Source organism: Nocardia sp. NPDC055053 (assembly GCF_053608285.1).
Map to the genome: position 1 here is coordinate 1 of NZ_JBSGVD010000028.1, position 54,771 is coordinate 54,771.

The 54,771-nt window shown below is 68.5% G+C and carries 58 protein-coding genes, 2 pseudogenes and 1 riboswitch (1 of these 61 only partly in view); of the genes and pseudogenes, 34 read left to right on the plus strand and 26 right to left on the minus strand.

Annotation, left to right across the window (positions count from 1 at the left end; genetic code table 11):
- Positions 1-148: 148 nt before the first annotated feature.
- Together ACWF82_RS24875 and ACWF82_RS24880 are read right to left on the minus strand one after the other, a co-directional pair.
- Complete coding sequence (locus ACWF82_RS24875; RefSeq protein WP_452504847.1) at positions 149-1,015, minus strand: amidohydrolase family protein; 867 nt, start codon at positions 1,013-1,015, stop codon at positions 149-151.
- Between the two features lie 117 nt (positions 1,016-1,132).
- Positions 1,133-2,521 carry an FAD-dependent oxidoreductase gene (locus ACWF82_RS24880; RefSeq protein ID WP_452504849.1) on the minus strand — a complete coding sequence of 463 codons (1,389 nt, stop codon included), beginning with the start codon at positions 2,519-2,521 and terminating at the stop codon, positions 1,133-1,135.
- Positions 2,522-2,712: 191 nt separating this feature from the next.
- Between ACWF82_RS24880 and ACWF82_RS24885 the strand changes: the two genes are divergently transcribed.
- From ACWF82_RS24885 to ACWF82_RS24895, 3 genes are all read left to right on the plus strand, one after another.
- Entirely contained in the window at positions 2,713-3,171 is a 459-nt protein-coding gene (locus ACWF82_RS24885; protein ID WP_452504851.1) for an Rv0361 family membrane protein, read from the plus strand.
- Positions 3,172-3,216: 45 nt separating this feature from the next.
- Positions 3,217-3,333: riboswitch (SAM riboswitch) on the plus strand.
- An 18-nt stretch (positions 3,334-3,351) separates the two neighbouring features.
- The gene (locus ACWF82_RS24890) at positions 3,352-3,768 is read left to right on the plus strand and encodes a rhodanese-like domain-containing protein (protein WP_452504853.1); all 417 of its coding nucleotides are present in this window, start codon (positions 3,352-3,354) and stop codon (positions 3,766-3,768) included.
- A 10-nt stretch (positions 3,769-3,778) separates the two neighbouring features.
- Complete coding sequence (locus ACWF82_RS24895; protein ID WP_452504855.1) at positions 3,779-4,987, plus strand: O-succinylhomoserine sulfhydrylase; 1,209 nt, start codon at positions 3,779-3,781, stop codon at positions 4,985-4,987.
- Between the two features lie 65 nt (positions 4,988-5,052).
- Here ACWF82_RS24895 and ACWF82_RS24900 read toward each other — a convergent pair whose 3' ends face one another.
- The 5 genes and pseudogenes from ACWF82_RS24900 to ACWF82_RS24920 all read right to left on the minus strand — a co-directional run bounded on the left by ACWF82_RS24900 (position 5,053) and on the right by ACWF82_RS24920 (position 7,536).
- The gene (locus ACWF82_RS24900) at positions 5,053-5,454 is read right to left on the minus strand and encodes a type II toxin-antitoxin system VapC family toxin (protein ID WP_452504857.1); all 402 of its coding nucleotides are present in this window, start codon (positions 5,452-5,454) and stop codon (positions 5,053-5,055) included.
- Positions 5,455-5,546: 92 nt separating this feature from the next.
- A pseudogene (locus tag ACWF82_RS24905) lies at positions 5,547-5,699 on the minus strand (type II toxin-antitoxin system Phd/YefM family antitoxin); the annotation flags it as partial.
- A 78-nt stretch (positions 5,700-5,777) separates the two neighbouring features.
- On the minus strand, positions 5,778-6,125 hold the full coding sequence (locus tag ACWF82_RS24910) for a hypothetical protein (RefSeq protein ID WP_452504859.1): 348 nt from the start codon (positions 6,123-6,125) through the stop codon (positions 5,778-5,780).
- Positions 6,126-6,214: 89 nt separating this feature from the next.
- Positions 6,215-7,312, minus strand: coding sequence for an SPFH domain-containing protein (locus tag ACWF82_RS24915; protein WP_452505009.1), 1,098 nt, complete (start codon positions 7,310-7,312; stop codon positions 6,215-6,217).
- A gap of 2 nt (positions 7,313-7,314) precedes the next feature.
- A complete protein-coding gene (locus ACWF82_RS24920) occupies positions 7,315-7,536 on the minus strand; it encodes a hypothetical protein (RefSeq protein ID WP_452504861.1) in 222 nt (73 codons plus the stop codon).
- 114 nt (positions 7,537-7,650) lie between these two features.
- Between ACWF82_RS24920 and ACWF82_RS24925 the strand changes: the two genes are divergently transcribed.
- Both ACWF82_RS24925 and ACWF82_RS24930 read left to right on the plus strand, forming a co-directional pair.
- A complete protein-coding gene (locus tag ACWF82_RS24925; protein WP_452504863.1) occupies positions 7,651-8,283 on the plus strand; it encodes a DJ-1/PfpI family protein in 633 nt (210 codons plus the stop codon).
- Complete coding sequence (locus ACWF82_RS24930) at positions 8,280-8,738, plus strand: MarR family winged helix-turn-helix transcriptional regulator (protein ID WP_452504865.1); 459 nt, start codon at positions 8,280-8,282, stop codon at positions 8,736-8,738. Before ACWF82_RS24925 ends, ACWF82_RS24930 begins: the two co-directional genes overlap by 4 nt.
- On the opposite strand, the gene ACWF82_RS24935 is transcribed toward ACWF82_RS24930, so the two are convergent.
- Positions 8,731-9,498 (minus strand): hypothetical protein, encoded by a 768-nt coding sequence (locus tag ACWF82_RS24935; RefSeq protein WP_452504867.1) that lies wholly within the window; start codon positions 9,496-9,498, stop codon positions 8,731-8,733. The genes ACWF82_RS24930 and ACWF82_RS24935 overlap by 8 nt on opposite strands.
- 176 nt (positions 9,499-9,674) lie before the next feature.
- Here ACWF82_RS24935 and ACWF82_RS24940 point away from each other — a divergent pair, with 176 nt between their 5' ends.
- The gene (locus ACWF82_RS24940; protein WP_452504869.1) at positions 9,675-10,334 is read left to right on the plus strand and encodes a serine protease; all 660 of its coding nucleotides are present in this window, start codon (positions 9,675-9,677) and stop codon (positions 10,332-10,334) included.
- Here the strand turns inward: ACWF82_RS24940 and ACWF82_RS24945 are convergent.
- Entirely contained in the window at positions 10,331-11,035 is a 705-nt protein-coding gene (locus ACWF82_RS24945) for an FHA domain-containing protein (RefSeq protein WP_452504871.1), read from the minus strand. The genes ACWF82_RS24940 and ACWF82_RS24945 overlap by 4 nt on opposite strands.
- Positions 11,036-11,265: 230 nt before the next feature.
- On the opposite strand from ACWF82_RS24945, the gene ACWF82_RS24950 reads away from it, so the two are divergent.
- Positions 11,266-11,499 carry a hypothetical protein gene (locus ACWF82_RS24950; RefSeq protein ID WP_452504873.1) on the plus strand — a complete coding sequence of 78 codons (234 nt, stop codon included), beginning with the start codon at positions 11,266-11,268 and terminating at the stop codon, positions 11,497-11,499.
- Between the two features lie 73 nt (positions 11,500-11,572).
- Here the strand turns inward: ACWF82_RS24950 and ACWF82_RS24955 are convergent, their stop codons facing one another.
- The 4 genes from ACWF82_RS24955 to ACWF82_RS24970 all read right to left on the minus strand — a co-directional run bounded on the left by ACWF82_RS24955 (position 11,573) and on the right by ACWF82_RS24970 (position 14,693).
- A complete protein-coding gene (locus tag ACWF82_RS24955) occupies positions 11,573-12,121 on the minus strand; it encodes a YceI family protein (RefSeq protein ID WP_452504875.1) in 549 nt (182 codons plus the stop codon).
- 23 nt (positions 12,122-12,144) lie between these two features.
- Positions 12,145-12,765 (minus strand): FMN reductase, encoded by a 621-nt coding sequence (locus ACWF82_RS24960; protein WP_452504876.1) that lies wholly within the window; start codon positions 12,763-12,765, stop codon positions 12,145-12,147.
- A complete protein-coding gene (locus ACWF82_RS24965; protein ID WP_452504878.1) occupies positions 12,762-13,853 on the minus strand; it encodes an LLM class flavin-dependent oxidoreductase in 1,092 nt (363 codons plus the stop codon). Before ACWF82_RS24965 ends, ACWF82_RS24960 begins: the two co-directional genes overlap by 4 nt.
- An 81-nt stretch (positions 13,854-13,934) precedes the next feature.
- On the minus strand, positions 13,935-14,693 hold the full coding sequence (locus tag ACWF82_RS24970; RefSeq protein WP_452505011.1) for an HAD-IIA family hydrolase: 759 nt from the start codon (positions 14,691-14,693) through the stop codon (positions 13,935-13,937).
- 165 nt (positions 14,694-14,858) lie between these two features.
- Here ACWF82_RS24970 and fgd point away from each other — a divergent pair, with 165 nt between their 5' ends.
- Complete coding sequence (gene fgd, locus ACWF82_RS24975; protein WP_452504880.1) at positions 14,859-15,869, plus strand: glucose-6-phosphate dehydrogenase (coenzyme-F420); 1,011 nt, start codon at positions 14,859-14,861, stop codon at positions 15,867-15,869.
- Here fgd and ACWF82_RS24980 read toward each other — a convergent pair.
- On the minus strand, positions 15,829-16,251 hold the full coding sequence (locus tag ACWF82_RS24980) for a MerR family transcriptional regulator (RefSeq protein ID WP_452504882.1): 423 nt from the start codon (positions 16,249-16,251) through the stop codon (positions 15,829-15,831). The two genes, fgd and ACWF82_RS24980, sit on opposite strands and share 41 nt — an antisense overlap.
- 78 nt (positions 16,252-16,329) lie before the next feature.
- Entirely contained in the window at positions 16,330-16,836 is a 507-nt protein-coding gene (locus ACWF82_RS24985; RefSeq protein WP_452504884.1) for a nitroreductase/quinone reductase family protein, read from the minus strand.
- 74 nt (positions 16,837-16,910) lie between these two features.
- Between ACWF82_RS24985 and pta the strand changes: the two genes are divergently transcribed.
- Positions 16,911-18,989 carry a phosphate acetyltransferase gene (gene pta / locus ACWF82_RS24990; RefSeq protein WP_452504886.1) on the plus strand — a complete coding sequence of 693 codons (2,079 nt, stop codon included), beginning with the start codon at positions 16,911-16,913 and terminating at the stop codon, positions 18,987-18,989.
- Positions 18,986-20,182 (plus strand): acetate kinase, encoded by a 1,197-nt coding sequence (locus ACWF82_RS24995; RefSeq protein ID WP_452504888.1) that lies wholly within the window; start codon positions 18,986-18,988, stop codon positions 20,180-20,182. The genes pta and ACWF82_RS24995 overlap by 4 nt, the downstream gene beginning before the upstream one ends.
- On the opposite strand, the gene ACWF82_RS25000 is transcribed toward ACWF82_RS24995, so the two are convergent.
- The 3 genes from ACWF82_RS25000 to ACWF82_RS25010 are packed head-to-tail and all read right to left on the minus strand — an operon-like array spanning position 20,179 to position 25,111.
- On the minus strand, positions 20,179-22,665 hold the full coding sequence (locus tag ACWF82_RS25000; protein ID WP_452504890.1) for a tetratricopeptide repeat protein: 2,487 nt from the start codon (positions 22,663-22,665) through the stop codon (positions 20,179-20,181). The genes ACWF82_RS24995 and ACWF82_RS25000 overlap by 4 nt on opposite strands.
- A gap of 5 nt (positions 22,666-22,670) precedes the next feature.
- On the minus strand, positions 22,671-23,633 hold the full coding sequence (locus ACWF82_RS25005) for a glutamate ABC transporter substrate-binding protein (RefSeq protein ID WP_452504892.1): 963 nt from the start codon (positions 23,631-23,633) through the stop codon (positions 22,671-22,673).
- A complete protein-coding gene (locus ACWF82_RS25010; protein ID WP_452504893.1) occupies positions 23,630-25,111 on the minus strand; it encodes a hypothetical protein in 1,482 nt (493 codons plus the stop codon). Before ACWF82_RS25010 ends, ACWF82_RS25005 begins: the two co-directional genes overlap by 4 nt.
- Before the next feature lie 129 nt (positions 25,112-25,240).
- Here ACWF82_RS25010 and ACWF82_RS25015 point away from each other — a divergent pair, with 129 nt between their 5' ends.
- Positions 25,241-25,873, plus strand: a complete 633-nt coding sequence (locus ACWF82_RS25015) for an NUDIX hydrolase (RefSeq protein ID WP_452504895.1) — start codon at positions 25,241-25,243, stop codon at positions 25,871-25,873.
- Positions 25,874-25,882: 9 nt separating this feature from the next.
- On the opposite strand, the gene thiE is transcribed toward ACWF82_RS25015, so the two are convergent.
- A complete protein-coding gene (thiE, locus tag ACWF82_RS25020; protein ID WP_452504897.1) occupies positions 25,883-26,584 on the minus strand; it encodes a thiamine phosphate synthase in 702 nt (233 codons plus the stop codon).
- Positions 26,585-26,663: 79 nt separating this feature from the next.
- Between thiE and thiO the strand changes: the two genes are divergently transcribed.
- The 7 genes from thiO to ACWF82_RS25055 all read left to right on the plus strand — a co-directional run bounded on the left by thiO (position 26,664) and on the right by ACWF82_RS25055 (position 32,176).
- Positions 26,664-27,746 carry a glycine oxidase ThiO gene (gene thiO / locus ACWF82_RS25025; protein WP_452504899.1) on the plus strand — a complete coding sequence of 361 codons (1,083 nt, stop codon included), beginning with the start codon at positions 26,664-26,666 and terminating at the stop codon, positions 27,744-27,746.
- Positions 27,743-27,958 carry a sulfur carrier protein ThiS gene (gene thiS / locus ACWF82_RS25030; protein ID WP_452504901.1) on the plus strand — a complete coding sequence of 72 codons (216 nt, stop codon included), beginning with the start codon at positions 27,743-27,745 and terminating at the stop codon, positions 27,956-27,958. Before thiO ends, thiS begins: the two co-directional genes overlap by 4 nt.
- Positions 27,951-28,712 carry a thiazole synthase gene (gene thiG, locus ACWF82_RS25035; RefSeq protein ID WP_452504903.1) on the plus strand — a complete coding sequence of 254 codons (762 nt, stop codon included), beginning with the start codon at positions 27,951-27,953 and terminating at the stop codon, positions 28,710-28,712. The genes thiS and thiG overlap by 8 nt, the downstream gene beginning before the upstream one ends.
- Positions 28,713-28,882: 170 nt before the next feature.
- Entirely contained in the window at positions 28,883-29,290 is a 408-nt protein-coding gene (locus tag ACWF82_RS25040; protein ID WP_452504905.1) for a hypothetical protein, read from the plus strand.
- A 99-nt stretch (positions 29,291-29,389) separates the two neighbouring features.
- On the plus strand, positions 29,390-30,322 hold the full coding sequence (locus ACWF82_RS25045; protein WP_452504907.1) for an ABC transporter ATP-binding protein: 933 nt from the start codon (positions 29,390-29,392) through the stop codon (positions 30,320-30,322).
- Complete coding sequence (locus ACWF82_RS25050; protein ID WP_452504909.1) at positions 30,322-31,077, plus strand: ABC transporter permease; 756 nt, start codon at positions 30,322-30,324, stop codon at positions 31,075-31,077. Before ACWF82_RS25045 ends, ACWF82_RS25050 begins: the two co-directional genes overlap by 1 nt.
- 337 nt (positions 31,078-31,414) lie before the next feature.
- Positions 31,415-32,176: an adenylate/guanylate cyclase domain-containing protein gene (locus ACWF82_RS25055; RefSeq protein ID WP_452505013.1), complete on the plus strand. Its 762-nt coding sequence runs from the start codon at positions 31,415-31,417 to the stop codon at positions 32,174-32,176.
- Between the two features lie 7 nt (positions 32,177-32,183).
- Here the strand turns inward: ACWF82_RS25055 and ACWF82_RS25060 are convergent, their stop codons facing one another.
- Complete coding sequence (locus ACWF82_RS25060; RefSeq protein WP_452504911.1) at positions 32,184-32,498, minus strand: hypothetical protein; 315 nt, start codon at positions 32,496-32,498, stop codon at positions 32,184-32,186.
- Between the two features lie 50 nt (positions 32,499-32,548).
- A complete protein-coding gene (locus ACWF82_RS25065; RefSeq protein WP_189027590.1) occupies positions 32,549-32,692 on the minus strand; it encodes a hypothetical protein in 144 nt (47 codons plus the stop codon).
- 85 nt (positions 32,693-32,777) lie between these two features.
- Here ACWF82_RS25065 and ACWF82_RS25070 point away from each other — a divergent pair, with 85 nt between their 5' ends.
- The 10 genes from ACWF82_RS25070 (at position 32,778) to ACWF82_RS25115 (ending at position 43,566) form a co-directional block, all read left to right on the plus strand.
- Complete coding sequence (locus ACWF82_RS25070) at positions 32,778-34,493, plus strand: acyclic terpene utilization AtuA family protein (RefSeq protein WP_452504913.1); 1,716 nt, start codon at positions 32,778-32,780, stop codon at positions 34,491-34,493.
- Complete coding sequence (locus ACWF82_RS25075; RefSeq protein ID WP_452504915.1) at positions 34,490-35,641, plus strand: acyl-CoA dehydrogenase family protein; 1,152 nt, start codon at positions 34,490-34,492, stop codon at positions 35,639-35,641. The genes ACWF82_RS25070 and ACWF82_RS25075 overlap by 4 nt, the downstream gene beginning before the upstream one ends.
- On the plus strand, positions 35,638-37,236 hold the full coding sequence (locus ACWF82_RS25080; RefSeq protein WP_452504917.1) for an acyl-CoA carboxylase subunit beta: 1,599 nt from the start codon (positions 35,638-35,640) through the stop codon (positions 37,234-37,236). Before ACWF82_RS25075 ends, ACWF82_RS25080 begins: the two co-directional genes overlap by 4 nt.
- A gap of 14 nt (positions 37,237-37,250) precedes the next feature.
- Positions 37,251-39,260 carry an acetyl/propionyl/methylcrotonyl-CoA carboxylase subunit alpha gene (locus tag ACWF82_RS25085; protein ID WP_452504919.1) on the plus strand — a complete coding sequence of 670 codons (2,010 nt, stop codon included), beginning with the start codon at positions 37,251-37,253 and terminating at the stop codon, positions 39,258-39,260.
- On the plus strand, positions 39,257-40,417 hold the full coding sequence (locus ACWF82_RS25090) for an acyl-CoA dehydrogenase family protein (RefSeq protein ID WP_452504921.1): 1,161 nt from the start codon (positions 39,257-39,259) through the stop codon (positions 40,415-40,417). Before ACWF82_RS25085 ends, ACWF82_RS25090 begins: the two co-directional genes overlap by 4 nt.
- Before the next feature lie 206 nt (positions 40,418-40,623).
- Positions 40,624-41,406, plus strand: coding sequence for an enoyl-CoA hydratase family protein (locus ACWF82_RS25095; RefSeq protein WP_452504923.1), 783 nt, complete (start codon positions 40,624-40,626; stop codon positions 41,404-41,406).
- 4 nt (positions 41,407-41,410) lie between these two features.
- The gene (locus ACWF82_RS25100; RefSeq protein ID WP_452504925.1) at positions 41,411-42,025 is read left to right on the plus strand and encodes a TetR/AcrR family transcriptional regulator; all 615 of its coding nucleotides are present in this window, start codon (positions 41,411-41,413) and stop codon (positions 42,023-42,025) included.
- A 66-nt stretch (positions 42,026-42,091) separates the two neighbouring features.
- The gene (locus ACWF82_RS25105; protein ID WP_452504927.1) at positions 42,092-42,298 is read left to right on the plus strand and encodes a DUF2191 domain-containing protein; all 207 of its coding nucleotides are present in this window, start codon (positions 42,092-42,094) and stop codon (positions 42,296-42,298) included.
- A complete protein-coding gene (locus ACWF82_RS25110; protein ID WP_452504929.1) occupies positions 42,289-42,720 on the plus strand; it encodes a PIN domain-containing protein in 432 nt (143 codons plus the stop codon). Before ACWF82_RS25105 ends, ACWF82_RS25110 begins: the two co-directional genes overlap by 10 nt.
- 66 nt (positions 42,721-42,786) lie before the next feature.
- Positions 42,787-43,566, plus strand: a complete 780-nt coding sequence (locus tag ACWF82_RS25115) for an SDR family oxidoreductase (protein WP_452504931.1) — start codon at positions 42,787-42,789, stop codon at positions 43,564-43,566.
- 118 nt (positions 43,567-43,684) lie between these two features.
- On the opposite strand, the gene ACWF82_RS25120 is transcribed toward ACWF82_RS25115, so the two are convergent.
- Together ACWF82_RS25120 and ACWF82_RS25125 are read right to left on the minus strand one after the other, a co-directional pair.
- On the minus strand, positions 43,685-45,829 hold the full coding sequence (locus ACWF82_RS25120; protein ID WP_452504933.1) for a glycosyltransferase family 39 protein: 2,145 nt from the start codon (positions 45,827-45,829) through the stop codon (positions 43,685-43,687).
- A 401-nt stretch (positions 45,830-46,230) separates the two neighbouring features.
- Positions 46,231-47,439 (minus strand): annotated as a pseudogene (locus ACWF82_RS25125) (glycosyltransferase); the annotation flags it as partial.
- 150 nt (positions 47,440-47,589) lie between these two features.
- Between ACWF82_RS25125 and ACWF82_RS25130 the strand changes: the two are divergent.
- Positions 47,590-48,093, plus strand: coding sequence for a DUF6790 family protein (locus ACWF82_RS25130; RefSeq protein ID WP_452504935.1), 504 nt, complete (start codon positions 47,590-47,592; stop codon positions 48,091-48,093).
- On the opposite strand, the gene ACWF82_RS25135 is transcribed toward ACWF82_RS25130, so the two are convergent.
- Positions 48,090-48,839, minus strand: coding sequence for a class I SAM-dependent methyltransferase (locus tag ACWF82_RS25135; RefSeq protein ID WP_452504937.1), 750 nt, complete (start codon positions 48,837-48,839; stop codon positions 48,090-48,092). The genes ACWF82_RS25130 and ACWF82_RS25135 overlap by 4 nt on opposite strands.
- Before the next feature lie 164 nt (positions 48,840-49,003).
- Here ACWF82_RS25135 and ACWF82_RS25140 point away from each other — a divergent pair, with 164 nt between their 5' ends.
- Positions 49,004-49,714, plus strand: coding sequence for a TetR/AcrR family transcriptional regulator (locus ACWF82_RS25140; protein ID WP_452504939.1), 711 nt, complete (start codon positions 49,004-49,006; stop codon positions 49,712-49,714).
- 96 nt (positions 49,715-49,810) lie between these two features.
- Here ACWF82_RS25140 and thiD read toward each other — a convergent pair whose 3' ends face one another.
- A complete protein-coding gene (thiD, locus tag ACWF82_RS25145) occupies positions 49,811-50,662 on the minus strand; it encodes a bifunctional hydroxymethylpyrimidine kinase/phosphomethylpyrimidine kinase (RefSeq protein ID WP_452504941.1) in 852 nt (283 codons plus the stop codon).
- A gap of 77 nt (positions 50,663-50,739) precedes the next feature.
- Between thiD and ACWF82_RS25150 the strand changes: the two genes are divergently transcribed.
- Positions 50,740-51,888 carry a GTP-binding protein gene (locus ACWF82_RS25150; RefSeq protein ID WP_452504943.1) on the plus strand — a complete coding sequence of 383 codons (1,149 nt, stop codon included), beginning with the start codon at positions 50,740-50,742 and terminating at the stop codon, positions 51,886-51,888.
- 104 nt (positions 51,889-51,992) lie between these two features.
- Here the strand turns inward: ACWF82_RS25150 and ACWF82_RS25155 are convergent, their stop codons facing one another.
- A complete protein-coding gene (locus ACWF82_RS25155; protein ID WP_452504945.1) occupies positions 51,993-53,138 on the minus strand; it encodes an epoxide hydrolase family protein in 1,146 nt (381 codons plus the stop codon).
- A gap of 89 nt (positions 53,139-53,227) precedes the next feature.
- Between ACWF82_RS25155 and ACWF82_RS25160 the strand changes: the two genes are divergently transcribed.
- From ACWF82_RS25160 to ACWF82_RS25170, 3 genes are all read left to right on the plus strand, one after another.
- On the plus strand, positions 53,228-53,875 hold the full coding sequence (locus ACWF82_RS25160; RefSeq protein ID WP_452504947.1) for a TetR/AcrR family transcriptional regulator: 648 nt from the start codon (positions 53,228-53,230) through the stop codon (positions 53,873-53,875).
- Between the two features lie 76 nt (positions 53,876-53,951).
- Positions 53,952-54,362, plus strand: coding sequence for a VOC family protein (locus ACWF82_RS25165; RefSeq protein ID WP_452504949.1), 411 nt, complete (start codon positions 53,952-53,954; stop codon positions 54,360-54,362).
- A gap of 57 nt (positions 54,363-54,419) precedes the next feature.
- Positions 54,420-54,771, plus strand: partial view of an ABC transporter permease gene (locus ACWF82_RS25170; protein ID WP_452504951.1) — the start only. It continues 455 nt past the right edge of the window; only the first 352 of its 807 coding nucleotides appear in the window; the start codon lies at positions 54,420-54,422; its stop codon lies off the right edge, out of view.

Here is a 54,771-nt window from a genome sequence, read left to right on the forward strand (position 1 = left end):
CCCTTGTGTCCCGCCGGTCAGGCACCGTTGCTTGCTCCTTCGTCGCCTACGCAACGGCACCTGACCGGCGGGACGGCCGCGAACCGCCGCTGTGCGGCGGCCCCTCCTCGAGGTCGGGGCGTGTGGGCCAGGAGTGGTGGAGCGCGGGCTATTCGATGACCGGCAGCGGGCGGGTGTGCGCGCCGGCGCCGGGCAGCTGGTTGCGTGGGATCGGTACGGTCGGATTGTCGGTGCGCCGGATCGGCATCGTCGGCATCGGGTCGGTCACCGCGCGCTCGATGGCGGGCAGCCGGTAGGCCTCGCGTGCGTTGTCCTCGAGCACCGCGTGCAGATCGGCGCCGACGACCTGGCAGATCAGGTCGACATCGGCCTCATCGAACGGCCTGCCGGCGCGGGTGCCGGGCAGGTCGGTGCCGAACATGAGCGCACCGGGATTGACCGCGTGGATCCGGCGCAGCGTCTCGGCCACGTCCATGTCGACCCTGCCGAAACCGGTCGCCTTCACCCTGGCGCCGCGATCCACCAGATCGAGCAGGTAGGGCAGGCCCTCCTCGGACATGCCGAGATGGTCGATCGAGAGCGCGGGCAGCTTCGAGATCACCGGCTGTAGCGAGGCCAGCATCTGCCCGTCGATGTAGAGCTCCACGTGCCAGCCGGCCAGCTCGTGCGCGCGCAGCGCCTGCAGGGTCATCTCGGTGATGTCGGCGGCGGCGCGCTTGAGGTTGAACCGCAGGGCGCGTACACCCGCGCGGTCCAGCTCGATGATCTCGTCGTCGGTGGCGTCCAGATCCAGCCGGGTGACCCCGACCCAGCCGTCCCCGAGTTCGGCCAGCGCGGCCTTCAGGTACGACTGGTCGGATCCCTGGAACGACGCGCTGACCACCGCACCACCGCGAACATCGAAGTGCGCCATGCGCTTTCGATAGTCGGCGATGGTGTAGGGGTCAGGCAGGTAGCCTTCGTTCTCGATCAGCGGGAACCGCGGATCGATGATGTGGACGTGGGCATCGAACACTTGTACAGAATGCCTCGAGTTCGGCGGATTAGAACAGTCCAGTGGCCGTAGAACAGAAAAGCCGGTGGGTTGCAGAACGTGGCGTCCTGTCACCCACCGGCCTCTGGGAGTCCGATCCTAGACCTTGTTCGGCTCGGAGGCGCGCAGCATATCCTCGCGCTCCACGACCTTCACGCGCTCACGGCCTTCGGGCTCGCCGAGGGCGCGCTCGTGCGCGTCGAGGCGGTACCAGCCCGCCCACGTGGTGAACGGGATGCCCTTGCCCTCGAGGAACGTGGTGACCGCGTCCAGCTCGGGCTGCGGCGCCGGGGCGAAGTCCTTGGCGTCGTCGAGCAGGCAGGCGATGGTCTCGTTGGCGTCGCCCTTGGTGTGGCCGATGAGGCCGACCGGGCCGCGCTTGATCCAGCCGGTCACGTAGGTGGACGGCATGAAACGGGCCGAGCCCTCGGCGGTCTCGTCGGCGATCACGCGACCGGCCTCGTTCGGCACGGTGCCCGCCTGATCGTCGAACGGCAGCTGGGTGACGTTCTGCGACAGGTAGCCCACCGCGCGGTAGATCGCCTGCACGTCCCACTGCTTGAACTCGCCAGTGCCCTTGACGTTGCCGGTGCCGTCGAGCTGGGTGCGCTCGGTCTTGAGCCCGACGACCTTGCCGTCTTCGCCGATGATCTCGGCCGGGGATTCGAAGAAGTGCAGGAACAGCTTGTGCGGGCGGCCGCCGTGATCGCGGATGGCCCACTGCTCCAAGGTGTTGGCGACCATGTCGACCTGCTTGGAGTTACGGCGCGCGGCCTCGGAGCCCTCGTCGTAGTCGATGTCCTCGGGGTTGACGATGACCTCGATCGTCGGCGAGTGATCCAGTTCGCGCAGTTCCAAAGGCGTGAACTTGGCTTGGGCCGGGCCACGACGTCCGAAGACGTGGACCTCGACGGCCTTGTTCTCCTTGAGCCCCTTGTAGACGTTCGGCGGGATCTCGGTCGGCAGCAGTTCGTCACCGGTCTTGGCCAGCACGCGCGCCACATCGAGGGCGACGTTGCCGACGCCGAGGACGGCGACCTTCTCCGCGTCCAGCGGCCACGAGCGCGGCACGTCCGGGTGTCCGTCGTACCAGGACACGAAGTCGGCGGCACCGTAGGAGCCGTCGAGGTCGATGCCAGGGATCGGCAGGGCCCGGTCGGCGTTGGCGCCGGTGGAGAAGATCACCGCGTCGTAGAACTGGCGCAGATCATCCAGGGTGATGTCGGTGCCGTAGTCGATGTTGCCGAGCAGCCGCACCTGGTCCTTGTCGAGGACCTTGTGCAGGGCGGTGATGATGCCCTTGATGCGCGGGTGGTCGGGCGCGACGCCGTAGCGGATCAGGCCGAAGGGCGCGGGCATGCGCTCGTAGAGGTCGATGCTCACGTCGGCATCGGACTTCATCAAGGCGTCGGCGGCGTAGATACCGGCCGGTCCTGCGCCCACGATCGCAATGCGGAGCGGGCGGGTCGCTGCACTCTGTTCGGTCATTTTCTACGCGCACCCTTTGGTCGAGAACTGTTGACGGCGTCAATTTAGCTTAGGCTAAGTTGGCGATCCGGCGGCTGGCAGCTGCCTTCGACGTCGGCAGCAGGCCGCATTCGAAGGCGATTCTATCTGCGGCGTTGTGGCCACCCGGCGCGCGGTGCGGTTGCCCGCGCCCGGTCTGTCAGGATTACAGCATGAACGAGGAACAATCAGGCTCGGAAGACCAGCCCATCGTGGTGGATCAGACCGACAAGCGTTCCGTCGTCCCGTTCGTAGCGGCCGCGGTGATCGCGGTGGTCGTGCTCATCGGCATCGTGCTCGGTGGGCTGCTCTCACCCGCTGAGAAAAATGTCACAGAGGCCGACCGGCTCACGGCCGCCGTCTCCAACTATATCGACGCGCGCTCGCGCAGTGAGCTGCGTCCGCCGCCCGGTGTCGCGTGCCCCGGCTTCGACGAGGAGAAATCCGGCCTCTCCGAACGGCTCGGCGGCCCGAAATCGGCCGTGACGATCGACAAGAAGGGTTTCGACAAGGCGACCGTCAACGGCGACCGCGCCAAGATCGACGCCACCGTGCAGATCGGCGACACGTCGTCCACCAGCACCTGGAACCTGACCCGGGTCGACGGCGCCTGGCTGGTCTGCACACCATGAACCGTTTGACACGGTGACCTGTGCCGGGGCAATCTCAGTTCGCAAGGTCATGAGTACCAGTACCAAGCCCCGGCTCGCTGGTCGGCAACCCTCCTCCGCGGTGGGGTGCTCCGGGTGACGACCTGGCCGTGCGCCGGACAACCGCCACGGCAAGAGCGGATTCACGCAGGAGGTTTCGACATGACTTACGCCGGCGACATCACCCCTGAGAAGGCGTGGGAGATCCTGACCGAGCATCCGGGCGCGGTGCTGGTCGACGTGCGCACCGAAGGTGAGTGGGCACACATCGGCATCCCCGACACCAGCTCCATCGAGCGCCCGGCCCACTTCATCGAGTGGGTCGACGGCACCGGAACCCGCAACCCGAACTTCGGCGCCGAGCTAGAGCAGGCGCTGGCCGGGCGGCCGGACGACGCGCCCGTGGTGTTCCTGTGTCGCTCCGGTCAGCGCTCCATCGGCGCCGCGACCGTGGCGACCGCGGCGGGCATCGCCCCGTCCTACAACGTGCTCGACGGTTTCGAGGGCGGCCCCGACGCGTTCGGGCAGCGCGGCAGCACCGGCTGGCGCGCGGTCGGCCTGCCGTGGCGTCAGGCATAAGGAGAAACGCATGATCACCGGTGGTTCGTTCGACAAGCCACTGCCCGAGGGCGTCGGCCCGGCCACCCTCGGTGTCCGCGGCGGCCTGCGCCGCTCCGGCTTCGAGGAGACCTCCGAGGCGCTGTACCTGACCTCGGGATTCGTCTACGAGAGCGCCGAGGCCGCCGAGGCCTCGTTCACCGGCGAGGTCGAGCACTTCGTCTACTCCCGCTACGGCAACCCGACCGTGGCGATGTTCGAGGAGCGCATCCGGCTGCTCGACGGCGCCGAGGCCGCGTTCGCGACCGCCTCCGGCATGTCCGCGGTGTTCACCGCGCTCGGCGCGCTGCTGAAGGCGGGCGATCGCCTCGTCGCCGCGCGCAGCCTGTTCGGCTCGTGCTTCGTGGTGTGCAACGAGATCCTGCCGCGCTGGGGTGTCGAGACCGTCTTCGTCGACGGTGACGACCTCGAGCAGTGGGAGCAGGCGCTCTCGGTGCCCACCCAGGCCGTGTTCTTCGAGACCCCGGCCAACCCGATGCAGACCCTTGTCGACGTCCGCAAGGTCACCGAGCTCGCGCACGCCGCGGGCGCGAAGGTGGTGCTGGACAACGTCTTCGCCACCCCGCTGCTACAGCGCGGCTTCGAACTCGGCGCCGACGTGGTCGTCTACTCCGGCACCAAGCACATCGACGGTCAGGGCCGCGTCCTCGGCGGCGCCATCCTCGGCTCCAAGGACTACATCGACGGCCCCGTCAAGAACCTGATGCGCCACACCGGCCCCGCCCTGAGCCCGTTCAACGCCTGGACCCTGCTCAAGGGCCTGGAGACGATGCCGCTGCGCGTGCGCCAGTCCACCGAATCGGCACTGAAGGTCGCCCAGTTCCTGGAGACCAGCAAGTCGGTCAACTGGGTGAAGTACCCCTTCCTGGAATCCCACCCCCAACACGCCCTCGCCACCTCCCAGATGTCCGGCGGCGGCACCGTCGTCACCTTCGAACTGGCAGGTGACGACGGCAAGAAGCGCGCCTTCGAGGTCCTGAACCGCCTCCGCATCATCGACATCTCCAACAACCTCGGCGACGCGAAGACGCTGATCACCCACCCCGCCACGACAACCCACCGCGCGATGGGCCCGGAAGGCCGAGCCTCCATCGGCCTCTCCGACGGCGTAGTCCGCATCTCGGTAGGCCTCGAAGACATCGAAGACCTCCTCGGCGACCTCGACCACGCCCTGAGCTGATACCGATAGGAATCGGCCCTGGACCGGATAGTCCAGGGCCGATTCCTGTTTCGGTGCTCACGGGCCTACCGGACAGGGTCGTAGACCGGGAACCCGAGGTGCTCGGCGACGGTTGCCATGTTCTTGTCGTGGGTCACCACGGTGAGATCTTCCAGACCACTGCGCAGTGCCGAGGCCAAGTGGATGGCATCGAGGGTCCGGATGTGCGAAATGATCGCTTCCGCCTCATTGAGCACGGCGTGATCGACCGGGATGATGTCGATGTAGTCGAGGATCCGGTCCCGGTCGAGGACCGGCAGCGACTCACGTCGCAGCACACGGGTGATCTCCGTGCGCAGCAACCGAGACGAGATCACCCGTGTGGCATCGCTGTCTGCAGAGTTGTCGAACCACTGCGCGGCCTCCGGTGAGTGCCCGAGAATGATCCTGACCGCAACCGAGGTGTCGAGGTAGAACGACTTCACCATTCACCCTTCTCGGATTCGAGCAACTCGTCGATCGAGGTTGCCGTTCTGAGCTCATGGCGGGGGATAGCGCTGGTGTTGGGCCGTCCGGCGACTTTGCGCGGAATGATCTGGGTCGAGGAGACAGCGGGCACGATGAAGCCGACCCGGTGGTTGTGCCGGGTCAGCTCGTAGACCTCGCCCGACTCGACGTCGGCGACCATGGCCGACGGGTTCTGTCGCAGCTCACCAACACTGATTGACTTCACGTCGCCAGTATAGGGCGCAATTGTCTACCAATGTCTACATCGGTCGTTGGCCGAGGCGCTCGTAGGTAGTCCTCGGCTTCACGAGGGCCTTGCAGCGTCGAGTGTCGCGATCACCTCGTCGATCTTGTTGACGACGAAGAATTCGGTGCCCGCGTCGGTGTCGATGCGCAGGCGGGTCCGGAGGCCGCCGCTGAACACGCCGCCGTCCGGGCTTTGCTGCCCGACGGCGCGCAGCTGGGCCAGTGGAGTTTCCCAGCGCTTGCCGCCGGTGATCGCGTCGACGTGGGTGGGCACGAAGAGGAGACGGGTCTCGGTCAGGTAGAGGCAGCCGCCGACAGCTCGACTGCCCTGTGTTCGATTGGCGAGCTTGCGCCAGACGACGTTCTCGGATGCGCCCAGTGCGGGGCTACCGATCCACAATCCCATCAGTCATTCCTTGTTTCGATCTCGGAGTTCGTCGCAGTGAATCGGCGGCCGGCCGGGCACGCGTTAATAGCGCCCGGCCAGGAAGCGGATCAGACTTTGTCGGCCTCGCCGTTCGACAGGGCCTTCTGCAGGGAGTTGAAGACGGTCAGACCCTGGCCGACCATCCCGTTGACCAGCTCGCCGACGCCGTCGGGGCCGTTGAGGACGGTGAGGTTGGCTCCCGCGAGGCCGTTGGAGGCCTGTTTGACGATTTCGGGAAGCTGTTCGATGAGCAGCTGGTCGAGGGCGATGCGGTTGTTGGAGGCGGCGGCTTCGGCTTGGATTCGGGTGCGGTCGGCTTCGGCCTCGGCGAGGATACGGACGCGTTCCGCTTCGGCCAGTGCGGGTTTCACGACTTCGGCCTGGAGTTCCTGCTCGCGCAGTTCGGCGTTCTTGCGGGCCTGCTCGGCCTGGGCGGTGAGGACCGCCTGGCGGGCGATGGCGTCGGCGAGCGGACCTGCCTGGGCCGCTTCGGCATTGGCCTTGTCGATGTCGCGCTGATACTGCGCCTTGAGGATCGAGGTCTCGCGCTCGTATTCGGCACGGCGGCGCAGGGATTCCTGTTCGGCCTCGGCGGCGCGCTGGGCGGCCTGGGCCTGGGCGATCTGGGCGTCGCGCTGCACGGCCGCATTGTGCGGCGCCGCAAGGGCATTGATGTAGCCGAGGTTGCCGTCGTCGATGGACTGGATCTGGAACGAGTCGACCCACAGGCCGATATTGCTCATCTCCACCTTGGAGGCGATCAGCACCTCGTCGGCCAGCTTCTGGCGCTCGCGGATGATCTCCTCGACCGTCATCGAGCCGACGATCGAGCGCAGGTGGCCGGAGAAGATGCGGCCGGTGAGTACCGACATCTCCTGCTCCTGCTCGGACAGGAAGCGTTGTGCCGCATTGACGATCGACTGGGTGTCGTTGGCGACCTTGAACGCGATCACCGCGCGCACGTCGAGCTGGATGGCCTGCTTGGTGACGCAGCGCTCCCTGATCTCGGACTCGAACATCGCCAGCGAGAGGTAGCGGACCTTGCGGAACAGCGGCACCACCCAGGTGCCACGGCCGATGACCACCTTGAACGGCGAGTTGTCCTTGGTCTTGGCACCGCTGACCAGCATGGCTTCGTCGGGATCGGGAACGTGATAGCCCAGCATGTTCATTTCTCCTCTATGAGCGGAATCCAGGCGACGACATCGACCAGGCGACCCGGATGGACCGCGACGATCAGCACGGTCGAGCCTGCGGCGATCGGTTCGTCGGCGCGGGCGAGGTAGGTCTCGGTGCCCCCGCGGATCGCGACGAGGACCTCGCCCAGCGCGCCTGCCGCCCGGATCGGTGACGTGAGGGTTCCCGTCAGGCCGTGCACGGGGTCGATCATCGCGCTGAGTCTCCTTGTCTCGCACCGAATGACGTCAGCGTACGACGCGCGCCCTGCCGGCGGGTTGCGATTTTCTTATTGACAGCATTCTGTCAAATATGACAGGATGCTGTCATGTCGATCTCAACAGTTCACGTAGCCGTCTACGACACCCTCGCCGACTGGGAGGTGGGCGCCGCCACCGCGCACATCGCCAACGGCAACTGGCATCGCGAGCCGGGAAAGTTCCAGGTGAAGACGGTCGGGCTGAGCGCCGAGCCGATCACCACGATGGGCAGGATGCGGGTGACGCCCGACCTGGCGGTCGCCGATCTCGACCCCGCCGACAGCGCGATGCTGATCCTGCCCGGCGCCGACCTGTGGGCGGGTGACGAGCTGATTCCGTTCGCGCACAAGGCAAGGCAGTTCGTCGAGGCGGGCGTGCCGATCGCCGCGATCTGCGGCGCCACCTTCGGGCTGGCGCGGGAAGGGCTGCTCGACGACCGCGCGCATACCTCCAATGCGGCCGAATACCTCGTCTACAGCGGATATTCGGGTGCGGATCGCTATGTGGAGGCGCCCGCCGTCACCGATCGCGATGTCATCACCGCCGACGCCATGTCCCCGTTCGAGTTCGCGCGGGAGGTCTTCGCCCGCCTCGACCTGTACGAACCGCGCGTCCTCGACGCCTGGTACCAGTTGTACGCACAGAAGGACCCGGCCGGGTACGCCGTACTCGCCGACTACGAAGGGAGCCTCGCCGGTTGAACGAGGAACAAGACTTACTCGACGGCGCCGCGCTCACCGTCTACCGGCTCAACGGCCAATTCCTCACCATCGGTGACGGATTGGCCGCCCCTGCCGGGATCTCGGTCGCCTGGTGGCAGGTGATGGCGGCCGTGCAGGAACAGCCGCTGCCGGTCGCCGGGATCGCCCGCGCCATGGGCATCACCAGGCAGAGCGTGCAGCGGGTGGCCGACCTGCTCGTCGCCAAGGGGATGTGCGAATACCGCCCCAACCCGGCGCACAAGCGGGCCAAGCTGGTGGCGATCACCGCGGCCGGTGAGGCGGCCATCCGGCGCATCGATCCGCAGCACGCGGTGATGGCGCGGCGGCTGGCCGATGCGCTCGGACCGGCGGCGTTCGCCGAGACCGTCGCGGTGCTGACGCGCCTGTCCGCCGCCCTCGAAACGATCATCGCCGCCGACGAGCCGGCTAGCTGAACATCGCGACACACCAGCGGTCGAAGTCGTGCAGATTCTTGCCCTGCTCCAGCCGCGGCCAGTACTGCTCCTGCGCCAGGACGAGGAAGCGGTCGCGGCGACTGTCGGTGAACGCGTGCGCCTTCCAGAACTGGACCGGGTTGGCGGTGTCGGGAGTCTGCCAGCTGTAGGCGTTGTACGTCAGGAAGCTCTTCTTGTTGGGTGGCAGGTGCTCGATCGCCTTGGCGACGTCGGACTGCTCTGAGTAGGCCAGCACGACGTAGGTCGGTTTGCCGACATGACCCCAGCAGTCCCAGGCATCGGTCCAGTTGCCGAGCAGGAGGGTGTCCTTCTTCGGCGCGCGCAGCGTGCCGCCGGACTCGTGCCAGCAGATCTGGCCGTCGTACCCGGCCCCGGACAACGACCCGTCGGGCTTGACCAGCGCGGGGAACACCTCGGCCATCTCGTCCGCGCTGGTGCCGCTGTTGTCCACGTAGACGACCGCGGCGATCACGAGCAGGACGACGGCCGCGATCGCGCCGAGCAGACCGAAGATCCAGCCGTTCCCCGACGACCGGCGCGGTGGCACACCGTAGGGCGGGCGCATCGGCATCTGTTGCCTCGGCGGCATGGCGTATCCGCCGTTGGGCGGGTAGCCGGGACTCGGCTGATAGCCGGGGTAGCTGGGCTGATAGCCGGGCATGCCGTGGGGCGGGGCCCCGGTCCCTGCGTGTCCCGCCGATTCGCCGGGCGCCGACCACCACTCCCCGTTGCCTTGCACATTTCCCCCTTGGGTACTTCCAGCGCTGGTCACCCTACCAAGGTGGGCTGCGGTGCCGATGGGTGTCGGCCCGCCGCGGAGACCATCGTGTGATGTGGACTTGCTATGGTTTCGATCTAGCAAACGCGCAGCGTTTCGCCCAAAGAGATAGCCGCGTCCAACGGAACGGATCGGATATGTCACGAGCAATCGCAGCAGTAGGCGCAGTACTGGCAGCACTCGGCGTGACGATGGCCGGGCAGATCGGGACGGCGAACGCCGCGGATCCAGCCGTCCTCGGTGGCGGTTCCGGCATCGGCGTGAACGACGCCATCTGCACGCTCACCACGATCGGGCACGATTCCGGCGGTCGGCTGGTCGGGCTCACCGCCGCGCACTGCGGTCCCCTCGGCGCCGACATCACGGCCGAGGCCAATTCCGGCGCCGGCGTCGTCGGCGAGATCGCCCACCTCAACGAAGATATGGACTACGCCGTGATCGCCTTCGACCCGGCCATGGTCGTTCCGGTGAACCGCGTCGGCAACACCACGATCACCGGGATGGGCGGACCAGCGCAGTTCCCCGACATCGCCTGCAAAGAAGGCAGGACCACCGGCCACACCTGTGGCATCACCTGGGGTGACCCGCTGCAATCCAACGTCGCGACCGTGACGCAGATCTGTGTCATCTCCGGTGACTCGGGCGGCCCTGTCGTGGTCGGCACCACCCTGGTCGGCATGGTCAACGGGTACATGTACGTGCCGTGCATCGGACCGGAGGTCGGCATGAACATGACCAGCATCCTCGGCGACATCGACGCGCACGGTGGCGTCGGAGCGGGGTTCCGCCCGATCTAGTCGGCGACGCCGGGCTTGCGATCGGCCAGCACGCCACTGGCGAGGGCGCGCTCGACCAGCTCGACTCGCTTCTGGTTCTGTGGGAAGTCGTCGACCTGGAACGTTCGGCACAGTGCCCGAAGGTGGGTCTTCACGGTGGCGATGCTCAGGCACAGGTCCTGCGCGATCCGGCCGTTCGAGGCCGGGTAGCAATGCGTGATCTCACCATCGCGGGACCCGCACAGTGCCTCCAGAACGAGGTATTGAGCATCGGTGAGCGAACTCCGTGATACCCGCAGAACGGGCGTCGTCGGCACCTCTTCGGCGGGAATCCGGCCGCCCTCGTTGAACGTGAACACCGTTTGCCCGACCTTGAGGGTGTCGCCGGATTCGAGCGTCCGGCGCCCCCCGATGCGCTCGCCATTGACGAATGTCCCATTTGTCGACATGCCGTCGTCGACGACCACCCAGCAGTCACAGATCTGCTCGATGACGGCGTGCAGCCGAGACACTGTCGAATCGTCGGAAACCACGATGTCGGCGGCATCCGAGCGCCCGATGGAAACGGTGCCCCCGTAGCGATCAAGGCGGTATTCGCGGCGATTCCCATTCCCGAACGCCGAGGTCAGCGTGCAGATACCGGGTGGTCGCGGCCACACATGCCAGTCCACGGCCGTGCTCACGTTGTTCCCCAGTGCCCGCGCGCCGCTCGATCTGGCCATGACCTGCCCTCATTCTGCTGCGATGAATCCAGTGTGCCGCGTCGCGGTAACGATCACATGAGTAGTCGACCACTCGAATGCGCCGCCGCGAGGGATGAGGGTTTTCAGCCCTGGGGAGGATAGTGGCCCCGCGTGTCCCCGACGCAGAATCGATGCATGGAATCACGCCAGCCGTGAGGCCGTGTCGCACGCGCGGAACGGCCTCCGACGTCAGTTGATGGAGGTTCGTCATGAGTGGAAAGTTCCGGGCGGCGGCAGCAGCCTTTGCGATTGCGCCGATGATCGCCTTGGGTTCGGGCATGGCCACCGCCGAACCGGCACCGGCACCGGCACCGATATCGTCCCCGGTTCCCGTTGATCAGGTCCAGCCAGTCGGAATGATGCTCACCTTCCCGTGGAATTTCGTGGTGTGCCTTCCTTGGTTAGGCACCGGTATCGCTTTCTACTTCGGGTGCGTGGTGTGAGCCCCGGGCTCGGGTAGCTGCACAGCACGAAGCCCACGCCGACCGGTCGGCGTGGGCTTCGTGCTGTGCGTGGTCAGCTCTGGAGGGCGACCTCGATCTCCAGGGTGAGGGTGATCTTGTCGCCGATGACGGCGCCGCCGTCGGGGAGCGGCATGTCGATGTCGAGGCCGAAGTCGCGGCGGGAGACCACGGTCTTGGCTTCGAAGCCGGCGACCGGGCCGTTGCCCATGCCCGGGTTGACGCCGAGGAACTCGACCTCGAGCGAGACCGGCTTGGTGTTGCCGCGCACGGTGAATTCGCCGTCGACGACGAAATCGCTGCCATCGCCGCGGAATCCGGTGGACTTGAAGGTCATCACGGGGAACTGTTCGGCGTGGAAGAAGTCGGCGGTGCGCAGGTGGCCGTCGCGCTGGGCGTTGTCGGTGGTGAGGGAGTCGACGCGGATCTCGGCGTGCGCGGAGACGGTGCCGTCTTCGCCGATGACGAGGGCGCCGTCGAAGTCGGTGAAGCGGCCGCGGACCTTGCTCACCATCAGGTGGCGTACGGAGAAGCCGACGGTGGAGTGGGTGGGGTCGATGGCCCAGGTGCCTGCGGTGAGGCCGGTGGCGAGTGCGGTGGTCATGTGAACTCCTTGTGGGGGTTGGTCTAGCGGGTCAGGTTGGCCGCGAGCAGATCCGCGAACGGGGTCGGCTCGTCGTACGGGTCGGCAGGTCCGGTGGCGGGCTTGCCGAGGACTTGGGCAGCGAATTCGCCTGCTGCGCGGTCGATCCGGGCATTGAGCGCCTGGTCGGCGCCGTGGGCACCCCAGTCCGGCGATGCGGCGTACACGGCGGTGGGTACGACGATCGAGCGCAGGTAGGCGAACAGCGGACGCACCGCGTGCTCGAGCGCCAGCGAATGGCGTTCGGTGCCGCCGGTGGCGCCGGCCAGGACCGGCTTGCCCGCGAGCGAATCCGGCTCGAGCACATCGAAGAACGTCTTGAACAGGCCGCTGTAGGAGGCGCTGAAGATCGGTGTCACCGCGATCATGCCGTCGGCGCCGACGACCTGATCGATCGCGGTCCGCAGCGACGGTGCCGGGAACCCGGTGAGCAGGTTGTCGGCCAGGTCGCGGGCGTGATCGCGCAGGTCGACGAAGTCCAGTTCGACCTCGGCGCCCGCCGCGCGCAGCTCCCGTGCGGTGGCCGTGGCCAGCCGGTCGGCCAGCAGTCGCGTCGACGAGGGCTGCGACAGCCCGGCCGACACCACCGCGATCCGAGTGGTCATGCGGTCACCTCCGTCGCGGCCTTGGCGGCGAGCAGCGCGGCGTGGGTCGGCGCGTCCGGCACGTGCGCGGGCCGTCGGGCCGCGAACTCCTTGCGCAGCACCGGAATTACCTCCTCGCCGAGCAGGTCGAGCTGTTCGAGCACCGTCTTCAACGGCAGGCCCGCGTGGTCGACGAGAAACAGCTGGCGCTGGTAATCACCGAAGTGCTCGCGGAAGGTGAGCGTCTTCTCGATGACCTGCTCCGGGCTGCCGACGGTGAGCGGGGTCTGCTCGGTGAACTCCTCCAGCGACGGGCCGTGCCCGTAGACGGGCGCGTTGTCGAAGTACGGCCGGAATTCCCGGACCGCGTCCTGGGAGTTCTTGCGCAGGAACACCTGTCCGCCGAGGCCGACGATGGCTTGGTCGGCGCTGCCATGTCCGTAGTGCTCGTAGCGACGCCGGTACAGGTCGATCAGCCGCTGGAAATGGTCGGTGGGCCAGAAGATGTGGTTGGCGAAGAAGCCGTCACCGTAGTACGCGGCCTGCTCGGCGATCTCCGGGCTGCGGATCGAGCCGTGCCAGACGAACGGCGGGACGTCGTCGAGCGGACGCGGCGTCGAGGTGAACGACTGCAGCGGCGTGCGGAACTTGCCCTCCCAGTCGACGACGTCCTCGCGCCAAAGCCGATGCAGCAGATGGTAGTTCTCGATGGCCAGGGGAATGCCGTCACGAATGTCCTTGCCGAACCACGGATAGACCGGCCCGGTGTTGCCGCGGCCGAGCATCAGGTCGACCCGGCCGTCGGCCAGGTGCTGGAGCATCGCGAAGTCCTCGGCGATCTTGACCGGGTCGTTCGTGGTGATCAGCGTCGTCGAGGTGGACAGCAGGATGTTGTCGGTGCGGCCCGCGATGTAGCCGAGCATGGTGGTCGGCGAGGACGGCACGAAGGGCGGATTGTGGTGCTCGCCCATCGCGAACACATCGAGACCCACTTCCTCGGCCTTCTGCGCGATCGCGACCATCGCCTTGATTCGCTCGGCCTCGGTCGGGGTGCGGCCGTTCGTTGGATCGGTGGTCACATCACCGACGGTGAAGATTCCGAACTGCACGGGCCCTCCTTTGGTTGCCATGGCAACTATAACCAGCGAAGGGTGGAACCTATTCCGGTGAGACGCGGCTCACATCGGGGGTCAGTCCACGAACGGGGTGCGGGTGCGGCTGATCAGGTCGGCGACCGAGTCGACGACCAGGGTGGGGCGGAACGGGTACTTCTCGACCGAGGCCTTGGTGGAGATGCCCGAGGTGACCAGGATCGTGCGCATGCCCGCTTCCAGGCCGGCGATCACGTCGGTGTCCATGCGGTCGCCGATCATCACGGTGGACTGCGAATGCGCGCCGATGCGACGCAGGGCCGAGCGCATCATCAGCGGGTTCGGCTTGCCGACGTAATACGGCTCCTTGCCGGTCGCACGGGTGATCAGCGCGGCGACCGAGCCGGTGGCGGGCAGCACGCCGTCGCGTGACGGCCCGGTGGCGTCGGGATTGGTCGCGATGAACTTGGCGCCACGGTCGACCAGGCGAATCGCGGTGGTGATCGCCTCGAAGGAGTAGGTGCGGGTCTCGCCGAGCACCACGTAATCGGGGTCGCTGTCGGTGAGGACGTAGCCGATCTCGTGCAGGGCGGTGGTGAGCCCGGACTCGCCGACCACATAGGCGGTGCCGTTGGGTCGCTGGTCGTCGAGGAAGGTCGCGGTGGCCAGCGCCGAGGTCCAGATGGACTCCTCGGGGATGTCGAGGCCGGTGTGGCGCAGGCGGGCTTGCAGATCGCGCGGGGTGCGGATCGAATTGTTGGTCAGGACGAGGAACGGGATCTCGTTCTCGCGCAGTTCGGCCAGGAACTCGTCGGCGCCGGGGATCAAATGATCCTCGTGCACCAGCACACCGTCCATGTCGGTCAGGTACGACAAGATCTGCTCATCCTTGGTGGTCACCAGCAAATCATCCGCTAAACACGGCGGCGGTGCGAGCCCACCGCTACCGGACAGTCGCACTCGGTGTTGGTTAGTGTCGATGCGGCAGGGGCTGCGACGAAGCGAACGACAGGAGTGGCTGAGATGGTTGATCTCAAGCTCGGATACAAGGCATCGGCAGAGCAGTTCGGGCCGCGCGAACTCGTCGAGCTGGCGGTGGCCGCCGAGGAGCACGGTCTCGACAGCGCGACCGTCAGCGATCACTTCCAGCCGTGGCGGCACAACGGCGGGCACGCGCCGTTCTCGCTGGCCTGGCTGGCCGCCGCCGGTGAGCGCACCGAGCGGATCATGCTCGGCACCTCCGTGCTGACTCCCACCTTCCGCTACAACCCGGCGGTGATCGCGCAGGCCTTCGCCACTTTCGGCTGTCTGTACCCGGGCCGGGTGATGCTCGGTGTCGGTACCGGTGAGGCGCTCAACGAGATCGCCACCGGCTACAAGGGCGAATGGCCCGATTTCAAGGAGCGTTTCGCCCGGCTGCGTGAGTCGGTGAACCTGATGCGTGAGCTGTGGACCGGTGATCGCGTCGATTTCGAGGGCGAGTACTACCACACCGTCGGCGCCTCCATCTATGACGTGCCCAAGGGCGGCATCCCCGTCTACATCGCCGCGGGCGGCCCGGTCGTCGCCAGGTACGCGGGCCGCGCCGGTGACGGTTTCATCTGCACCTCCGGCAAGGGCATGGACCTCTACACCGAGAAGTTGCTGCCCGCCGTCGCCGAGGGCGCGGCCAAGGCCGACCGCGACCTGGCCGCGATCGACAAGATGATCGAGATCAAGATCTCCTACGACACCGATCCCGAACTGGCGCTGCAGAACACGCGCTTCTGGGCGCCGCTGTCGCTGACGGCCGAGCAGAAGCACGACATCAGCGATCCGATCGAGATGGAGGCGGCCGCCGACGCGCTGCCGATCGAGCAGGTCGCCAAGCGGTGGATCGTGGCCAGCGATCCGGACGAGGCCGTCGCCCAGATCAAGCCTTACCTGGACGCGGGTCTCAACCACCTGGTCTTCCACGCGCCCGGCCACGACCAGTTGCGTTTCCTCGATCTGTTCAAGCGGGATCTGGCCCCGCGGCTGCGCGCCCTCGGCTGACCGCGAACGAGCAGGCGGGGTCGCCGGATTCGGCGGCGAGCGCGTCGACGAGCTGAGCGGCCAGTTGCCGCCGGATCGCGGCGAGCCGCTCGGCCGCCGCGTCCACCTCGTCGAGTTTGCGGCGTAGTTCCTCGACGGAGTCGGGACAACCATCGCCCGACCCGTCGCCCGCGCGCAGGCAGGCGACGAACGGATGCATGTCGGCCAGCTCGAACCCGACAGTGCGCAGCGCGTGGATCTTGTGCACGACGCGCAGTTCGACCTCGTCGTAGATCCGGTAGCCCTTGGCGTCGCGCCGCGGCGCGACCAGCCCGTGCTGCTCGTAGTAGCGCAGCGCGCGGGCACTGGACCCGGTACGTTCGGCCAGTTCGCCGATCAGCATGCGACCTCCTCTATGACCGTCGCCGTCAAGGTAGACCTTGCCGTCGGTGTCAAGGCAAGAACGCCGCGCGGGCGCTCGCTATGCCCGGCGCAGGGCGAACATGCGCAGGTCGCGTGTGGTGCGGTCGCGGTAGGCGGCGTAGGCGCCGGTGATCTCGATGAACCGGGCGAACAGCGCGTCCTTGTCCGCGTCGGGCACCGGGGTGGCGACGACGGGGATGCGCTCGCCCGCGATGGCGACGGTGGCCGACGGGTCGGCGAGCAGATTCCCCGTCCACGCCGGGTGGTGGTCCTGGCCGAAGTTGGAACCGACCACATACAGGGTGTCGCCGTCGTGGACGTAGAGCAGCGGCTGGGTGCGCGCGACACCGGATTTGCGGCCGGTGGTGGTCAGCAGGATCACCGGGGCGCCGATCGGGCCGAGCACGGTGTACTTGGCGTCGGTGCGCTCGAGCAGGGCCCGGTCCAGCGGCGTCACCGTGCGGATCAGCCAGGATCCCGGCTTCGTCGCCGCGAAACGATTGGCTGCGCGGGACAGGAGATTGGTGCGTGAACCCCACTGCCGATCCGGGAACTGCGTTGTCATGGGCCGGACTATAACGTGGCCGATCACGCCACACCGAACTCCGGAATCGCCGTCGATTAACTAAGCTCGCGACCATGGTCGAACATGCCCCGTCCACCGTGTACATCGCCTCACCCGAGGGTGACACCGGAAAATCCACGGTGGCGCTCGGCGTTCTCCAGATGTTGTGCGCCACCACGGCCAGGGTCGGGGTGTTCCGCCCGATCACCCGCTCGGCCGCCGAGCCCGACTACATCCTGGAACTGCTGCTCGAGCACAGCACCGCCGACATCGGTTACGACCAGGCCATCGGCGTCACCTACGAAGACGTGCACCGCGACCCCGACGCCGCGATCAGCGAGATCGTGATGCGATTCCACGACGTCGCCAAGGCCTGCGACGCGGTGGTGATCGTCGGCAGCGACTACACCGACGTCGTCAGCCCGAGCGAGCTGCGCTACAACGCCCGCATCGCGGTGAACCTCGGCGCGCCGGTGCTGCTGGTGGTGCGCGGCGCCGACCGCACGCCCGCCGAGGTCAAGCAGCTGGTTGAGCTGTGCTCGACCGAGCTGGCCGCCGAGCACGCCCAGCTCGTCGCGGTCGTCGTCAACCGGTGCGCGCCGGACGAGACCGACGAGATCTGTTCCAGCCTGGACCGTTTCGACGTTCCGTCGTGGACGCTGCCCGAGGTGCCGTTGCTGATGGCGCCGACCATGGGCGAGCTGTGCGGCGCCATCGGCGGCGAAATCTACAGCGGCGACCCGGAACTGCTGCAGCGCGAGGCGCTCCGGATCATGGTCGGCGGCATGACCGCCGAGCACATCCTGGAACGACTCTCCGACGGTGTTGTCGTGATCGCGCCGGGCGACCGCTCGGACGTCCTGCTCAGCGTGGTGAATGCCCATGAGGCCGAGGGCTTTCCGTCGCTGGCCGGCATCATCATGAACGGCGGCATCCGTCCGCATCCGGCGATCGCGCGCCTGATGGAGGGCCTGCACCCGAAGTTACCGATCCTCACCACCGAGCTCGGCACCTACGACACCGCCAGCGCCGTGCACCGCACGCGCGGCCGGATGTGGGCGGGCAGCCCGCTCAAGGTCGACACCGCGCTGGCGCTGATGGAGGAGCGGGTCGACGCGCCCGAGCTGCTCAAACGCATCCAGGTGCCGCCGTCGCACGTGGTCACCCCGCAGATGTTCGAGTACCAGCTGATCGATCGGGCTCGCGCCGATCGCAAGCGAATCGTGCTGCCCGAGGGCGACGACGACCGCATCCTGCGCGCCGCGGGCCGGGTGCTGCAGCGCAAGATCGCCGACCTCACCATCCTCGGCGACGAGACCGCCGTGCGGGCGCGCGCCGCCGAACTCGGTGTCGACATCGCCGCCGCGCAGGTGCTCGATCCGCGCAGCTCCGGCTACCTCGACGAATTCGCCGCCGAGTACACCGAATTGCGCAAGCACAAGGGCATGACGCTGGAGCGGGCCCGCGAAACCATGGCCGACATCTCGTATTTCGGCACGATGATGGTCTTCAAGGGGATCGCCGACGGCATGGTCTCCGGTGCCGCGCACACCACCGCGCACACGATCCGGCCCTCGTTCGAGATCATCAAGACCGTGCCGGGCGTCTCGACGGTGTCGAGCGTGTTCCTGATGTGCCTGGCCGATCGGGTGCTCGCCTACGGCGACTGCGCGGTGGTGCCGGACCCGACCTCCGAGCAGCTCGCTGATATCGCGGTGTCCTCGGCGGAGACCGCGGCCCGCTTCGGCATCGATCCGCGGGTGGCGATGCTGTCGTACTCCACCGGCGCTTCGGGCACCGGCGCCGATGTCGACAAGGTCCGCGCCGCAACGGTATTGGTGCGTGAGCGCGCGCCGCAGCTGCCGGTGGAAGGCCCGATCCAGTACGACGCGGCGATCGAGCCAGCCGTGGCCAGCGCCAAACTGCCGGATTCGGAGGTGGCAGGCCGGGCGACGGTGTTCGTCTTCCCCGACCTCAATACCGGCAACAACACCTACAAGGCTGTGCAGCGCAGCGCGGGCGCGGTCGCGATCGGCCCGGTGCTACAGGGTCTGCGCAAGCCGGTCAACGACCTGTCGCGTGGCGCGCTGGTGGCCGACATCGTCAACACGGTGGCCATCACCGCCATCCAGGCTCAGGGAGAAGACGCGTGAGCGACTTGGTGCTGGTGCTGAACTGCGGCTCCTCCTCGATCAAATATCAACTGCTGCACGCCGACTCGGCGCAGGTGCTGGCTTCCGGGCTGGTCGAGAAGATCGGCGAGACACACGGCGGCCGGATCGTGCACGAGTGCGGTGACCGAAAGCTGGTGCACGAGGGGACGATCGCGGATCACCGGGCCGGACTGCGGCAGGTGTTCGAGATGTTCCGCGAGACGGGCATCGACCTGACCACGATCGGGATCGGCGCCGTCGGGCACCGGGTGGTGCACGGCGGCGAGGTGTTCTGGCAGCCGACGCTCATCACCGACGAGGTCGTGCGCACCATCGACGAGCTGTCGGTCCTCGCGCCGCTGCACAATCCGGCCAATGTGATCGGCATCGAGTCGACCAGGGAACTGCTGCCCGGAATCCCCGAGGTCGCAGTATTCGACACCGCCTTCTTCCATACCCTCCCCGAGGCCGCCAAGACCTACGCGATCGACGCGAAAGTGGCTGCCGCGCACGGTATCCGCAAGTACGGCTTCCACGGCACCTCGCACCAGTACGTGTCGGAGAAGGCCGCGGAATTCCTGGGCAGGCCCACCGAGGAGCTCAACCAGGTCATCTTCCACCTCGGCAACGGCGCGTCGGCCTCGGCCGTAGCCGGTGGCGTCGCGGTCGACACCACCATGGGCATGACCCCACTCGAGGGCCTGGTGATGGGGACGCGACCGGGCGACCTCGACCCCGGCATCATGCCGCACCTGATGAACGTCGCCGGGCTCGATCTGCCCGCCGTCGAGCAGCTGCTCAACCGCAATTCCGGAATCAAGGGCCTGTCCGGCGTCAACGACTTCCGCGAGCTACAGCAGCTCATCGACAACGGCGACACAGCAGCGAAACTGGCCTACGACGTCTACATCCACCGCCTGCGCCGCTACCTCGGCGCCTACCTGGTCGAACTCGGCAGTGTCGACAGCATCGTCTTCACCGCGGGCGTCGGCGAGAACAGCGCGTCCGTGCGCGCCGACGCCCTGGCCGGACTCCAGAACCTTGGCATCGAGGTCGACCAGGTCCGCAACGAGACGAGAACCCCCGGCATCCGCGCGATCTCGCCGGAGTTCGCGCCGGTGACGGTACTGGTGGTGCCGACCAACGAGGAACTGGCGATCGCCCGCGCCGCGCACAAGCTGGTCACCGCTTAGAACCAGGACTTCGCGCGCAGGGAGTTGGCGAGGTCGACCAGGGCGTAGCGATGGGTTCGGTCCGGGGCGTTGCGGGCGAGGGCGCGGAGGCCGGATTCGGTGCCGTCGCGGAGGTCTCGTTCGTCGAAGGGGCGGCCGAAGAGTTTGGCGTCCTTGCGTTTCGGGGTGTTGCCTGCTTGCAGCCAGGCCAGCGCGGTGCCCTGGACCAGGGTGCGCATGAGGGTCGCGCGGTGCTCGCCCGGTGGGATGGACTGGGCTCGGGAGGCGGCCAGGCGCAGGGTCTGTTCGTCGAGGTCGGCGACGGGGGCGCTGGTGAGCAGCAACAGGATCGCGGTGGTCTGGGCGGTGGTGAAGTGGCGGGATGCGGCGGGGACGTCGTCGAGGGCGTGGACCGCCTCGACGACTCGGTCCGCCACTGCGAGCTGTCTGGCCAGGCCGAAGGCGGCGCTCACCACGGCGCGGTCGGTGCGCCATACGGTGTCGTAATAGCGTTCGGCGAAGGAGCGCCACTGTTCGGGTGCGTCGGAAACCCAGTGCTGCAGAATGAGTTCCGCGGTGGCGGCCAGTGCCAGCTTGGGGGCGATCTCGCCGGGCAGTACCCGCAGGACCGCTTCGAAGGAGGCGAAGGCGGCCTCGTAGTCCAGTTCGAGCAGGTGTGCCTGGCCGGTGAACCAGTCTGCGCGCCAGTCGGATTCGCCTCGGCCGCGATCGAGCAGGTGCAGCACCGCCGCCGATTCACCGAGGTCGAGGCGGGCACGTACCTCGGCGAAGACCAGCTCGCCCGCGAGGGTTTCCGGTGCGTTGTCCGGGTCTGCCTCGGCGCGCTCGCGGGCGTCGTGCAGTGCTTCGAGTACGCGCTCCGGCTCCAGGTTCGCGGTCGCCGCCAGCAGCGGGGCGGACGGGTCGGCCGGATCGATCAGCGGAATCGGCAGGGCCGCGACGACATCGTGCGAATCCAGCAGTGGGGAGCGGCCGACGCCGTCGAGATAGGCGTCGGTCTGGCTGATCAGTTCCTCGGTGCCGAAGCTGGTGCGCTGTGGACTGAACACGGTGGACAGCTGGGGATGTTCGGTGCCGGTGTCGTAGGCGAGGATCTCCCGCAGCACGCCGGCCAGCTGGGCCGACATCGCCCGCGCCGACGGAAACCGCTGTGCCGGATCGGGATCGGTGGCGGTGAGCAGGAAACGGTGGAAGAACTCGTAGCGGGCCAGCAGCGGCTGGTCGGCGGGATCGGGGATGCCGTCGAGGTAGCGGCCGTGTTCGCTGGGCAGGGCCAGGGTGAGCGCGGCCAATGTCCGGCCGACCGTGTACACGTCGGAGGCTGGTGTCGGGCCGGTCCTGGCGATCTCCGGCGCCTGGAAACCCTTGGTGCCGTACAGGTTTCCATAGGCCTCGATGGTGGCGACCGCGCCGAGGTCGATCAGCTTCACCTGGTCCTCGGTGACCATCACATTGTCGGGCTTGAGGTCGTTGTAGGTCAGGCCGATCGAGTGCAGGTGGTCCAGCGCGGGCAGGATCTCCAGCACGTAGGCGATGGCCTCGGCCAGCGGCATCCGCTCGCCGGGTGGCCTGGCGTCGAGAATGTCGCGCAGGGATTGGCCGCCGACGTATTCCATGACGATGTAGCCGATGCTGGACCCGTCGGGCGCCGTGTGCTCGACGAAGTTGTGGATCTTGACGATGCTCGGATGCGCCACCTCGGCCAGGAACTGCCGCTCGGCCACCGCCACCGCCTGCGCCTCGGCGTCACCGGCGTGTAGCAAGCCCTTGAGCACCACCCAGCGGTCGCTGACATTGCGGTCGATGGCCAGATAGATCCAGCCGAGACCGCCGTGCGCGATACAGCCCTGGATCTCGTACTGCCCGGCGACCATGTCGCCCTCGTGCAGCGACGGCCGAAAATCATAGGCGGCGCCGCAGGTTTCGCACTTGCCCGCCGACGACGCGGCGCGTGCCGGGGTGGAACGACCCACCGGATTCGCGCAGCGCCAGCAGAATCGCCTGCCCTCCGACACCACCGGATCGGCCAGCACCGCCGTGCGCGGATCGGCGGGGGAGACGGTCGGGATCGGTACCAGGCCCGCGCCGAGCCTGCGGGACGGGCGCGACCTGGCGGTGCGCACGCTGCGGCCCGATCGCGCGGTGCTCGGACCGGTTTGCGGTGTGGAAGACCAGGATTCGGCTGGCGTCGCCTGGGTGCCAGGTGGTTCGGCGACCCGGTGGGCGAGCTCGGTGGCAGCCGACGCTCCGGGGCGCTGGGTTGATGGGGTGGCAGGTGGTTGCGCCGACCTTCCTGCGGCGAGCTCGGTGGCCGCGTGCGCGGGAAGGATGGGTAGCGGCTGGGTCTCGTCGTCGGCCGGTGCGGGCGGCAGCGTCCATCCGCCGGGCAGTTCGCCCTCGTCGCGCCGGGACAGCTGCGTCGGCTGCTGGTGCTCCGGATCATCCTGTGCTGGTTCGCCGTTCGGCGGTGGTGTCGTGCTCATGGCGGTCAGTCCCGGTACGTCGGTGCGGGCGGGCTCGGCGTCTCCCCGAGGGAGGCGAGCCAGCGGCGGTGGATGCGGGCCCAGGTGCCGTCGTTGCGGATGCGCTCGAGGGTGGCGTTGACGAAGCGGACCAGATCGTCGTCGCCCTTGGGGATACCGATGCCGTACGGCTCGGCGCTGATGCTCTCGCCGACCACCTCGGTGTAGGGGTCCTGCGCGGCCAGGCCCGCCAGGATCGCGTCGTCGGTGCTCACCGCGTCGACCTGGCGTTGCTGCAGCACCACCAGGCAGTCGGCCCAGGTCGGCACGGTCAGGATGGTGGCGGCCGGCTGGTCGCGGCGGATGTGGTCGAGCGAGGTGGTGCCGCGCGCGACGCACACCCGCTTGCCCGCCAGATCGGCCAGGCCGTTGATGCCCGAGTTCTTCACCGCGAGCACGCGCTGGTCGGCGCGCAGGTACACGGTGGAGAAGGCGACCCGCTCCTTGCGTTCGCAGGTGATCGTCATCGTCTTGGCGATCAGGTCGACGGTGTGGTCCTGCAGCGCCCGTTCGCGTTCTTCCGAAGCGAGACTGCGGTATTCGATCAGATCGGGGTTGCCGAGCAGGTCGCGGGCGATCTCGCGGGCGATGTCGGCGTCGAAGCCGACGATGCGCCCGGTCAGCGGATCGCGGAAGCTGAACAGATTGCTGCCTGCGTCGAGACCGACGATCAGCCTGCCGCGCGCGCGGATGGCGTCGACCGCCGGACCGCCTGAGGTGCTCGGCCGCAGGCTGGCCGTCGGGTCACCGCAGTACTTGTCGTCGGGGGTTGGCAGCGGTGTGTCGGTGCCGATCGGAATCGCCTTGGCGGGCAATGGCGGTTCGGAGTAGACGGCGCGGTCCGCAGGCGCCGGGGTGCTGTCGGAACAGCCGCCGAGCAGCGCCGCCGCCGCGAGCAGCAGCGCCGCGGTGGCGCGACCCGGCCTCACCGGTACTCCCGCAATCGCGGCCACAGGCCGAGCGCGACGCACGCTGCGGCCACGATGCCGAGGACGAACGCGCCGGGAGCCAGGAACGCCAGCACGTCGATGGCCTGGGACACCCTGTCGCGCAAGGTGTCCCGGGTGGCCGCTGACGCCTTGCCGAGGGCCCGGTCGAGCGCGTCGACCTGGGCGGTCGCGTCGGCGGCACTCGGGCCGGTGGCGACGGCGGTGGCGCCGGTGAAGTCGCCGCGGGCGAGGGTGTCGTTCATTCGCTGATGTGCCGACTGCCAGCGGGCCAGCGCGGCGCGCGCGTCGGCGACCTCGCCGCGGGCGGGCGCGTCCTCGGGGTAGCCGTCGAGCAGTTCGGTCAGCCGGGTGGTGTTGATGTCGAAGGTGCGGTCGTAGTCGCCGGTCGCGTCGCGGCGCACCAGCTTCACCATTTCCGCCGCCCTGGCCTGCTGCACCAGGATGCGGCTCTCGGCCAGCCGGGCCGCGGGGACAGCGCCCTGGTCGCGGCAGCGGATCATCGACACCGCCGACACCGAGCCCGCCGCCACGGTCCAGATCAGGGTCAGCGCCAGCGCGCCGGTGCCGATCAGTAGTCCCATATTGAATACACGCCGCGACCGGCGGGCCAGTTCGACCTGAACCCAGATCAGTGCGCCGAGAGCCAGCATCAGCAGCACGATCGCGGGCCACGGCGGCAGCACATGCCGGTTCTGCGCGGCGATGATCGCGTCGAGCCGGTGGCTCTCCAGCTCCTCGGCCATCGGCAGCAGCGTCGTCTGCATCTGATGCGAGGCCTCGCTGAGATAGGCCGCGCCGACCGGGTAGCCGTTGCGGTTGTTGGCGCGCGCGGTCTCGATCAGCCCGGTGTACACGGGCAGGCCGGTGGCGATGCCGGTGCGCAGCTTGCGGTCGGTGCCGGACGGGTCGGCGGCTTCCTCCACGGAGATGTGGCCCGCCTGCGTCACCAGCTCGGCGGCGGCCTCACCGATGGCCTGGGTATAGCGATCGCGCACGGCCGCCGGTTCCAGCCCGCCCGCCAGGAAGGCGGTGCCCGCGGCGGCGTCGGCGATCGACAGGGAGGTGTAGAGGTGATTGGCCGAGTGCGCGTCGGGTTCGGTGTCGTCGAGCAGAACGCCGAGTGCTTGCTGGCGATCGCTGACGGTCACCGAAGTCACCGCACCCGCGGTCACGCACAACACCATCAGCACCAGTCCGGCCACCATCAGCCGGCCCGGCGAGGACTGCACGAAACCACGCAGCCGCGCCGGATCGAACAGCGCACGCAGCGCCTTCACATCCGGAGCGGGTGGCCGGTCGGCGACGATCGCGGGCCGCCGCAACGGCGTGCGACCGCTCGTCACCGGCTTGGCGATGACCCTCTCCGTGCCGTGCGCACCACCCGTGGCCTGCGGCAACGGGCCGGAACGGACGGCCGCCACCTCGGTCGAGGCATCGCGATTCCCCGAGTCGACCATCGTTCACCTCCCCGTGCTGTCCGCGCACCACTTGTGGTGCGGAGTTTATTGTTGTCGTACCGGTGGCGCAGCCCCTCAGACACCCCCGAAGCGGTTGCTGCTCGGCTGCTACGGAGGAAAGAGTATTGGATGCGCGGTGACGGAGACGGCTGGTCGAACAGCCCGGGCGGAGTTCGGCACTGGGGCAAGTACGGCGCGGCGGGCCTGTTGCTGCGCGCGCCGCTGCCCCGTGGCGGTTCGGCGGTGCTGCTACAGCACCGGGCGCCGTGGAGTCATCAGGGCGGTACCTGGGCCATTCCCGGCGGCGCGCGGGATTCGCACGAGAGCGCCGAACACGCCGCGGTCAGGGAAGCCTGGGAGGAGGCGGGCATCACCGCCGACCTCCTGCGCGTGCGCGCCGAACGGCTGACGATGACCGCGCCGAGCGGGTGGACCTACACCACCGTGGTCGCCGACGCCGAGAGCCCGCTGGCCACCGTCGCCAACAAGGAGAGCTCCGAGCTGGTCTGGGTGCCCGAGGACGAGGTCACCGACCTGCCGCTGCACCCGGGTTTCGCGCTGGCCTGGATCGCCCTGCGCGCGGTGCCGGTGCGCGTCCGATTCGCGGACGCTCCCGTACCCGACCTGCCGCGCACGGTCGAGATCGCCGATCGGGGATTCTTCTGGCTGCACACCCAGCCCGGCGGACCTGGCGACGAGGTGACCATCGGCCCCGACGAGCCCGGCGAACTCGCCGCCGCGCTCACGAAGCTGCTGTCCTGAACGTCCGGCTCAGTCGGTAGCGGCGAGCAGGGCCTGCTTGAGTTCCCGAGCCGCCGCTTCCGGATCGGCCGCTTCGGTGATCGCGCGGACAACGACGACCCGCCGCGCACCAGCGGACAGCACTTCGGGCAGACGAGCCGTGTCGACACCGCCGATCGCGAACCACGGCATCGACGGATGCGCGTCGGCGGTGGATCGCACCAGGTCGATGCCAGCGGCCTGACGGCCCGGCTTCGTCGGGGTGGTCCAGATCGGGCCGGTGCAGAAGTAGTCCAGGTGACCGTCGATCGCGGCGAGACCGGCCTGGGCGCGGTTGTGGGTAGACCGGCCGATCACCACGTCGGGGCCGAGGATGCGGCGCGCGTAGGCGGGCGGCAGGTCGCCCTGTCCGAGATGCAGGACGTCGGCGCCGGCGGCCAGCGCGATGTCGGCGCGGTCGTTCACCGCGAGCAGCGCGCCGTGCCTGCGGGTGGCCGCCTTGATCTCGGCCAGCGCGCCGAGCTCGCCCTTGGCCTCCAGCGGGCCGAATTCGGCCTCACCGGGCGACCCCTTGTCTCTGAGCTGCACGATGTCGACGCCACCGGCGAGCGCGGCATCGACGAACCTGGCCAGATCACCCTTGTCCCGGCGCGCGTCGGTGCACAGATACAGCAGCGCGCTGGACAAGCGCTCCCTGGGCGGGACGGAACGATTCGGATGGGAGGGCTGCACGGTGTCGACGGTAGTCGCGCTAACGTGGAGACGCGAACGCCGAGGCGTTCGACAGGCGGAAAAGGACAGGTGGGACGTGATGCGAACGCTGGCGGTCGTTGGCGGCGGCGCCGTCGGACTCGCCGTCGCGTGGCAGGCCGCCGAGGCGGGCTGGACCGTCACCGTCTTCGATCCGGCGCCCGGTTCCGGCGCGTCCTATGTGGCCGGTGGCATGCTCGCGCCGCTGTCGGAGGGCTGGCCCGGTGAGGACCGGGTGCTCGCCTTCGGCGCGGCCGCGCTCGACGCCTGGCCCGCGTTCGCCGAGCGGCTGCGCGCGGTGACCGGCGAATCGGTCTTCGTCGCCGACGAGACGCTGACCGTCGCCCTCGACGGCGCCGATGCCGCCGACCTGCGCACTGTCGCGGACTGGCTGGCCGGTTTCGGTCATGATCTGCGAGTACTGGATCGTGCCGGGGTGCGCGCGGTGGAGCCCGTGCTGGCCCGTACGGTCCGGGCCGGTCTGCTGGCCACCACCGAACCCGCGATCGACAACCGTCGGGTGCTGCGTGCGTTAACCGCCGCCTGCACTGCCGCAGGCGTCGAGATTCGCACGGAAGCCGTTGCCGCACTGGATGATCTACCGCACGACCGGGTGGTGCTCGCCGCGGGCGCACGCTCCGCGGACCTGTGGCCCGGCCTGCCGGTGCGGCCGGTGAAGGGTGAGATCCTGCGGCTGCGGCAGCGTCCCGGCGTGAGCCCGGCGCCGAGCAGGGTGATCCGGGCGCGCGTGCACGGCAGGCAGGTCTACCTGGTGCCGCGCGAAGACGGCATCGTCGTCGGCGCCACCCAGTACGAAGCCGGTTTCGACACCACGGTCACCGTCGGCGGCGTGCGCGACCTGATCGCCGACGCCGAGGCGATCCTGCCCGGCATCTCGGAATACGAACTCGCAGAGGCGAATGCGGGCTCCCGGCCCGGCACCCCCGACAACCTGCCGCTGCTCGGCCCGCTCGACGACCGGGTCGTCGCCGCCACCGGCCACGGTCGCAACGGCATGCTCACCCTCGCCATCACCGCGACCCTCGTCCCGCGCCTGCTCGGCGACGAGTCGCCCGCGATCGCGGAAGTCGCATCACCGCAACGTTTTCCGGCGTTGCAGCTGTTCCAAGGAGGAGTTCGATGACCTCGACCATTCCGATCGGCGTCACCGTCAACGGTGTCGACCACGAGTTCGCCGAGCCGCTGAGCATTCGCGAACTGCTCACCCGACTCGAATTGCCGTGCCAGGGCGTGGCATTGGCTGTCGACGGCGCGGTGTTCCCGAAGTCGCGCTGGGACGAGCAGGTCGGCCGCGGCTGGACCATCGAGGTGCTGACGGCGGTGCAGGGTGGCTGAGCCCGCGCCACTGCGCATCGCGGACAAGGAATTCGGCTCGCGCCTGATCATGGGCACCGGCGGCGCCGAGAACCTGGCCGTCCTGGAAGCGGCCCTGGTCGCCTCCGGCACCGAGCTCACCACCGTGGCCATGCGCCGGGTCGACGCGGCGGGCGGCACCGGCGTCCTCGACCTGCTCAAGCGCCTCGACATCACTCTGCTGCCCAACACCGCTGGCTGTCGCACCGCCGCCGAGGCCGTGCTCACCGCGCAGCTGGCGCGCGAGGCGCTCGACACCAACTGGGTCAAGCTCGAGGTCGTCGCCGACGAGCGCACCCTGCTGCCCGACCCGTTCGAGCTGCTCGACGCCGCCGAACAGCTGGTCGACGACGGTTTCGTCGTCCTGCCCTACACCAACGACGACCCAGTGCTCGCCAAGCGCCTTGAGGACGCGGGCTGCGCCGCGGTCATGCCGCTGGGTTCCCCGATCGGCACCGGCCTCGGCATCGGCAACCCACACAACATCGAGATGATCGTCGCCGCCGCGGGCGTGCCCGTCATCCTCGACGCGGGCATAGGCACCGCCAGCGACGCCGCCCTCGCCATGGAACTCGGCTGCTCGGCGGTCTTGCTGGCCACCGCGGTCACCCGAGCCCGCGAACCGGAACTGATGGCCACAGCAATGGCGGCCGCCGTGCGGGCCGGTTACCTCGCCCGCGAGGCGGGCCGCATCCCCAAGCGGTTCTGGGCCCAGGCCTCTTCCCCGGCCCGTTAGCTCGACCCCGTGCTGCGTTTCTCCGTCCCTGGTGGCATTCCGTCACGTCGATGAAGAGCGGGAGCGTGTTGAGACTCGACAGTGCGGAAGCTCGTCGGATTCGGGCAGAGGTCTTGGATTCTGCGCAAGAGCTGAGTGCCAGGTGGCTATCGGTCCCTGGGCGTTGTGTGGTGCCCGCGGCGGAGGTGTCGGATCTGGCTGATGATCCGTTGGGGTTGCGGATACTGGCCGCTTTCGCGGGGCATGGGCACGATGAGGTCTACTGCCTCGCGACGTCCGATCTCGGTGCGGATGCGCCCGGTCAGGCTTGCCTGGCGGCTTTGCCCGAGGTGGATGATTGGCGGGCGGCTTTCGCTCCGTTCGATGTCGTGCTGGTTTCGCCGGATCGTTCGGCAGCGGTGCTCTTGTCCGTCGACGAGTTCGTTCTGGTGGGCGGAAGCACTCAATTCGTGGAATCGGCCCTTGGTAAGACCATCGCGGAAGGCTGCGCCGAATTCGTCGCGTATGCGGACGACATGGCCGATGCTTCCCGTCATCTGCCTGCGCTCGCGCGGCGTTGGTGTTCCACGGGCGGCTGAAGGTCGTACTGTCTCAGGGTTCGGATCATCCTCGAGGATGACCCGACTCGCGACCTCACGGCGACGCGCTCGCCACGTTTGTCAGGCAAGCTGGGGCTCATGATCGAGCTGAGGGGCCTGACCAAGCAATTCGGCCAGACCGTCGCGGTGCAGGATCTCTCGTTCACCGTCCACCCAGGACAGGTGACCGGGTTCCTCGGACCCAACGGTGCCGGTAAATCGACGACCATGCGGATGATCCTCGGCCTCGACCGGCCGACTTCGGGTACCGCGCTGATCGACGGCAAGCGCTACGAGGATCTGGAGCGTCCGCTGACCCAGGTCGGCGCGCTGCTCGATGCCAAGTGGGTGCATCCGAACCGTTCGGCGCGCGCGCACCTGGAGTGGCTGGCAGCGTCCAACGACCTGCCGAAGTCGCGGGTCGAGGAGGTGCTGCGGCTGGTCGGCCTTTCCGAGGTGGCCGGCAAGAACGCGGGCGGGTTCTCGCTGGGTATGTCGCAGCGGCTCGGCCTGGCAGGCGCCCTGCTCGGCGATCCGAAGGTGCTGCTGTTCGACGAGCCGGTCAACGGCCTCGACCCCGAGGGCATCCTGTGGATCCGCCGGTTCATGCAGCGCCTCGCCGCCGAGGGACGCACCGTGCTGGTGTCGAGCCACCTGCTCTCGGAGATGGCCCAGACCGCCGAGCACCTGATCGTCATCGGGCGTGGTCAGCTCATCGCCGACACCACCACCAAGGACTTCATCGACCGCGCCTCCGAGCAGTCGGTCCGGGTCCGCAGCCCCCAGCTGGACCAGCTGCGCAGCCTGCTCACCTCGCACGGCATGACCGTGCGGGAAGAGGGCGATGCCGCGCTGATCGTCGCGGGCGTGACCAGCGACGAGGTCGGCAAGGTGGCCGGAACCAACAACGTCACGCTCTACGAGCTGGCCCCGCAGCAGGCCTCCCTCGAGGAGGCGTTCATGCGGATGACCGGCGGCGCGGTGGAGTACCACGGCGCAGGCTTCGACCAGGTGATGGGAGGTGCGCTCTGATGGGCGTGCTCGCTGCGGAACGAATCAAGCTCACCTCGACCCGCTCGCCCTGGTGGTGCTCGGCGATCGTGGTTCTCCTCGGTATCGGCCTGGCCGCGCTGATGGCGGTGATCACCAATATCGACGCGGAGCCGGGGCAGGGGCCGCCCGCGCTGACCCCCAGCCTCGCCGCCTCCGGGGTCACCGGGTTCGGCGTGATGGTGCTGATGATCATGGCCGCCCTGACGGTCACCAGCGAATACCGCTTCGGGGTGATCCGGTCCAGCTTCCTCGCGGTGCCGAACCGGTCGAAGGTGATCGTGTCCAAGGCCGGTCTGGTCGGCGTGTACGCGGCGGTGCTGACCGGTGTACTCGCGCTGGTCGCCTTCGTCGTCGCCAAGCTGATCGCCGGTGACGGCGCCCCGATGCTGGTGCTCGACGGCAACTGGCGAGCGATCTACGGCATCCCGATCTACGCGTTCCTTTCGGTGCTGCTTGCGATCGGTGTCGGCGTGCTGGTGCGCCAGTCCGCGGCGGCCATCTCCCTGATCGTGCTGTGGCCGCTGCTGATCGAGGGCCTGCTCGGCGCGTTCGGCAGCTTCGGTCGCGCTGTCAATCCGTGGCTGCCGTTCGCGAACGCGAACCGGTTCCTGAGCGTCGAGGAAGTGTCTGGCAACTGGCACTGGGGCGTGTGGGGCAGCCTGATCTACTTCGCCGTCTTCGTGGCGATCGTGTTCGGCGGTGCGCTCGTGGTGGTCAACCGCCGCGACGCCTGACAAAGCCAGCCCGGGCTGCCCTCGCAAGAGCCCGGGCCGCGAGGGCCGCGACCTTGTCGGGAGGTCGCGCGACCCGGCCTTCGGCTGCCGCTGCCCGGTTGCCGAAGGTACGACCGCCGGTCCGCTGTACACAAGCAGCGGACCGGCGGTCGTCGTATACCCTCGGGGCGTGAGTGAAACGCCTTCTGGCGGGGTGGATCCGCGGCAGCGTGACGCTGCCGCGGAGGTGGTGATCCCGTTGGAGCCCACCGGGAGTGGGCAGTCCGATGCGTCGCAGGCGGAAGCCGACGACGCCGGGGCGCGATCCGGTCGGCGGCGCGCCCAGATCTCGTCGAAATTGCAGGCGGCCAACCGTCGCGCCGATGTCATCGGCGCGGTGCGCAAGGCCCGCCATCAGCTCCCCGGTGACCCGGCGTTCGGTGATCCGCTGTCGGTGTCGGGACCCGGCGGCGCTCGCGCGGTGGCCAGGGCGGCGGACCGGTTCGTCGGCGGCAGCCCGAGCGTGGGCAGGGAGATCGGGTTCGGCGCGCTACAGGTCTGGCAGGCCGCGCTGGAGCGGATCGGTCGTGGTCGTGGCACCGAGGAGGTGACGATCGTGTTCACCGACCTGGTGTCGTTCTCGAGCTGGTCGCTCGCCGCGGGCGACGAGCGCACGCTGGAACTGCTGCGCAAGGTGGCCAAGGCCATCGAGCCGCCGATCGCCGAGCGTGGCGGTCAGGTGGTCAAACGCATGGGCGACGGACTGATGGCGGTCTTCTCTTCGCCCGACCGCGCGGTCCGCGCCGCGATCGCCGCTCGCCGCAATCTGGCCGAGGTCGAGATCGACGGCTACAAGCCCCGCATGCGCGTCGGCCTGCACACCGGCTCCCCGCGCGAGATCGGCGGCGACTGGCTCGGCGTCGACGTCAATATCGCTGCCCGCATGATGGAAGCAGGCGGCAACGGCAACATGATGCTCTCCAGTACCACCCTGGCCGCCCTGCGCCCGGAAACCCTCACCGAGCTTGGTGCCACCGTCAAGCCCTACAAACGCAATTTCTGGGCCGCCCCGCTCAACGGCGTCCCCGAGGACGTCCGGATCTTCAGACTCAGCGTGTAAGCCGGCCTCAGCCGCGCTGCTGTTCGCGCTGGTAGGCGCGCCAGGCCTGCTGGGTGGGGGTTGGCCTGGTTGTCAGCGCGGTCCAGTTGGTCGACTTGACGAAGTTGATCGCGAGCAGCACCGGCAGGATGAACGCCTGGAAGAAGATCAGGTAGCTGCCGCCGTCGAAGACGAACGCCAGGTAGCCCGCGTAACCGAGGAACCCGATGCCGAAGACGGCGTTGAGGACACGGGCCAGCTCGCTCTGCCCGTTCCCGACGTTGGCCATGAAGATCATCGCGATGCCGCTGACGGCCAGCAGGCCGACGTACCAAGTGAACATGCCCCAGAGCTAACTGCGGCCGCCTTGCCCCGGGCTTTCGAAAACCTTTCCTACTGCAACCAGAGCACCGCGCCGACCGCGGCGAGCACGGCGGCGGCGATCAGCGCGATCGACATCGCGCGGTTGTTCTTCCAGGTCGTGTAGGCGCCGCCGAGCAGGAATCCGGCCAGGGCGAAGAGGAGGACCGATGACATAGGTTCCATCTTGCCTGGTCGATTGCCCGCAATTAACAAGCACGCATGCTTGCTTTTTTTCTGAACCGGTGTGATCCTGGGGTTCATGAGTGCACTCTCGGCGGACCCGGACCTGATCCGGATCGGCAACTGTTCCGGCTTCTACGGCGACCGGCTCAGCGCGATGCGCGAGATGCTGGAGGGCGGGCAGCTCGACGTGCTGACCGGCGACTACCTCGCCGAGCTCACCATGCTGATCCTCGGCCGCGACCGGATGAAGGATCCCAGCCTCGGCTACGCCAAGACGTTCGTGAAGCAGATCGAGGACTGTCTGGCCCTCGCGCTGGAGAAGAACGTCCAGATCGTCACCAACGCGGGTGGCCTGAACCCGGCCGGGCTGGCCGAGCGGCTGCGCAAGGTCGCCGCCGACCTCGGCCTCGACGCCAAGATCGCCCACGTCGAGGGTGACGACCTGGTCGCACGTGCCGGCGAGCTCGGCCTCGGCCAGCCGCTCACCGCCAACGCCTACCTCGGCGCGTGGGGCATCGTCGAATGTCTCAACTCCGGCGCCGACATCGTCGTCACCGGCCGGGTCACCGACGCCTCGGTGATCGTCGGCCCCGCCGCGGCTCACTTCGGCTGGGGCCGAACCGATTACGACGCGCTGGCCGGTGCCGTCGTCGCGGGTCACGTGATCGAGTGCAGCACCCAGGCCACCGGCGGCAACTTCGCCTTCTTCACCGAACTCGGTGACATCGGCCGCCCCGGCTTCCCGATCGCCGAGATCCGCCGCGACGGGTCGAGCGTCATCACCAAGCACGACGGCACCGGCGGCGCGGTCACCGTCGACACCGTCGAAGCCCAGCTCATGTACGAAATCCAGAGCGCGCGCTACGCGGGCCCCGATGTCACCACCCGGCTCGACAGCATCACCCTCAGCCAGGAGGGCAAGGACCGGGTGCTGATCAGCGGTGTCACCGGCGAGGCACCCCCGCCGCAGCTCAAGGTCTCGCTGAACACCCTCGGCGGCTTCCGCAACGAGATGGAATTCATCCTCACCGGACTAGACATCGAGGCCAAAGCCGCACTGGCGCGACGACAGCTGGAAGCCTGGCTGCCCGCCAAGCCCGCCGAGTTGTCCTGGACGCTGGCCAGGCTCGACCGTCCCGACGCCGACACCGAGGAGCAGGCCAGCGCGCTGCTGCGCTGTGTAGTGCGTGATCCCGATCCGAACAAGGTCGGCCGCGGATTCTCCAGTGTCGCCGTGGAATTGGCGCTGGCCAGCTACCCGGGCGCGACCTTCACCACCCTGCCCGGCAACGGCGCGCCCTACGGCGTCTTCACGCCGGGCTTCGTCGACGCGCACGAGGTGCCGCACACCGCGGTCCTGGCCGACGGCACCCGCGTCGCCATCGCACCCGCCGCCGAAACCGCTGTGCTCGAACCGGTTTCCGAGCCGGAACTGCCCGTCGACCTGCCGCCGACGGAGACCACCCGCGTCCCGCTCGGCACCATCGCTCTCGCCCGCAGCGGCGACAAGGGTGGCGACGCCAATATCGGCGTCTGGGTGCGCACCGACGAGCAGTGGCGCTGGCTGGTGCACACGCTCACGGTCGAGAAGCTGCGGGAACTGCTGCCCGAGACGGCCGAACTGACCGTCACCCGGCACGTGCTGCCGAACCTGCGGGCCGTCAACTTCATCATTTCCGGCCTGCTCGGCAAGGGCGTCGCCTACCAGGCGCGTTTCGACCCGCAGGCCAAGGGGCTCGGCGAATGGCTGCGCTCCCGCCACATCGATATGCCGACGGAGCTGCTCGCATGACGTCTGTTTGGGACACGCCGGAACGAAAAGAGCTGCGCGCCAGCGTGCGTGGGTTCGTCGAGCGGGAGATCCTGCCCGACCTCGACACCTGGGAACGCGAGGGGTCGCTGCCCCGCGAGCTGCACAAGAAGGCCGGTGAACTCGGCCTGCTCGGCATCGAGTACCCGGAATCGGCGGGCGGCGAGGGCGGCAGCATCATCGACACCGTCATCGTCGGCGAGGAGATCCACCTCGCCGGTGCCTCCGGCGGTCTATGGGCGTCGCTGTTCACCTGCGGAATCGCGTTGCCGCACATCATCGCCTCGGGTAACCAGGAACAGATCGAGCGGTGGGCCAAGCCGACCTTGCGCGGCGACCTGATCGGCTCGCTGGCCATCACCGAACCCGGCGGCGGCTCCGATGTCGGCCACCTGACCACCACTGCGGTGCGCGACGGCGACGACTTCATCATCAACGGCGCCAAGACCTTCATCACCTCGGGCTGCCGCGCCGACTTCGTCGTCACCGCGGTTCGCACCGGCGGCGCCGGCGCGGCGGGTGTCTCGCTGATCATCGTGCCGACCGATACGCCGGGCTTCACCGTCAGCCGCAAGCTGGAGAAGATGGGCTGGCTGGCCTCCGACACCGCCGAACTGTCCTACGTCGACGTGCGGGTGCCCGCGGCGAACCTGGTCGGCGGTGAGAACACCGGTTTCGCGCAGATCGCCAACGCCTTCGTCAGCGAGCGGGTCGGCCTCGCGGTGCAGGCGTACGCGCTGGCCCAGCGCGCCCTCGATCTCACCGTGCGGTGGTGCCGCGACCGGGAGACCTTCGGCCGCCCGCTGATCAGCCGCCAGAAGGTGCAGATGACGCTGACCGAGATGGCCCAGCGGGTCGATGTGTCGCGCACCTACACCCGGGCCCTGGTCGAACGCTTCGTCGCCGGTGATCAGAACCTGATCGCCCAGGTGTGCTTCGCCAAGAACAATGCCGTCGAGACCGCCGAATGGGTCGCCAACCAGGCGGTTCAGCTGCACGGCGGCATGGGCTACATGCGCGAGTCCGAGGTGGAGCGCATCTACCGTGATGTGCGCATCATCGGCATCGGCGGCGGCACCAACGAGATCCTGACCATGCTGGCGTCGAAAGTATTGGGGTACCAGTCGTGACGACCTTCCGTTCCATCATCGACACCGCGTCGCCGGAGTACACCGCGGCCGCCGAGGCGATGGCAGCCAAGCTCACCGAGGTCGAGGCCGAGTTCGCCAAGGCGATCGCCGGTGGCGGCCCCGAGAAGGTGGCCCGGCACCACAAGCGCGGCAAGCTCACCGCCCGTGAGCGCATCGAACTGCTGCTCGACGAGGACTCGCCGTTCCTCGAGCTGTGCCCGCTGGCGGCCTGGGGCAGCGACTTCCATGTCGGCGCGTCCACGATCGCCGGTATCGGCATCGTGGAGGGTGTCGAGTGCATGATCGTCGCGCCCGATCCGACCGTGCGCGGTGGCACGTCCAACCCGTGGACACTGCGCAAGACCTTGCGCATCAACGAGATCGTCAAGCAGAACCGCCTGCCGGTGATCTCGCTGGTCGAGTCCGGCGGCGCGGATCTGCCGACGCAGAAGGAAGTCTTCATCCCTGGTGGCGCGATGTTCCGCGACCTCACCCAGGCCTCGGCGGCCGGAATCCCCACCATCTCTTTGGTTTTCGGCAACTCGACGGCCGGCGGCGCCTACATCCCCGGCATGTCCGACTACGTGGTGATGGTCAAGGAGGGCGCGAAGGTCTTCCTGGCGGGCCCGCCGCTGGTGAAGATGGCCACCGGTGAGGACTCCGACGACGAGACCCTCGGTGGCGCCGAGATGCACGCCCGCACTTCGGGTCTGGCCGACTACATGGCCGCCGACGAGCAGGACGCGATTCGGATCGGCCGCAATATCGTGCGCAGGCTGAACTGGAAGAAGCAGGGCCCCGAGCCGCGCGCGGAGGTCATCTCGCCGCTCTACGATCCCGAGGAACTGCTCGGCATCGTGCCCTCGGATCTGAAGATCCCGTTCGACCCGCGCGAGGTCATCGCCCGCGTCGTCGACGGTTCCGATTTCGACGAGTTCAAGCCGCTCTACGGCTCGAGCCTGGTCACCGGCTGGGCCGAGATCAACGGCTTCCCGATCGGCATCCTGGCCAACGCGCGCGGCGTGCTGTTCTCCGAGGAATCGCAGAAGGCCACCCAGTTCATCCAGCTGGCGAACAAGAAGAACACGCCACTGTTGTTCCTGCACAACACCACCGGCTACATGGTCGGCAAGGAGTACGAGCACGGCGGCATCATCAAGCACGGCGCGATGATGATCAACGCGGTCGCCAACTCCACGGTGCCGCATATCTCGCTGCTGGTCGGTGCCTCCTACGGCGCCGGGCACTACGGCATGTGCGGGCGCGCGTTCAACCCGCGCTTCCTGTTCGCCTGGCCGAGCGCGAAGTCCGCCGTGATGGGCGGCGCGCAGCTGGGCGGCGTTCTCACCATCGTGCAGCGCGGCGCGGCCGAGGCCAAGGGCATGCCGTTCGACGAGGAGGCCGCCGCCGGTCTCGCCGCGATGGTCGAGGCGCAGATCGAGGCGGAGGCGATGCCGATGTTCCTGTCGGGCAGGCTCTTCGACGACGGCATCATCGACCCCCGTGACACCCGCACCGTGCTGGGGATGGCCCTGTCGGCCATTCATTCGGCACCGATCCAAGGCGCCGAGGGCTTCGGCGTCTTCCGAATGTGAGGCGCACAGTGTCTATGTCCCCCACCCCACCCCGGATCACGAACGTTCTCGTTGCCAACCGTGGTGAGATCGCGCGCCGCGTGTTCGCCACCTGCCGCCGGATGGGCATCGGCACCACCGCGGTGTACTCCGACGCGGATGCCGCGGCACCGCACGTGTCGGAGGCCGACGCCGCTATCCGGCTGCCCGGCAACACTCCCGCCGAGACCTACCTGCGCGGCGAGCTGATCATCGAGGCGGCGCTGTCGGCCGGTGCCGACGCCATTCACCCCGGCTACGGATTCCTCTCGGAGAACGCCGAATTCGCGCGTTCCGTGCTCGACGCGGGTCTGGTGTGGATCGGCCCGCCGGTCGCGGCCATCGAGCAGATGGGCTCGAAGGTCGAGTCGAAGAAGATGATGGACGCCGCCGGTGTCCCCGTCCTCGCCGAGCTCGACCCCGCCGAAGTCACCGAGGCGCACCTGCCCGTGCTCATCAAGGCCTCCGCCGGTGGCGGTGGTCGCGGTATGCGCGTGGTGCGCGAGCTGAGCGAGCTCCAGGATCAGATCGCCGGCGCCCGGCGCGAGGCCGAGTCGGCCTTCGGCGATCCGACCGTGTTCTGCGAGCGCTACCTCGAGACCGGCCGCCACATCGAAGTGCAGGTCATGTCCGATACCTTCGGCAAGACCTGGGCCGTCGGCGAGCGTGAGTGCTCGATCCAGCGGCGGCACCAGAAGGTCGTCGAGGAGGCGCCGTCTCCGCTGGTCGAGAAGATCGACGGCATGCGGGACCGGCTGTTCGAGGCGGCCCGGCTGGCCGCCGAGGCGATCGGTTACGAGGGCGCGGGCACCGTCGAGTTCCTGGCCGACGAGAAGGGTGACTTCTTCTTCCTGGAGATGAATACCCGGCTGCAGGTGGAACATCCGGTCACGGAGCAGACCACCGGACTAGACCTGGTCCGCCTGCAATTGCAGGTCGCCTCGGGTCTGCCGCTGCCCGCCGCCCAGCCCGCCCAGCGCGGCCACTCGATCGAGGTGCGCCTCTACGCCGAGGACCCGGCCCACGATTGGCAGCCGCAGAGCGGTCCGGTGCACAAGATCGAGATCCCGTTCACCACCGGCGAATTCACCGTGCTCGACCAGCCGGGTGTGCGACTGGACACCGGTGTCGTCGACGATTCCGTGGTCGGCGTGCACTACGACCCCATGCTGGCCAAGGTGATCTCCTACGCCGAGACTCGCGCGGAGGCGGCGCATCTGCTCGCTACGGCGTTGCAGCGGGCCAAGATCCACGGCCTGGTGACCAACCGCGACCTGCTCGTGCGGGTGCTGCGGCACCCGGCGTTCCTGGCCGGTGACACCGACACCGCCTTCTTCGCCACCCACGATCTGGCCGCGCTGTCGGCGCCGCTGGCCTCCGATGCCGACGAAGCGCTGTCCATCGTGGCCGCGGCCCTCGCCGATTCGGCCGCCAACCACGCCGCGAGCCGCTACACCCGGCTGGCGCCCAGCGGCTGGCGCAACCTGGCCTCGCTGCCGCAGACCAAGTCCTACGAGAGCCGCACCTCCGGCACACACGAGGTGCGCTACCGCTTCACCCGGACCGGTGTCGCGGTGGAGGGCCACGATGGCCTGGAGCTGATCTCGGCGACGCCGCAGCGCGTCGTGCTGGCGGTGCCGGGCGAGCGTGGCCCGGTGCGCAGGCAGTTCGAGATCGCCCGCTACGGCGACCTCGTCGCGGTGGATTCCCCGCTCGGCCCGGTGGCCGTGCGCAGGCTGCCGCGCTTCACCGATCCTTCCGAGCAGGTCGCGGCCGGTTCGCTGCTCGCGCCGATGCCAGGCAGCGTCATCCGCCTCGGTGCCGCCGAAGGCGATCAGGTGCAGCAGGGTCAGCCCATTCTGTGGCTCGAGGCGATGAAGATGGAACACACCATCGCCGCACCGGCCACCGGCATTCTCAGTGCACTCAATGTGACCGTCGGCCAGCAGGTCGAGGTCGGAACCGTCCTCGCCGTCGTCGAGGAAGAAGAGCAGGAGCAGGCATGAGCTTCATCGAAACCGAAGAGCAGAAGGCGCTGCGCGCGGCGGTCGCGTCGCTGGCGGCCAAGTACAACTACCGCGACTACGTGCTGCCGCTCTCGCGCAAGAACGAGCCGCTCACCGAGCTGTGGGACGAGGCGGGCAAGCTCGGCTTCCTCGGCGTGAACCTGCCCGAGGAGTTCGGCGGCGGTGGCGCGGGCATGTACGAGCTGGCGCTGGTGCAGGAGGAGCTGGCGGCGCAGGGCGCCGGGCTGCTGCTGATGGTCGTCTCCCCGGCGATCTGCGGCACCATCATCACCAAGTACGGCACCGACGCGCAGAAGCAGACCTGGCTGACCAAGCTGGCCGACGGCTCGTCGAAGATGGTCTTCGCGATCACCGAGCCCGACGCCGGTTCCAACTCGCACCAGATCACCACCACCGCCCGCCGCGACGGCGGCGACTGGATCCTCAACGGCCGCAAGATCTTCATCTCCGGTGTCGATCAGGCCGAGGCGATCCTGGTGGTCTCGCGCACCGAGGACCACAAGACCGGCAAGCTCAAGCCCGCGCTGTTCATCGTCCCGGTCGACGCGCCCGGCCTGGTGAAGAACGTCCAGGAGATGGACATCGTGGAGCCGGACAACCAGTTCACGCTGTTCTTCGACGATGTGCGCCTGCCCGCCGACGCCCTCGTCGGTTCCGAGGACGCCGCCATCGCGCAGCTGTTCGCCGGCCTGAATCCCGAGCGCATCATGGGCGCGGCCATGGCGGTCGGCCTCGGCCGCTACGCCATCGACCGGGCGGTGGAATATGCCAAGGAGCGCACGGTCTGGAAGTCGGCGATCGGCGCGCACCAGGGCATTTCGCATCCGCTGGCCCAGGTCAAGATCGAGCTGGAACTGGCCAAGCTGATGATGCAGAAGGCCGCGACGCTCTACGACGCCGGTGACGAGTTCGGCGCCGCCGAGGCGGCCAATATGGCCAAGTACGCGGCCGCGGAAGCCAGCATCAAGGCGCTCGACCAGTCGATCCAGACCCACGGCGGTTCGGGTCTGACCCGCGAGGTCGGTCTCGCGGCCATGCTGCAGGCCGCGCGCATCTCGCGCATCGCGCCGGTCAGCCGCGAGATGGTGCTGAACTTCGTGGCCCAGCACTCGCTCGGCTTGCCGCGCTCGTATTAGTTGGAGCGCTGGCGCGTTCGAGTCGCGGCCCCTAGGGGCCGCCGGTCAGGCACCGTTTCTTGCTCCTTCGTCGCCTACGAAACGGCGCCTGACCGGCGACCCGGCCGCGACCGGCCACTGTGTGGCCGCCGCTCCTCGAGGTCGCGGGGGCGGGCTGGGGATGCGTCAGAGTTGAGTTTGATCTATTGAGAGGTGAGGTGGATTCGATGAGTGATCCTGAAGCTGCGCCCTATGTCCGCTACGAGGTCGTCGACGGGTTCGCGACGTTGACCTTCGATTCCCCGCACAACCGCAATGCGTTGTCGTCCAAGCTCGTTCGTGAGCTGCTCGCCGGGCTGGACGCGGCGAACACCGATCCCGCCGTGCGCGGCATCGTGCTCGCGCACACCGGCGACACCTTCTGCGCGGGCGCCGACCTGAAAGAGGCCAGCACCGCCGATCCGGCGACCGCGGCCGATCAGCGCACCCGCGTGATGATCGACGTGCTGCGTGGCATCCTCGCCTCGCCCAAGCCCGTCGTCGCGCAGATCGAGGGCAATGTGCGTGCCGGTGGCATGGGCATCATCGGCGCCTGCGATCTCGTCGTCGCCGGACCCGGCAGCAGTTTCGCGCTCACCGAGGTGCGCATCGGGATGGCGCCGTTCATGATCTCGCTCACGCTGGTGCCGCGGCTGGACCAGCGCTCGGCGAGCCGCTACTTCCTGACCGGCGAGAAGTTCGACGCCGCGACCGCGCGGGAGATCGGGCTGGTCACCATCGCGGCCGCCGATGCCGCCGCCGAGGTGAAACGCCTGTGTGGCGAGCTGCGCAAGGGTTCGCCGCAGGGTCTGGCGGAGTCCAAGAAGCTGGTCAACTCGGTCCTGCTCGCGCGCTTCGACGCCGAGGCCGAGGAGCTCGCGCAGCGCTCGGCGGGCTTCTTCGGCACCCCCGAGGTGATCGAGGGCATGACCGCCTTCTTCCAGAAGCGCCCGCCCAGCTGGGCACAATAGTCCGATGGCGACACCCCACGAACCCAAGCAGGACCGCAGCCGGGCCACCCGGCAGCGGCTGCTCGAGGCGACCATCGACTGCCTGGCCGAAACCGGCTGGGCAGCCGCCACCGTGTCGGTGGTCGCCGAACGGGCCGGGGTGTCGCGCGGTGCCGCCCAGCACCATTTCCCCACCAGGGAAGATCTGATCACCGGCGCGCTCGAGTACATGTTCGACACCAGGATGGATCAGTCGGCCGCCGAGGCCGCCGCCATCAGCGCGGTCGCCGAGGGTGTCGGCCGTACCCGCGCTGTCGTGTCCGGTCTCGTCGAGTCCTACACCTCGCCGCTGTTCAAAGCGGCGTTGCAGGTGTGGACCCATGCCGCCGCCGACCCGGCTCTGCGTGAGCGGATCGTCCCGCTCGAGGCGCGGTTCGGCCGGATCGCGCACCGCCGGGCGGTCGAAGCGCTCGGGGTCGACGACTCCGATCCGGTCAACCATCACCTGGTTCAGGCGACCCTCGATCTTGCCCGCGGACTCGGCCTCGCCGATGTCCTCACCGACGACTCCGCACGCCGGAAACTGATCGTCGAGCAGTGGGCCGCCACCCTCCACGCGGCCCTCAACACCCCCGATTGACCCTTGTGACCTGCGATGTTGCGAGTATATACTCCGCGCATGGGGGATATATCGAGGGACTGCGACATGACCAAACGGCTTATCGAGATCGACGATGAACTACTCGCGTCCGCGCAGGACGCACTCGGGACTTCGGGCGTCTCCGATACCGTTCGAGCCGCGCTGAACTCGGCTGTGGTGGCTCGTGCTCGTGCACGCGAAGTCGAGTGGTTGATCAACGGCGGTATGGCCGAGATGGCCGACAAGGATCGGCGCGACGACGTATGGCGATAACGGCGCGCTACCTGCTCGACACGAGCGCGTCCGCGCGGATGCGCCATCCCGCAGTCGCCGCCGAAATCGCTCCGCTGATCAAAGCGGGGTTGGTCGCCACCTGCGGCCCACTTGACTCGGAGGCGCTGTACAGCGCCCGAAATCCGGCCGATTACGAGGAGATCCGGTTCCGCCGACGGGCGGCCTACGAATATCTGCCCACCAACGACGAACACTGGCACAGCGCGTTCGTCGTGCAGCGGGAACTGGCACGCTCGGGTCGGCACCGATCGGTCGGCATCCACGACCTGCTCGCCTCGGTTCTGGCGGTCGAACATCGCTTGGTCCTTGTCCACTACGACGCGGACTTCGAAACAGTCGCCTCGGTCGTCGACCTCAATCACCGCTGGGTAGCGCCACGAGGAAGCCTCGAACAATCCTGATGTCACACTCCGCCACGCCGCTTCGTCGTCTCTGTGAACGCGAAAGAAGCGACGAAGGAGCAGATCATGGCTGAGCAGAAGAAGATCGCGGTGGCGGGTGCGACCGGCAGGCTGGGCAAGCACGTCGTGGACGTACTGACCGAGCGCGGCCACGAGGTCGTGGCATTCTCCCGCGCGAACGGCGTCGACATCGAGACCGGCGCCGGTCTCGACGAGGCGCTGACCGGGGTGGACATCGTGATCGACGCCTCCAGCACCCCCTCGGCGGACCAGCAGGTGGCGACGGAGTTCTTCACCGCCTCCGCCCGCAACCTGCACGCCGCCGGCGAGCGGGCGGGAGTGGAACGCCTGGTCGTGGTCTCCATCATCGGCATCGACGGCTCCCTCGCCGGCTACAACGCCGCCAAGCTCGCCCACGAGCAGGAACTGCTGAAAGGCTCGGTGCCCGTACAGATCCTGCGTGCCGCACAGTTCCACGAACTCGTCGAGGTGATGGTGCAGTGGGGTACCCAGGGCCAGATCGCCTACCTGCAAGGGATGCGCACCCAACTGGTCGCCGCCCGCACGGTAGCCGAGGCACTGGTCGACCTCGCGACGAATCCGATTCCGGCCGAGGATGTTCCGTTCCCCGAGATCGCGGGCCCGCAGCCGGAGACCATGGCCGCCGCTGCCACCACCCTGCTCGCGGCCCGCGGCGACGCCATCCAGGTTATCGAGGTCTCCGACAATGCCAACCCCGATCGCGAGCAGTTCGAGAACGGCACCCTCCTGCCCTCCGCCCACGCCACCCTGGCAGGCCCGACCTTCGCCGAATGGGTCGCCGCGACCGTTCCGTCCGGTCGGTGACTGCGCCCCGCGTGAAGACCTACTGGGTCCGCGCCGAGCCAGGGCCTGGCGGATCAGTGCGATCCGCCAGGTCCTGTCTCGAATGCTGGTGCTGCTCCCGTTCTTTCGTGCGAAGCGGCTACGACTTCGGTTGGGTCAGGTCGTAGAGCGTCACTCCGTCGATCGTGGTCGCGGTGTAGTTCGCCGTCACCCAGGCCGTGATGGCCGAGCTGGTCGACTCGCTGGTCCCGCCGGGTCCGCCCCGGCCGCCCGCTACGAAGTAGTGGATCTCGCCCTCTGCGACATAGGTCTTGAACTGTTCGAGGGTGGGGGATGGGTCGCTGCCGTTGAAGCCGCCGATCGGCATTACCGGCAGTTCGGTGGCCAGCTGGTATCCGGCGGCGCTGTTGGAGCCGACCGTCGCGGCGACCCAGGTGTAGTCGCCTCCGTTCTGTTCGAGCAGCGTGACGATCTGCTCGCTCGGACGTGAGCCACTGAGCAAGCCACCCGCACCGCCCATACGACCACCCTGCATGGCACCGCCCGGCTGCGACGCGCCTCCCTGAATCGCCGCACCGCCCGATTGCATGCCGCCGCCGGGCGCGGCAGCGCCGTCCGAGGGCACACTGCCGCCTTGCGCGGTGGAGCCGTTCGGGGGCATGGCGCCGCCTTGGGAGTTGCCGTCTGGGGGCATGTTCCAGCCTTGGGAGCCGTCCGTCGGTGTGGTGCCGGTTCCGGTGTTGCCGGGCGCTGTGCCCATTCGTCCGTCCCCGCCGTCGGGACGCATACCGGGTCCGCCCATCCCGCCCATCCCACCGGCACTCGGTCCGGCGGACGGGATCGCACCGGAGTGCGCGGTGGCGATGGTGTCGACGGAATAGGCGACCGGCCCGGCGAGGCCGATGAACGCGGCGGCGATCGCGGCGATCAGCGATTGCCTCCGAGCGAGCGGGAAGGCGGCCGCGATGGTCGCGAGGACGCCGATTGCCAGGATCGTCCAGCGCAGCCATGGCTGGAAGGAAGCGCTGCGCGACAACAACACCCACGCGGTCGCGGTGGTGAGGCCGATGGCGAGCGCGCAGGTGAGGCGCACCCACAGGCGGTCTCGCGCACCCCACAGCTGCACGGCGCCGATGCCGATCAGCGCGGCGACGGCGGGGGCGAGGGCCACCGTGTAGTACTGGTGGAAGATCCCAGCCATGAAGCTGAACACCAGGCCGGTGACGAGTAACCAACCGCCCCACAGGATCAGCGTCGCGCGGCGGCGATCGGTGCGCGGGGCGCGTCTGCGCAGGACAAGTCCGGCGACCAGGGCGACCAGCGCGGCCGGGATCAGCCAGGCGATCTGACCGCCCTGCGCCGGCTCGAACAGCCGGGTGATCCCGGTGCTGCCCCACATCCCGTTGCCGCCCGCTGGCAGCTCACCGCCGGGTCCGACGCTGCCGCGCTCGTTGCCGTTCAACCGGCCGAGCCCGTTGTAGCCGAGGGTGAGTTCGATGATCGAATTCTCGTGCGACCCACCGATCCACGGCCGCTGATCGGCAGGCCAGAGTTCCACCGTCAGTAGCCACCAGCCCGCCGCGACGACCATCGCCGCACCGGCGGCGAACAATTGCGCGATGCGCTTGCCCAGCTTGGGCGGGCCCGCGATCAGATACGTCAGCGCCAGCGCGGGCACCACCAGCAGCACCTGCAACTGCTTGGCGAGGAAGCCGAAGCCGATCAGGCCGCCGGTGAGCAGCAACCAGCGCCATCGGCTGTCGGCGACGGCCCGGGTCATCGCCCAGGCAGCCGCGGTCATCAGCAGCACCAGCAGGGCGTCGGGGTTGTTGAACCGGAACATCAGCACCGCAACGGGAGTCACCGCGAGCACGGTCCCCGCGATCAGCCCGGCGGCGGCTCCGAACGACCGGCGCACCGCCGCCCACAGCGCCGCGACCGACGCCACGCCGAGCAGCACCTGCGGTACGAGCATGCTCCAGCTGTTGAGCCCGAACAGCCGCACCGACAGCTCCATCACCCATAGCGAGGCGGGCGGTTTGTCCACGGTGATCGAGTTCGCCGCATCGGAGGAGCCGAAGAAGAACGCCTCCCACGATTGCGAACCCGCTTGCACGGCAGCGGCATAGAAGTCGTTGGCCCACCCGTTGGCGCTCAGATTGATCAGATAGGCGATGGCGGTGACGACCAACAGCACCGCCAATCCTGGCAATTCCCAGCGTGTTCGAGCCAAAACGGTGTGCTCGGCGCCGGCAGTGGTCGGCCGCTCGATCGTGGCAGTCATCGACGCACCTCCGGCGTGCCCGGGCGCGGTGTCGATTCCGTGCCGACAGCGGTGGTCACCGGGCGGTCGGCGGCCGCATTGCCGGCGGTGGTGACGCATGCAGCGGGCCCAGTGGTCCAGCGCCGGTAGGCCGAGCCCCCAGTGTCGGTCGCTGGGCTGTCGGCGGCCGCGTTGCCGGCGGCGGTGTCGCATGCGACGGGCTCGGCGGCCGAGCGTCGGCAGACCGAACCGTCAGCAGTGGTCGCGGTGTCGAGTGGTGACGGCGCAGCGAGGGTGGCGGCCGTCGAACCACCTCCACCGGGCGCGGGCAGGCGCAGGGCGGCGTGCTCGGGTCCGACACGTCCGCGCATCGCGGCGGTGCGGTCTGTGGCCGAGCCGTCAGCGGTGATCGCGGGGCGGTCGGAGCCCGCATGGCGGAAGACCCAGCGCAGGCCGACGAAACGGGCGAGTGTCGCAACGAGATTGGCGGTGACGAGGACGCCGAGTTCCACCGCGACGGGGGCATCGGGAGCCCAGCGGTGCAGGGCGAACAGTGAGCCGCTGGTGATCGCCAGCCCGAATCCGAAGATCGCCAGGCCCTGGAACTGGTGAGAGACCGCGTCCCTTCGGCCGCGCACACCGAATGTGAACGTCCGGTTGGCCGCGGTATTGCCCACCGCGGTCACCAGCAGTGCCACCAGGTTCGCGCCCTGCCCGCCGAACAGCGGTTGCAACAGCAGGTACAGCACGATGTAGGCCAGCGTCGAGCTCACGCCGACGATCGCGAATCGCACCAGCTGGCCGACCATCCCGAGCGGCACCCCGGCCACCAGCGGTTCCCGGCCGACGGCGGCGCGCAGTTCGTCCAGCGGCAGCGCGCCGGTGGCCAGCGCCCTGGTCAGCCGCCAGATTCCGCGCAGGTCCTTGCGGGCGGTGTCGATGATGTCGACCCGGCTGTCGGGGTCGTCGATCCAGTCGACGGGCACCTCATGGATGCGCAGCCCGGCGCGCTCGGCCAGGACGAGCAGTTCGGTGTCGAAGAACCATTCGCCGTCGCGCACCAGCGGCAGCAGCTCACGGGCGACCTCGGTGCGCACGGCCTTGAAACCGCACTGCGCGTCGGAGAAGTGCGCACGCAGTGTGGTTTTCAGCAGCAGGTTGTAGCAGCGGGAGATGATCTCGCGCTTGGGTCCGCGCACCACCCTGGCCGCCGCGTCGAGCCGGGTGCCGATCGCCAGATCGGAATGCCCCGACACCAGCGGCGCGACCAGCGGCAGCAGCGCGTCCAGATCGGTCGACAGGTCGACGTCCATGTACGCCACCACCGCCGCGTCCGACCCGGTCCACGCGGTGCGCAGCGCTCGCCCGCGGCCTTTGGCGTCCAGGTGCAGGACCCGGACGCCGTCGAGTTCGGTCGCCAGCAGGTGCGCCACGGCCAGGGTGGCATCGGTGCTGGCGTTGTCGGCGATGGTGATCCGGGCGGTGAACGGGAATCCCGCGCGCAGGTAGGCGTGCAGCCTGCGCACGCACACCCCCAGATCGGTTTCTTCGTTGTAGACGGGAATCACCACGTCGAGCACCGGCGCGCGGGTGCTCTGCGTGGTCTGTGGCTCGGCCTCGGTCTGGGTCATGGCACCCACCCTCGGCGGCGGCGCTGCCACCGAGCTGGGACCGAGCTGGGAGGTTGCTGGGGATCGGCGGAAGCCTCCGAGCTGGCTAAACTGGGTGGGTTCGACGACATGCTGGAACAGTGATCGCCTGGAAGCATGGAGGCATTCCCGATGCCAACGATCATCGCGGTGTTGGTCGCCCTCATCGGCGCGTTCGTGCAGAGCCGACGCCAGCCGGGCCGCCCGGCGGCCGATATCCACATGGTGTGGTGGATGGTGGCTGTTGTCGGCGTCGCGTCCGTTCTCGGCGCGGCCGCGCACATCTTCGACGGCGCGAATGTCGCCGAACAGATCGGCTACACCCGCGGCGACGGTGGCTTCCAATGGGAGAACGCGATGGGCGACCTGGCCATCGGCGTGGTCGGCATCATGGCCTATTGGTTCCGTGGCCACTTCTGGTTGTGCGTGATCGTCGTCTTGACCATTCAGTACTGGGGCGACGCGGCCGGACACATCTACTACTGGGTGGCCGAAGACAACACCAAGCCCTACAACATCGGGATCCCGCTGTGGACCGACATCCTCCTGCCGATCGTCATGTGGGTTCTCTACGTGCTGTCGCGACGAAGCAACGGCGACGCGGTGCCCGAAGCCGAAGCGGCCACCGTGCGCTAGCCGCGGCGCAGGCGCAGCACGCTGTCGGCGCGCTCGCCCTCCACTCCGTCCGGACTGGTCGAGGGGCTGTAGACGAGTTCGGCCGTCTCCACCTGCCACTCGGGTCCGAGCGCCAGCTGCTCGAGCACCTGCTCGATGGTCGGGAACGCGATGTGGCCGTGCGGTGGCGTTGTCACCCAGCTCGGCCAGCCGGCGTGCCCGCCGATCACCAGCACACCACCGGACGCGACGGCGGCGGCCGCCTTGCGCAGGATGGTCGCGCGCTCGTCGGGTTGCTCGACCGGCGAATGCAGGAACTGCGCGGAGACCAGGTCGAAGCTGCCGGCGGGGAAGTCCGCGTGCAGATCGTGGCGGGCCCAGGTGATCTGCACACCGGCCGCGGCCGCGTGCTGGGCGCCGCGTTCCATCGCCGTCGTCGAGATGTCGACCGCGGTCACCCGCCAACCCTGCTTCGCCAGCCAGATCGCGTCGCCACCCTCACCGCATCCGAGGTCGAGGGCGGTACCGGCGGGCAGGCCGCTGACCTCGCGGACCAGGGTCTTGTTCGCGTTGCCGGTCCAGATCTGCTCGCGTTCGCGATAGAAGTCTTCCCAGAACTGCTCAGCGGCTGTTCCGCCTCCCCGGGAATTCAGGCCAGACTCGTGTGCCTCCCGTGCAGCGTTGGCGGCTTGCTGTTCGGAGGGGTGCGAGTTTGCCCGTACCCGGTGAGTTACCGATGTACTCGCGGTGGTCGGTCGTTCGGTCATCAAGGGCTCCTCGGTCTGGGGCGGAATCTATTCGATAGTGCAGGCCCCGAGGAAAACCGGCAAGTAAAATTGCTATTCTGGCAAATGCCGCCCCGCGGAGACCTGGAGCCGATCGCCCCAATAAGCTTCTGCCCGTGACGCGGGGTTACCGGAAGGCAGACGAGATGCCGGGCCGTCGTGTCGATGCGCGGACCGAGCGGTGGCGCGAACACCGGGTTCAGGTGCGCATCGAGTTCGTCGACGCCGCTTTCCGTGCCCTGGATCGGGTCGGCCCCGATGTGAGCATGGGCGATATCGCCAAGGAAGCGGGCGCGGCCAAGCCGAAGCTCTACCGGCATTTCGAGGACAAGACCGACCTCTACAACGCGATCGTCGACCGCGTCCGCGACATGCTGTGGGAGCGCATGCTCAGCGGGGTGAATCTCACCGACGATTCCGTCGCCGACCTGGTCCGTCGTGCCGCCGCCGAATACGTGGCGGTGGTCTCGGAGCACCCGAATGTCTTCCGGTTCATGCTGCACAGTCATTTCAGCCAGCAGGCCAAGGAAACGGAACGGGCCTTGGTCGCCGCCAGGCAGTCAGCGCGGCGCGCTGCCGAATTCTTCGCCGGTCTGCTGCCGACCGAATCGGTCGACGTGGCCGGGATCGAACTGGTGAACTATTCGATTTTCGGTGCGGTGGCCTCGGCCACAGACTGGTGGCTCGGCGCGAATCAGCGCGAAGTCTCGGCGATGCCGGTCGAGCGATTCGTCGAGTATCTGGCCGAGAGCATCTCGGCGCTGGCGCAGGCGCACGCGCGCTTCAACGGAGTCAGGATCGACCCGTCCAAGCCGCTGCGCGACGCGTTCACTGTTCCGCCTCTCCGCGATTCTTAGCCAGACTCAGGCGGTGTGGGACTGATATCGGCGGCCGGCGGGATCGCGGGAGGCTGAGTTCGCTCGGGCCGGTGAGTTACCCATGTCCTTGCGAGATCACTGGGCGGCTACGTGCAACCGCCACAGCGGGGAAACCGGCCCGTGGCCCGCGCCGAGATCGTAGGACGCGGCCAGGCAGCGATAGGTCCACTCCTTGGCGAAGGCGACCGCGTCGGGCACCGAATACCCGTTGGCGAGTGCGCTGGCGATGGCCGCGGCGAGGGTGTCGCCGCCGCCGTGGTCGTTGCCGGTGGCGATGCGCGGCGCGCTGAACTCGCGGAAGGTGTCGCCGTCGTAGAGCAGGTCGGTGCTGTACTCCGAGGCGCGCAGGTGGCCGCCCTTCACGATCGCCCACTGCGCGCCCAGCGCGTGCAGCGCCTCGGCGGCCTTGCGGGCGGTGGCGTCGTCGACGACCTCGACGCCGGTGATCAAGCGGACCTCGTCGAGATTCGGGGTGACCACCGTCGCCAGCGGGATGAGCGTATCGCGCACCGCGTCCAGCGCCTCGGCGTGCAGCAGCGGATCTCCGTGCATCGAGGCGGCGACCGGGTCGACGACCAGCGGGACCGCGGCATCACGCCCGATCCCGACCTCGCGGCACACCTCGGCGACGGCCTCGATGATCGCGGTGGAAGCCAGCATGCCGGTCTTGGCCGCGCCGATCCCGATATCGCGGACGACCACCCGCACCTGATCGGCCACGATCTGCGGCGGGATCTCGTGAAATCCGCTGACGCCCACCGTGTTCTGCACGGTCACCGCCGCCACCGCGACGCAGGCGTGCACGCCGCACAGCGCCATGGTCCGCGAATCGGCCTGGATGCCCGCGCCGCCACCGGAATCGGTGCCCGCGATGGTGAGCGCGCGGACGGGGGTCTGGCCATCGGGGGTCAGCGGCAACATCTTCACGCCCCAACCCTACGACCGGCCGTCCGGTTCCGAGACCCCACCTACAAACAGCAAATGAAAACCATTATCATTAACTGGTGATCAACTCCGCCGCCACCGCACCCCTGCCCGTCACCGTCCTGTCCGGCTTCCTCGGCGCGGGCAAGACCACGCTGCTCAACCACATCCTCGCCAACCGGGACGGCCGTCGGGTCGCGGTCATCGTCAACGACATGAGCGAGGTCAATATCGACGCCGCGCTGGTCGCGGGCCAGGGTCATCTCGACCGCACCGAGGAGAAACTGGTCGAGCTGACCAACGGCTGCATCTGCTGCACGCTGCGCGAGGACCTGATCGAGGCCGTCGCCCGGCTCGCCCGCGACGGGCGGTTCGACCAGCTGGTGATCGAGTCGACCGGCATCTCCGAGCCGATGCCGGTGGCCGCGACCTTCGACTGGGAATTCGAGGACGGCTTCCGCCTCGGCGACCTCGCCCGCCTCGACACCATGGTGACCGTCGTCGACGCCTCGACCTTCCTGGCCGAGCTGGTCAAGGGTCAGGCGCTGGCGGAGCGGGAACTCGAAGCGGGCGAGGGTGATTCGCGCACCATCGCGGATCTGCTGGTCGACCAGGTGGAGTTCGCCGACGTGCTGCTGATCAACAAGACCGATTTGGTGAGCGCGAACGCCGCGGCCACCGTCGAGGCGACGGTGCGCAGGCTCAACCCCCGGGCGCACGTACTGCGCACCGAGAAGGGCGCCGTCGACCTGGGCGAAGTGCTCGGCACCGGCCGCTACAACCCGGTGGTGGCCGCCGAGGCCGAGGGCTGGGCGGAGGAACTGGCGGGCGGCCACACTCCCGAAACCGAGGAGTACGGGATCAGCAGCCTCACCTACACCGCCGACCGTCCGTTCCATCCGGAGCGGCTCGGTGCCGCGCTGTCCGGACTGCGGGGGATGTTGCGCAGCAAGGGATTCTGCTGGATCGCGAGTCGTCCGGAGCTGGCGGCGATCTGGTCGCAAGCCGGTCCGAATCTGACCTTCGAGCCGGGAGCCTGGTGGTCGTCGCTCGAAGTGCCGGCGGGACAGGAGATCGTCTTCATCGGAGTGCGTCTCGACAAGGCCGGGGTCCGGCGCGAACTCGATGCCGCGCTGCTCACCGATGCGGAGTTCGCGGCGGGTCCGGCGGGGTGGACCGGCTACGCCGATCCCTTCCCGGCCTGGGGTGACCTGCACGAGCACCACTGATTGCCGCCTTTGGGGCGCGTATCACACTGTGCTGGTGCATGATTCGAATGGGTCGCGACCCACGCACCGATGAGGGGAGCGTGGGCCGCGGCACCGAAGCCGAATCAGGCGAGGCCGGCGAAGAACCGGCGGATATCGCCGACCAGCACCTCGGGCGCCTCGTGCGCGGCATAGTGCCCGGCCGCGTCGTTCGCGCCACCGGATGCCGCGGCGGTGTCGTAGGAATTCCAGCTCACGATATTGCGGTGGTCGCGCTCGGCGAACCGGCGGATCGACTGGAAATCGCCGGCGAACATCGCCAGCCCGGTCGGCACGACGGTCGGCTCGGCCGGGTGTTCGGCGGCGTGCGCGTCCTCGTAGTAGAACCGCAGCGAGGAGCCCGCGGTCCCGGTGAGCCAGTACAGCGCCACGTTCGCGACGATGAACTGCGCGTCGAGCGATTCGCCGAACAGCTGGGAGTTCCAGCCGAGCAGGCCGATCGGGGAGTCGGCGAGGGCGTAGGCCAGGGTCTGCGGCTGCTGACTGTGCAGGGTGTTGAAGGCCATCTTGTTCTCGTGGAACCACTGGAGGTGCTGCAGCGCGGCCATATCCGCCTCCGAGAGGCCCTCGAATTCCGCCGGGTCGCCGGACGGGAACGAAAACAGCTGGGTGACATGCACGCCGATCACCTGCTCCGGCGCGATCCGGCCGAGCTCGGGCGAGACCATCGAGCCGCCGTCGTTGCCGATGGCGCCGTAGCGCTCGTAGCCGAGGCGCGCCATCAGCTCCGCCCAGGCGCGGGCGGTGCGGTAGCGGTTCCAGCCGGTGCTGCGGGTCGGGCCGGAGAAACCGAAGCCGGGCAGCGACGGGATGACCAGGTGGAAGGCGGGATCCTCGGCCGATTCCGGCTCGGTGAGCGGCGCGATGACATCGACATATTCCAGGATCGAGCCGGGCCAGCCGTGGGTCAGGATCACCGGTGTCGCGTCGGGCCGCGAGGAGCGGATGTGCAGGAAGTGGATGTCCTCACCCTCGATCTCGGTGGTGAACTGCGGGTACGCGTTCAGCTCGGACTCCAGTGCGCGCCAGTCGAACTGCTCGAGCCAGTACTGGGCGAGGGTGCGGACGCGATCGGCCGGGACGCCGTAGGAGTCGCCGACGCCCGGCAGCTCGTCCGGGTACAGCGCGCCGCGGAGGCGGGCGGCGAGGTCGTCGAGACGGGCCTGGGGGACGTCGATGCGGAAGGGGGTGATGGTGGCCGTGGTGGTCATGACGACTCCTTCTAATGAAACGGAATGTTTCGTTCTGTTCCAAACATAGCAGAACGGATCATTCCGTTTCAAGTGGTAGGCTGATATTCATGCCGAAGCAGACCGAAGCCGCAGCTCAGCCCCGTTTACCCGGCCGCAAGGCGCAGGCCGCCCGCAACGACGGGCTGATCCTCGACGCCGCCCGCGCCGTGTTCCTCGATGACCCGACCGCCCCGATCGCGGCCGTCGCGGAACGCGCGGGCGTCGGCATCAGCGCCCTCTACCGGCGCTACCCGAGCAAGGAGGTGCTGCTGCGCACGCTGTGCCATGAGGGGCTGCGCCGGTTCAATGCCGAAGCCGATGCGGCACTGGAGGATTCGGACGGCTGGCGCGGATTCGTCGGGTTCCTGGAACGGGTGGTCGACGCCGACGTGCACTCGCTGACGGTGAACCTCGCCGGCACGTTCACGCCCGACGAAACGATGTTGCCCGATGTCGTGCACTCGGGAGAGGCCGCCGCGGAGCTGGTGCGCCGGGCCCACGCGAGCGGACGGCTGCGGGCCGATTTCGACGCGCAGGACGTCGGGCTGCTGCTGGAAGCCTGTGCCGCGGTCACAATGCCCGATCCGGTCCGGACGGCCGAGTTGCGGCAGCGGGTGCTCGCGCTGTTGATAGATGGAATGACGGCCGAGGGCGAGTTGCCAGGCCCGCCACCCGCTGTCGGCGAATACGCCTGGCGATGGGAGCGCAGGCCATGAGCGGGTCGTTCGGCCGCGACGAGGTGGGGCTGGTGGCAGACTTGGCGCGACCATCCGACACCGCAGGAGGCACGTCGTGAACTGGACCTTGGAAGTGGTGATCGTCCCCGTGTCCGATATCGATCGGGCCAAGGATTTCTACGCGAATCGACTCGGCTTCGTCGTCGACCACGACACCGTGATCTCCGACGACGTGCGCATCGTGCAACTCACCCCGCCCGGCTCCGGCTGCTCGATCGTCATCGGCAAGGGCGCGGTGCCCGAGATGCCGCCCGGCTCGCTGAAGGGGTTGCAGCTGGTGGTGCCCGATATCGAGCAGGCGCACGCCGAATTGGTGGCGCGTGGCGTCGAGGTCACCGACGTGCAGTCGCTGGGGCAGAACCCGTCGCCGACACCGCACCCGCTCGACAATGTCGGCTTCGTCTTCTTCAGCGATCCCGACGGCAACGGCTGGGCCGTGCAGCAGATCTCCAGCCGCGCCGGGTAATTCTCGAGCTGATTCGAACCCTGTCGGGGGACCCGTCCGGGCGGGCACCATGCACGAATGCTGTTGGCGAGCCCCACCGAAACCGACGAGCGACGGATCCCGCTGTACCGTCGCCCAGGCTTCCTGCGCGCGCTCTCGCCGATCGTGCTGCTGCTCGTCTGGCAGATCGGCAGCACCAGCGGCTGGATCCCGGCCAAGAAGCTGCCCGCGCCGTCGGTCGTCTTCGACGCGGGACTCGAGACCTTCCGGTCCGGCCAGCTCGGTGAAGCGCTGCTGGTCTCCGGCCAGCGCGCCCTGTACGGCTTCGTGCTCGGGGCGGTGCTCGCGCTGGTGCTCGGAGTCCTCGCCGGCCTGAGCAAGATCGGTGAGTACGCGGTCGACCCGCCGCTGCAGATGATCCGCACCATCC

Bases quoted from the DNA above. Each gene is read 5' to 3' on its own strand.
- ACWF82_RS24970 (WP_452505011.1), bottom strand. From the start codon at position 14,693: ATGGACGGTGTGCTGGTGCACGAGGATCATTTGATCCCCGGCGCCGAC.
- ACWF82_RS24890 (WP_452504853.1), top strand. From the start codon at position 3,352: ATGACTTACGCCGGCGACATCACCCCTGAGAAGGCGTGGGAGATCCTG.
- pta (WP_452504886.1), top strand. From the start codon at position 16,911: ATGGTCGAACATGCCCCGTCCACCGTGTACATCGCCTCACCCGAGGGT.
- ACWF82_RS25105 (WP_452504927.1), top strand. From the start codon at position 42,092: ATGACCAAACGGCTTATCGAGATCGACGATGAACTACTCGCGTCCGCG.
- ACWF82_RS25050 (WP_452504909.1), top strand. From the start codon at position 30,322: ATGGGCGTGCTCGCTGCGGAACGAATCAAGCTCACCTCGACCCGCTCG.
- ACWF82_RS24915 (WP_452505009.1), bottom strand. From the start codon at position 7,312: ATGCTGGGCTATCACGTTCCCGATCCCGACGAAGCCATGCTGGTCAGC.
- thiS (WP_452504901.1), top strand. From the start codon at position 27,743: ATGACCTCGACCATTCCGATCGGCGTCACCGTCAACGGTGTCGACCAC.
- ACWF82_RS25015 (WP_452504895.1), top strand. From the start codon at position 25,241: ATGCGCGGTGACGGAGACGGCTGGTCGAACAGCCCGGGCGGAGTTCGG.
- ACWF82_RS24950 (WP_452504873.1), top strand. From the start codon at position 11,266: ATGAGTGGAAAGTTCCGGGCGGCGGCAGCAGCCTTTGCGATTGCGCCG.
- thiO (WP_452504899.1), top strand. From the start codon at position 26,664: ATGCGAACGCTGGCGGTCGTTGGCGGCGGCGCCGTCGGACTCGCCGTC.
- ACWF82_RS24885 (WP_452504851.1), top strand. From the start codon at position 2,713: ATGAACGAGGAACAATCAGGCTCGGAAGACCAGCCCATCGTGGTGGAT.
- ACWF82_RS25160 (WP_452504947.1), top strand. From the start codon at position 53,228: ATGCCGAAGCAGACCGAAGCCGCAGCTCAGCCCCGTTTACCCGGCCGC.
- ACWF82_RS25110 (WP_452504929.1), top strand. From the start codon at position 42,289: ATGGCGATAACGGCGCGCTACCTGCTCGACACGAGCGCGTCCGCGCGG.
- ACWF82_RS24955 (WP_452504875.1), bottom strand. From the start codon at position 12,121: ATGACCACCGCACTCGCCACCGGCCTCACCGCAGGCACCTGGGCCATC.
- ACWF82_RS24900 (WP_452504857.1), bottom strand. From the start codon at position 5,454: ATGGTGAAGTCGTTCTACCTCGACACCTCGGTTGCGGTCAGGATCATT.
- ACWF82_RS25120 (WP_452504933.1), bottom strand. From the start codon at position 45,829: ATGACTGCCACGATCGAGCGGCCGACCACTGCCGGCGCCGAGCACACC.
- ACWF82_RS24910 (WP_452504859.1), bottom strand. From the start codon at position 6,125: ATGGGATTGTGGATCGGTAGCCCCGCACTGGGCGCATCCGAGAACGTC.
- ACWF82_RS25070 (WP_452504913.1), top strand. From the start codon at position 32,778: ATGAGTGCACTCTCGGCGGACCCGGACCTGATCCGGATCGGCAACTGT.
- ACWF82_RS25065 (WP_189027590.1), bottom strand. From the start codon at position 32,692: ATGTCATCGGTCCTCCTCTTCGCCCTGGCCGGATTCCTGCTCGGCGGC.
- ACWF82_RS24940 (WP_452504869.1), top strand. From the start codon at position 9,675: ATGTCACGAGCAATCGCAGCAGTAGGCGCAGTACTGGCAGCACTCGGC.
- ACWF82_RS25135 (WP_452504937.1), bottom strand. From the start codon at position 48,839: ATGACCGAACGACCGACCACCGCGAGTACATCGGTAACTCACCGGGTA.
- ACWF82_RS25095 (WP_452504923.1), top strand. From the start codon at position 40,624: ATGAGTGATCCTGAAGCTGCGCCCTATGTCCGCTACGAGGTCGTCGAC.
- ACWF82_RS25060 (WP_452504911.1), bottom strand. From the start codon at position 32,498: ATGTTCACTTGGTACGTCGGCCTGCTGGCCGTCAGCGGCATCGCGATG.
- ACWF82_RS25010 (WP_452504893.1), bottom strand. From the start codon at position 25,111: ATGGTCGACTCGGGGAATCGCGATGCCTCGACCGAGGTGGCGGCCGTC.
- ACWF82_RS24985 (WP_452504884.1), bottom strand. From the start codon at position 16,836: ATGACAACGCAGTTCCCGGATCGGCAGTGGGGTTCACGCACCAATCTC.
- ACWF82_RS25140 (WP_452504939.1), top strand. From the start codon at position 49,004: ATGCCGGGCCGTCGTGTCGATGCGCGGACCGAGCGGTGGCGCGAACAC.
- ACWF82_RS24925 (WP_452504863.1), top strand. From the start codon at position 7,651: ATGTCGATCTCAACAGTTCACGTAGCCGTCTACGACACCCTCGCCGAC.
- ACWF82_RS25115 (WP_452504931.1), top strand. From the start codon at position 42,787: ATGGCTGAGCAGAAGAAGATCGCGGTGGCGGGTGCGACCGGCAGGCTG.
- ACWF82_RS25085 (WP_452504919.1), top strand. From the start codon at position 37,251: ATGTCCCCCACCCCACCCCGGATCACGAACGTTCTCGTTGCCAACCGT.
- ACWF82_RS25155 (WP_452504945.1), bottom strand. From the start codon at position 53,138: ATGACCACCACGGCCACCATCACCCCCTTCCGCATCGACGTCCCCCAG.
- ACWF82_RS24980 (WP_452504882.1), bottom strand. From the start codon at position 16,251: ATGCTGATCGGCGAACTGGCCGAACGTACCGGGTCCAGTGCCCGCGCG.
- ACWF82_RS25045 (WP_452504907.1), top strand. From the start codon at position 29,390: ATGATCGAGCTGAGGGGCCTGACCAAGCAATTCGGCCAGACCGTCGCG.
- ACWF82_RS25090 (WP_452504921.1), top strand. From the start codon at position 39,257: ATGAGCTTCATCGAAACCGAAGAGCAGAAGGCGCTGCGCGCGGCGGTC.
- ACWF82_RS24880 (WP_452504849.1), bottom strand. From the start codon at position 2,521: ATGACCGAACAGAGTGCAGCGACCCGCCCGCTCCGCATTGCGATCGTG.
- ACWF82_RS24945 (WP_452504871.1), bottom strand. From the start codon at position 11,035: ATGGCCAGATCGAGCGGCGCGCGGGCACTGGGGAACAACGTGAGCACG.
- fgd (WP_452504880.1), top strand. From the start codon at position 14,859: ATGGTTGATCTCAAGCTCGGATACAAGGCATCGGCAGAGCAGTTCGGG.
- ACWF82_RS25075 (WP_452504915.1), top strand. From the start codon at position 34,490: ATGACGTCTGTTTGGGACACGCCGGAACGAAAAGAGCTGCGCGCCAGC.
- ACWF82_RS25000 (WP_452504890.1), bottom strand. From the start codon at position 22,665: ATGAGCACGACACCACCGCCGAACGGCGAACCAGCACAGGATGATCCG.
- ACWF82_RS24920 (WP_452504861.1), bottom strand. From the start codon at position 7,536: ATGATCGACCCCGTGCACGGCCTGACGGGAACCCTCACGTCACCGATC.
- ACWF82_RS24960 (WP_452504876.1), bottom strand. From the start codon at position 12,765: ATGACCACTCGGATCGCGGTGGTGTCGGCCGGGCTGTCGCAGCCCTCG.
- ACWF82_RS25130 (WP_452504935.1), top strand. From the start codon at position 47,590: ATGCCAACGATCATCGCGGTGTTGGTCGCCCTCATCGGCGCGTTCGTG.
- ACWF82_RS25100 (WP_452504925.1), top strand. From the start codon at position 41,411: ATGGCGACACCCCACGAACCCAAGCAGGACCGCAGCCGGGCCACCCGG.
- ACWF82_RS24895 (WP_452504855.1), top strand. From the start codon at position 3,779: ATGATCACCGGTGGTTCGTTCGACAAGCCACTGCCCGAGGGCGTCGGC.